Origin of the sequence: Methanobrevibacter intestini, from assembly GCF_047402955.1 — an archaeon.
Lineage (GTDB): Archaea > Methanobacteriota > Methanobacteria > Methanobacteriales > Methanobacteriaceae > Methanocatella > Methanocatella intestini.
The window spans coordinates 1,422,501-1,480,171 of the sequence record NZ_CP187956.1; the positions used below are offsets into that span (position 1 = coordinate 1,422,501).

General features: G+C 30.1%; 56 protein-coding genes and 2 pseudogenes (2 of these 58 cut by a window edge). 18 read left to right on the forward strand and 40 right to left on the reverse strand.

The window, feature by feature from the left end:
* The 10 genes from ACMC9J_RS06545 to ACMC9J_RS06590 form a co-directional block, all read right to left on the reverse strand.
* Positions 1–569, reverse strand: partial view of a Fic family protein gene (locus ACMC9J_RS06545; protein WP_427003087.1) — the 5' portion only. It extends 451 nt beyond the left edge of the window; 569 of the gene's 1,020 nt are visible here — the first part of the coding sequence; the start codon lies at positions 567–569; the stop codon falls past the left edge of the window.
* A 123-nt stretch (positions 570–692) separates the two neighbouring features.
* Positions 693–986, reverse strand: coding sequence for a transposase (locus ACMC9J_RS06550; protein WP_427003639.1), 294 nt, complete (start codon positions 984–986; stop codon positions 693–695).
* Between the two features lie 50 nt (positions 987–1,036).
* Complete coding sequence (locus ACMC9J_RS06555) at positions 1,037–1,492, reverse strand: hypothetical protein (protein ID WP_427003088.1); 456 nt, start codon at positions 1,490–1,492, stop codon at positions 1,037–1,039.
* Between the two features lie 29 nt (positions 1,493–1,521).
* Positions 1,522–2,004 (reverse strand): helix-turn-helix domain-containing protein, encoded by a 483-nt coding sequence (locus ACMC9J_RS06560; protein WP_019268848.1) that lies wholly within the window; start codon positions 2,002–2,004, stop codon positions 1,522–1,524.
* A 202-nt stretch (positions 2,005–2,206) separates the two neighbouring features.
* Positions 2,207–2,404 carry a hypothetical protein gene (locus tag ACMC9J_RS06565; protein WP_407390699.1) on the reverse strand — a complete coding sequence of 66 codons (198 nt, stop codon included), beginning with the start codon at positions 2,402–2,404 and terminating at the stop codon, positions 2,207–2,209.
* A gap of 95 nt (positions 2,405–2,499) precedes the next feature.
* Positions 2,500–3,987: a tetratricopeptide repeat protein gene (locus ACMC9J_RS06570; RefSeq protein ID WP_427003089.1), complete on the reverse strand. Its 1,488-nt coding sequence runs from the start codon at positions 3,985–3,987 to the stop codon at positions 2,500–2,502.
* Positions 3,988–3,991: 4 nt separating this feature from the next.
* Positions 3,992–5,833 (reverse strand): hypothetical protein, encoded by a 1,842-nt coding sequence (locus ACMC9J_RS06575; RefSeq protein WP_427003090.1) that lies wholly within the window; start codon positions 5,831–5,833, stop codon positions 3,992–3,994.
* A 75-nt stretch (positions 5,834–5,908) separates the two neighbouring features.
* Complete coding sequence (locus ACMC9J_RS06580) at positions 5,909–6,073, reverse strand: hypothetical protein (protein ID WP_427003091.1); 165 nt, start codon at positions 6,071–6,073, stop codon at positions 5,909–5,911.
* A 98-nt stretch (positions 6,074–6,171) separates the two neighbouring features.
* A complete protein-coding gene (locus tag ACMC9J_RS06585; RefSeq protein WP_427003092.1) occupies positions 6,172–6,660 on the reverse strand; it encodes a hypothetical protein in 489 nt (162 codons plus the stop codon).
* A gap of 667 nt (positions 6,661–7,327) precedes the next feature.
* On the reverse strand, positions 7,328–7,684 hold the full coding sequence (locus ACMC9J_RS06590; RefSeq protein WP_427003093.1) for a hypothetical protein: 357 nt from the start codon (positions 7,682–7,684) through the stop codon (positions 7,328–7,330).
* A 1,287-nt stretch (positions 7,685–8,971) separates the two neighbouring features.
* On the opposite strand from ACMC9J_RS06590, the gene ACMC9J_RS06595 reads away from it, so the two are divergent.
* Both ACMC9J_RS06595 and ACMC9J_RS06600 read left to right on the forward strand, forming a co-directional pair.
* Positions 8,972–9,031 (forward strand): hypothetical protein, encoded by a 60-nt coding sequence (locus ACMC9J_RS06595; protein WP_427003640.1) that lies wholly within the window; start codon positions 8,972–8,974, stop codon positions 9,029–9,031.
* 2 nt (positions 9,032–9,033) lie between these two features.
* Positions 9,034–9,255: a hypothetical protein gene (locus ACMC9J_RS06600; RefSeq protein ID WP_427003094.1), complete on the forward strand. Its 222-nt coding sequence runs from the start codon at positions 9,034–9,036 to the stop codon at positions 9,253–9,255.
* Between the two features lie 8 nt (positions 9,256–9,263).
* Here the strand turns inward: ACMC9J_RS06600 and ACMC9J_RS06605 are convergent, their stop codons facing one another.
* Together ACMC9J_RS06605 and ACMC9J_RS06610 are read right to left on the reverse strand one after the other, a co-directional pair.
* Positions 9,264–9,443, reverse strand: coding sequence for a hypothetical protein (locus ACMC9J_RS06605; RefSeq protein ID WP_427003095.1), 180 nt, complete (start codon positions 9,441–9,443; stop codon positions 9,264–9,266).
* A 55-nt stretch (positions 9,444–9,498) separates the two neighbouring features.
* Positions 9,499–11,346 carry a DUF4209 domain-containing protein gene (locus ACMC9J_RS06610; RefSeq protein WP_427003096.1) on the reverse strand — a complete coding sequence of 616 codons (1,848 nt, stop codon included), beginning with the start codon at positions 11,344–11,346 and terminating at the stop codon, positions 9,499–9,501.
* A 183-nt stretch (positions 11,347–11,529) separates the two neighbouring features.
* Between ACMC9J_RS06610 and ACMC9J_RS06615 the strand changes: the two genes are divergently transcribed.
* Positions 11,530–11,706 carry a hypothetical protein gene (locus ACMC9J_RS06615; protein WP_427003097.1) on the forward strand — a complete coding sequence of 59 codons (177 nt, stop codon included), beginning with the start codon at positions 11,530–11,532 and terminating at the stop codon, positions 11,704–11,706.
* Here the strand turns inward: ACMC9J_RS06615 and ACMC9J_RS06620 are convergent.
* Positions 11,691–12,908, reverse strand: a pseudogene (locus ACMC9J_RS06620) (transposase). The gene ACMC9J_RS06615 and the pseudogene ACMC9J_RS06620 overlap by 16 nt on opposite strands.
* Positions 12,909–13,032: 124 nt before the next feature.
* Here ACMC9J_RS06620 and ACMC9J_RS06625 point away from each other — a divergent pair.
* Positions 13,033–13,776 carry a DNA cytosine methyltransferase gene (locus ACMC9J_RS06625; protein ID WP_004036684.1) on the forward strand — a complete coding sequence of 248 codons (744 nt, stop codon included), beginning with the start codon at positions 13,033–13,035 and terminating at the stop codon, positions 13,774–13,776.
* A 41-nt stretch (positions 13,777–13,817) separates the two neighbouring features.
* Here ACMC9J_RS06625 and ACMC9J_RS06630 read toward each other — a convergent pair whose 3' ends face one another.
* Positions 13,818–14,708, reverse strand: coding sequence for an HIRAN domain-containing protein (locus ACMC9J_RS06630; protein WP_019264461.1), 891 nt, complete (start codon positions 14,706–14,708; stop codon positions 13,818–13,820).
* A gap of 175 nt (positions 14,709–14,883) precedes the next feature.
* Here ACMC9J_RS06630 and ACMC9J_RS06635 point away from each other — a divergent pair, with 175 nt between their 5' ends.
* Positions 14,884–15,570 (forward strand): hypothetical protein, encoded by a 687-nt coding sequence (locus tag ACMC9J_RS06635; protein WP_427003098.1) that lies wholly within the window; start codon positions 14,884–14,886, stop codon positions 15,568–15,570.
* 81 nt (positions 15,571–15,651) lie between these two features.
* Here ACMC9J_RS06635 and ACMC9J_RS06640 read toward each other — a convergent pair whose 3' ends face one another.
* On the reverse strand, positions 15,652–16,857 hold the full coding sequence (locus ACMC9J_RS06640; protein ID WP_427003099.1) for an ISNCY-like element ISM1 family transposase: 1,206 nt from the start codon (positions 16,855–16,857) through the stop codon (positions 15,652–15,654).
* A 172-nt stretch (positions 16,858–17,029) separates the two neighbouring features.
* Here ACMC9J_RS06640 and ACMC9J_RS06645 point away from each other — a divergent pair.
* Positions 17,030–18,481, forward strand: a pseudogene (locus ACMC9J_RS06645) (ATP-binding protein).
* A gap of 103 nt (positions 18,482–18,584) precedes the next feature.
* Here ACMC9J_RS06645 and ACMC9J_RS06650 read toward each other — a convergent pair.
* The 4 genes from ACMC9J_RS06650 to ACMC9J_RS06665 all read right to left on the reverse strand — a co-directional run bounded on the left by ACMC9J_RS06650 (position 18,585) and on the right by ACMC9J_RS06665 (position 27,159).
* Positions 18,585–20,237: an ABC1 kinase family protein gene (locus ACMC9J_RS06650; protein WP_427003100.1), complete on the reverse strand. Its 1,653-nt coding sequence runs from the start codon at positions 20,235–20,237 to the stop codon at positions 18,585–18,587.
* A gap of 38 nt (positions 20,238–20,275) precedes the next feature.
* On the reverse strand, positions 20,276–22,201 hold the full coding sequence (locus ACMC9J_RS06655; RefSeq protein ID WP_427003101.1) for a MutS-related protein: 1,926 nt from the start codon (positions 22,199–22,201) through the stop codon (positions 20,276–20,278).
* Between the two features lie 82 nt (positions 22,202–22,283).
* Positions 22,284–24,659, reverse strand: coding sequence for a peptidase U32 family protein (locus ACMC9J_RS06660; protein ID WP_427003102.1), 2,376 nt, complete (start codon positions 24,657–24,659; stop codon positions 22,284–22,286).
* Entirely contained in the window at positions 24,646–27,159 is a 2,514-nt protein-coding gene (locus tag ACMC9J_RS06665) for a DUF3656 domain-containing U32 family peptidase (RefSeq protein WP_427003103.1), read from the reverse strand. Before ACMC9J_RS06665 ends, ACMC9J_RS06660 begins: the two co-directional genes overlap by 14 nt.
* A 107-nt stretch (positions 27,160–27,266) precedes the next feature.
* Between ACMC9J_RS06665 and tmk the strand changes: the two genes are divergently transcribed.
* Positions 27,267–27,845 carry a dTMP kinase gene (tmk, locus tag ACMC9J_RS06670; RefSeq protein ID WP_019264396.1) on the forward strand — a complete coding sequence of 193 codons (579 nt, stop codon included), beginning with the start codon at positions 27,267–27,269 and terminating at the stop codon, positions 27,843–27,845.
* 4 nt (positions 27,846–27,849) lie between these two features.
* Positions 27,850–28,401: a hypothetical protein gene (locus ACMC9J_RS06675; protein WP_019264395.1), complete on the forward strand. Its 552-nt coding sequence runs from the start codon at positions 27,850–27,852 to the stop codon at positions 28,399–28,401.
* On the opposite strand, the gene mtaA is transcribed toward ACMC9J_RS06675, so the two are convergent.
* The 9 genes from mtaA to mcm all read right to left on the reverse strand — a co-directional run bounded on the left by mtaA (position 28,398) and on the right by mcm (position 38,313).
* Positions 28,398–29,402 (reverse strand): methylcobamide:CoM methyltransferase MtaA, encoded by a 1,005-nt coding sequence (mtaA, locus tag ACMC9J_RS06680; RefSeq protein WP_427003104.1) that lies wholly within the window; start codon positions 29,400–29,402, stop codon positions 28,398–28,400. The genes ACMC9J_RS06675 and mtaA overlap by 4 nt on opposite strands.
* Before the next feature lie 8 nt (positions 29,403–29,410).
* Positions 29,411–31,015 (reverse strand): methylamine methyltransferase corrinoid protein reductive activase, encoded by a 1,605-nt coding sequence (locus tag ACMC9J_RS06685; RefSeq protein ID WP_427003105.1) that lies wholly within the window; start codon positions 31,013–31,015, stop codon positions 29,411–29,413.
* Between the two features lie 6 nt (positions 31,016–31,021).
* Positions 31,022–31,879 carry a methanol--corrinoid protein MtaC gene (mtaC, locus tag ACMC9J_RS06690; RefSeq protein WP_019264392.1) on the reverse strand — a complete coding sequence of 286 codons (858 nt, stop codon included), beginning with the start codon at positions 31,877–31,879 and terminating at the stop codon, positions 31,022–31,024.
* Positions 31,869–33,254 carry a methanol--corrinoid protein co-methyltransferase MtaB gene (gene mtaB / locus ACMC9J_RS06695; RefSeq protein WP_427003106.1) on the reverse strand — a complete coding sequence of 462 codons (1,386 nt, stop codon included), beginning with the start codon at positions 33,252–33,254 and terminating at the stop codon, positions 31,869–31,871. The genes mtaC and mtaB overlap by 11 nt, the downstream gene beginning before the upstream one ends.
* 293 nt (positions 33,255–33,547) lie before the next feature.
* Positions 33,548–33,757: a hypothetical protein gene (locus tag ACMC9J_RS06700; RefSeq protein ID WP_019264390.1), complete on the reverse strand. Its 210-nt coding sequence runs from the start codon at positions 33,755–33,757 to the stop codon at positions 33,548–33,550.
* 3 nt (positions 33,758–33,760) lie between these two features.
* Positions 33,761–34,720, reverse strand: coding sequence for a tyrosine--tRNA ligase (locus ACMC9J_RS06705; protein WP_019264389.1), 960 nt, complete (start codon positions 34,718–34,720; stop codon positions 33,761–33,763).
* Between the two features lie 5 nt (positions 34,721–34,725).
* The gene (locus ACMC9J_RS06710; protein WP_304159461.1) at positions 34,726–35,778 is read right to left on the reverse strand and encodes a 60S ribosomal export protein NMD3; all 1,053 of its coding nucleotides are present in this window, start codon (positions 35,776–35,778) and stop codon (positions 34,726–34,728) included.
* Positions 35,779–35,800: 22 nt separating this feature from the next.
* The gene (locus ACMC9J_RS06715; protein WP_004032261.1) at positions 35,801–36,208 is read right to left on the reverse strand and encodes a translation initiation factor IF-2 subunit beta; all 408 of its coding nucleotides are present in this window, start codon (positions 36,206–36,208) and stop codon (positions 35,801–35,803) included.
* A 104-nt stretch (positions 36,209–36,312) separates the two neighbouring features.
* Complete coding sequence (gene mcm, locus ACMC9J_RS06720) at positions 36,313–38,313, reverse strand: minichromosome maintenance protein MCM (RefSeq protein ID WP_019266375.1); 2,001 nt, start codon at positions 38,311–38,313, stop codon at positions 36,313–36,315.
* A 136-nt stretch (positions 38,314–38,449) separates the two neighbouring features.
* Here mcm and ACMC9J_RS06725 point away from each other — a divergent pair, with 136 nt between their 5' ends.
* On the forward strand, positions 38,450–38,872 hold the full coding sequence (locus ACMC9J_RS06725; protein ID WP_019264386.1) for a hypothetical protein: 423 nt from the start codon (positions 38,450–38,452) through the stop codon (positions 38,870–38,872).
* Here the strand turns inward: ACMC9J_RS06725 and ACMC9J_RS06730 are convergent.
* On the reverse strand, positions 38,869–39,501 hold the full coding sequence (locus ACMC9J_RS06730) for an RlmE family RNA methyltransferase (RefSeq protein WP_019264385.1): 633 nt from the start codon (positions 39,499–39,501) through the stop codon (positions 38,869–38,871). The two genes, ACMC9J_RS06725 and ACMC9J_RS06730, sit on opposite strands and share 4 nt — an antisense overlap.
* Before the next feature lie 3 nt (positions 39,502–39,504).
* Positions 39,505–40,044 (reverse strand): metallophosphoesterase, encoded by a 540-nt coding sequence (locus tag ACMC9J_RS06735; protein WP_427003107.1) that lies wholly within the window; start codon positions 40,042–40,044, stop codon positions 39,505–39,507.
* Positions 40,045–40,242: 198 nt separating this feature from the next.
* Between ACMC9J_RS06735 and ACMC9J_RS06740 the strand changes: the two genes are divergently transcribed.
* Positions 40,243–41,334 (forward strand): formate--phosphoribosylaminoimidazolecarboxamide ligase, encoded by a 1,092-nt coding sequence (locus ACMC9J_RS06740; protein ID WP_019264383.1) that lies wholly within the window; start codon positions 40,243–40,245, stop codon positions 41,332–41,334.
* 2 nt (positions 41,335–41,336) lie between these two features.
* Here ACMC9J_RS06740 and ACMC9J_RS06745 read toward each other — a convergent pair whose 3' ends face one another.
* Genes ACMC9J_RS06745 through ACMC9J_RS06760 form a run of 4 tightly spaced genes read right to left on the reverse strand, consistent with a single transcriptional unit; the run spans position 41,337 to position 45,211 of the window.
* Positions 41,337–41,744: a hypothetical protein gene (locus tag ACMC9J_RS06745; protein WP_019264382.1), complete on the reverse strand. Its 408-nt coding sequence runs from the start codon at positions 41,742–41,744 to the stop codon at positions 41,337–41,339.
* 12 nt (positions 41,745–41,756) lie between these two features.
* Complete coding sequence (locus tag ACMC9J_RS06750) at positions 41,757–42,125, reverse strand: DUF5518 domain-containing protein (protein ID WP_019266373.1); 369 nt, start codon at positions 42,123–42,125, stop codon at positions 41,757–41,759.
* Positions 42,126–42,130: 5 nt separating this feature from the next.
* Positions 42,131–42,598: a flavodoxin family protein gene (locus tag ACMC9J_RS06755; protein WP_019264380.1), complete on the reverse strand. Its 468-nt coding sequence runs from the start codon at positions 42,596–42,598 to the stop codon at positions 42,131–42,133.
* 12 nt (positions 42,599–42,610) lie between these two features.
* The gene (locus tag ACMC9J_RS06760; RefSeq protein ID WP_427003108.1) at positions 42,611–45,211 is read right to left on the reverse strand and encodes an ATP-dependent helicase; all 2,601 of its coding nucleotides are present in this window, start codon (positions 45,209–45,211) and stop codon (positions 42,611–42,613) included.
* Positions 45,212–45,299: 88 nt separating this feature from the next.
* Between ACMC9J_RS06760 and ACMC9J_RS06765 the strand changes: the two genes are divergently transcribed.
* Positions 45,300–46,151: a HEAT repeat domain-containing protein gene (locus ACMC9J_RS06765; protein WP_019266370.1), complete on the forward strand. Its 852-nt coding sequence runs from the start codon at positions 45,300–45,302 to the stop codon at positions 46,149–46,151.
* Here the strand turns inward: ACMC9J_RS06765 and ACMC9J_RS06770 are convergent.
* Positions 46,138–46,962, reverse strand: coding sequence for a carbon-nitrogen hydrolase family protein (locus tag ACMC9J_RS06770; protein WP_427003109.1), 825 nt, complete (start codon positions 46,960–46,962; stop codon positions 46,138–46,140). The genes ACMC9J_RS06765 and ACMC9J_RS06770 overlap by 14 nt on opposite strands.
* Positions 46,963–47,007: 45 nt before the next feature.
* Positions 47,008–47,706: a zinc ribbon domain-containing protein gene (locus tag ACMC9J_RS06775; RefSeq protein ID WP_019264376.1), complete on the reverse strand. Its 699-nt coding sequence runs from the start codon at positions 47,704–47,706 to the stop codon at positions 47,008–47,010.
* 98 nt (positions 47,707–47,804) lie between these two features.
* Between ACMC9J_RS06775 and ACMC9J_RS06780 the strand changes: the two genes are divergently transcribed.
* Entirely contained in the window at positions 47,805–48,284 is a 480-nt protein-coding gene (locus ACMC9J_RS06780) for a hypothetical protein (RefSeq protein ID WP_019266367.1), read from the forward strand.
* Here ACMC9J_RS06780 and nucS read toward each other — a convergent pair.
* Positions 48,281–49,063 (reverse strand): endonuclease NucS, encoded by a 783-nt coding sequence (gene nucS / locus ACMC9J_RS06785; protein WP_303998907.1) that lies wholly within the window; start codon positions 49,061–49,063, stop codon positions 48,281–48,283. The genes ACMC9J_RS06780 and nucS overlap by 4 nt on opposite strands.
* Positions 49,064–49,102: 39 nt before the next feature.
* Between nucS and ACMC9J_RS06790 the strand changes: the two genes are divergently transcribed.
* Positions 49,103–50,107, forward strand: coding sequence for an alpha/beta fold hydrolase (locus ACMC9J_RS06790; protein ID WP_250416613.1), 1,005 nt, complete (start codon positions 49,103–49,105; stop codon positions 50,105–50,107).
* A 5-nt stretch (positions 50,108–50,112) separates the two neighbouring features.
* The gene (locus ACMC9J_RS06795) at positions 50,113–50,391 is read left to right on the forward strand and encodes a DUF5750 family protein (RefSeq protein ID WP_400243546.1); all 279 of its coding nucleotides are present in this window, start codon (positions 50,113–50,115) and stop codon (positions 50,389–50,391) included.
* Positions 50,392–50,424: 33 nt separating this feature from the next.
* Here ACMC9J_RS06795 and nadA read toward each other — a convergent pair whose 3' ends face one another.
* Genes nadA through rnz form a run of 3 tightly spaced genes read right to left on the reverse strand, consistent with a single transcriptional unit; the run spans position 50,425 to position 52,995 of the window.
* Complete coding sequence (nadA, locus tag ACMC9J_RS06800) at positions 50,425–51,342, reverse strand: quinolinate synthase NadA (RefSeq protein ID WP_400252793.1); 918 nt, start codon at positions 51,340–51,342, stop codon at positions 50,425–50,427.
* 5 nt (positions 51,343–51,347) lie between these two features.
* Positions 51,348–52,091 (reverse strand): mechanosensitive ion channel family protein, encoded by a 744-nt coding sequence (locus ACMC9J_RS06805; protein ID WP_019267673.1) that lies wholly within the window; start codon positions 52,089–52,091, stop codon positions 51,348–51,350.
* A gap of 1 nt (position 52,092) precedes the next feature.
* A complete protein-coding gene (gene rnz / locus ACMC9J_RS06810; protein WP_019268377.1) occupies positions 52,093–52,995 on the reverse strand; it encodes a ribonuclease Z in 903 nt (300 codons plus the stop codon).
* 67 nt (positions 52,996–53,062) lie between these two features.
* Here rnz and nadC point away from each other — a divergent pair, with 67 nt between their 5' ends.
* The 4 genes from nadC to carB all read left to right on the forward strand — a co-directional run.
* On the forward strand, positions 53,063–53,893 hold the full coding sequence (nadC, locus tag ACMC9J_RS06815; RefSeq protein ID WP_094516273.1) for a carboxylating nicotinate-nucleotide diphosphorylase: 831 nt from the start codon (positions 53,063–53,065) through the stop codon (positions 53,891–53,893).
* Between the two features lie 4 nt (positions 53,894–53,897).
* Positions 53,898–54,560: a class I SAM-dependent methyltransferase gene (locus ACMC9J_RS06820; protein WP_427003110.1), complete on the forward strand. Its 663-nt coding sequence runs from the start codon at positions 53,898–53,900 to the stop codon at positions 54,558–54,560.
* A gap of 72 nt (positions 54,561–54,632) precedes the next feature.
* The gene (carA, locus tag ACMC9J_RS06825) at positions 54,633–55,715 is read left to right on the forward strand and encodes a glutamine-hydrolyzing carbamoyl-phosphate synthase small subunit (RefSeq protein ID WP_427003111.1); all 1,083 of its coding nucleotides are present in this window, start codon (positions 54,633–54,635) and stop codon (positions 55,713–55,715) included.
* 39 nt (positions 55,716–55,754) lie between these two features.
* A protein-coding gene (carB, locus tag ACMC9J_RS06830) for a carbamoyl-phosphate synthase large subunit (RefSeq protein ID WP_427003112.1) crosses the window boundary here: on the forward strand, positions 55,755–57,671 show its 5' portion. 1,260 nt of this gene lie beyond the right edge of the window; only the first 1,917 of its 3,177 coding nucleotides appear in the window; its start codon is at positions 55,755–55,757; the stop codon falls past the right edge of the window.

Genomic DNA, 57,671 nt, shown 5'->3' on the forward strand with positions numbered 1-57,671 from the left:
TCAACAAATGGGTGGATACGTACTAATTCATAATGAAGAATTCCAGCGATAATGACTGGGTACATTTCATCTGCCGAATTGTTTAGCCAATCTAATAAATCATCTACTAAACCTGGCACTTTATAAGCATCTGGAGGCATATAATTTATTTTCTGAGTATGTAGTTTGCCAATAAATACGCGAGTATCTCTAAATTTACCTTCATATTCAGGATTGCGCAATAAATCTTTAGTCAAATCTTTATGTACTGATAAAATTGTGTCGGAAGTAATAATTTCATTCGAATATTGATCTAAATGATTTAATGCATTGAAATAATTTAATACTTCCCGTTCTGCTTTAGTAGTTGGTTCTTTATTGTTTTTGATTAATGTTTCTACTTCATCTAAATTTAAAGGATTCCCCTCAATTGATGTTGAATAATGTGAAGATCTAATGAGAGCCTCCTGTTTTAATTGGGTATCATATAAGGGGATTATTTTTGCATTGCTGATAACTTCTTTAGCTGAACCGATTTCTGCAATATAATTCACGATTTTATCAGTATATGTAAATTGAGGTTCAAACATAGTATCAACTTATTTTTCTTAATTTTCTTTGAGAATTTGGTAAGTATATAATTATTCTTGTGATTATCATTTGTTAATAAAGTTTTACGGGCAACAAAATTTTTACAGATTTATAGTTAGTTGCTAAACTTTTGTTATAAATGTTTCGAGCCATTTGTCATGAACTTTTGTTTTATAAATCGATTTTTTGTAGGTTTTTATTGTTAATTCTTGTAAAAATTCTCTTGATTCTAGGTAATGATGTTTAATTTCTCGTTTCATTTGTCTCCATATTTGCTCTATTGGATTTAGATGTGGAGAGTATGGTGAAAGGTATATTAATGTAATATTGAGATGTAGTGCTATTTTTTTGATGAATGCAGACTTATGAATGCTGTAATTATCTAAGATTAAACATATTCTTTGTTCGGTTTGCATTTTTGTTATCAGGTCTTCTTTTTCCAATAGATTTAAGGTTATTTTTCTTTTTATTTCTCTTCTTTTTTTACATTATTGGGTGATTCTCGATTGCAGTGTTTTCCAATGATTCTGGCAATTGTTGAGGTTGTATCGTCTTTATATTTTTCAATTGTTTTTATTATTTTTTCTGTGAAAACTTTGTTATTTTCATTGTTTTCCATTAAAATTTCATCTATTTCTTCATCAGTTAATTTAACTTCTTCAATTATTTTATTTAATAATTTTACGGCATTTTTATTTTTTGTATTAATACATCTTAATTTTAGGAGTGCTATTGCTATTTCTGGTGCTGTTGAAGAATTTGTGATTGTGATGGTTGATTTTCCATTTATTGATAATGATCCTGTGGCATTGATTTTGAATTTGTAAGGATTTACAGTTTGAGTGTGTTTTGTTCCTCTTTTATATAATGATTTTTGAGTACATGGTTCATTTTGAAAGGATGCTTCATCAAAAAAGACCATAATATTGTTAGATGATATATTATGTTCTTCTAAGTTTTTTTTAATTGTTCTTCTGCATCTTCAGGTGATTTTGAAAATTTAGGATATGCTTTGCTGTAATTGTATCCTAATTTTCTCACAATTTTTCCTATTTGCTTTAAACTATAATCTACATTGAATTTTTCATTAACAAGAAGATGTACATCTTTCATTGACATATTTGGTGTTTTTTCAATGATTTTATCTAATTCAATCAATTGATCATAAGTTAATTTTGATGGTCTTCCACCACCAAATGATGGTTTTAAACCTTCTAATCCTTCAGATTCACAAGTTTTTATCCATCTATGAACTGTTTGATAAGATTTTCCCAATATATTTGCCGCATCTGCAATTGTATTTCCTTCACTAACTATTTTAACTGCAATTAACCGCTGATAGTATCTATGACATGCCACATAAGTACTTATTTCTTCATCCAAAGCAGTTTTTGTCATTTTGTTAAAAACATTAATTTTAGATTTTCCGGACATATTTTATAATCTATCACCCATCTATAATAAAAGTTTGGTTAGTAACTATAAAGCAAAATTAGAACGAATTTTCATCGAGATGAAATTTCAACTGTAAAAAAAAATTAATTTGAAAAAAGCCTATAAAATTTTACAGACTCCTTTCACTTATGAAAAATAGTTTCTTTTGAAGAGTTATATATGAGAGATATATTTTTTGAAGTTATTCTCCATCATCCATTTCGTCAAGTTCCTTTTGCAAATCATAGATTTGCATTTCCTTGTAAAATCTTTCGAACTTGCCTACTTCAATGAGATAAGCTGAAACTTCAAGAGCATCTCTATAAGTATAATTGGACTCTTTGATAATTTGCTTTTTGTCTTCATCCATGTAGGAGGAGGTATTATTTATATTGGCCATAGCTATTACAACCTGTATATAATAATTAATATAATATTTTATTATTTATATAAAATTATCAATTGAGTCTACTTAAACCTTCAAAAATCCTATGTTCACATGTCCCGGAGTTTGCCTTGAAGTTCTTCTTTTTTAGAAATGATTTTTTTATCGTAGGGTTTGCTTTCTAATATTTCATCTAAACAATTAATTGCTTTTTTATATTCTTTCTGTTCTTCTAAGATAAGTGCTTTATGGATTATTGCAAATTCTGTCGGGTAATATTCAATTGATTTGTCAAAATATTCAAGAGCATCTTGTTTATCTCCCATTTCATATAATATCTGTGCTTTAAGAGAATATAAATGATTATAACTGTGAGAATCATTTTTATCTATTGTTTGATTAATATACATTAATGATTGGTCATAATCTTCTAACGCAAGATATATTTTTGCTTTATCAAATAGGCTTAATTCTTTTTTGAGCAATTCATCAAAATATGCAATGCCATGATTTTTATCAATTTTTAGTAATGCTTCTCCTTTTGAAATTTCAACATCATACCAATTTTTCTTATTTTTGATTAAAACCTCATAACATTCCAATGCTTTTTGATATTGTTTAAGATTAAAATAACAATCGCCTTTTGATTTAATGGTGGTGAAATTTTCTGGCCAGATGTTTAATGCTTTATCTAGACTTTTAATTGCATTTTCATAATCTTCTAATTCTATAAAGCAATCTGCCTGTGAAGTATAGCTATTATCCATAGTGCTATGATATTCTACTTCCATATCCATATCATAACATTTTATTGCATTTTCATAGTCTCCAATGCTTTTTAAGTTATCTGCTTTACATCGCCATTCATATTCGCTTTTTGGAAAAATCAATAATGCGTTATCGCATTCATGTATTTCAGATTCTAAATCTCCACAATACCCCCTCAAGTCTCTCCAAAGTTTAATATCATGAGGATTCAATAAAAGTGATTTTCTTAAAGATTTAATTCCCTCTGCCTTATTATCATTATAACATAGAACTTTTCCTTTTTTCTCCCATGTCTTTGAATTTAAGGGATTAATATCTAATGCTTTTGTATATGCTGTGATTGCTGAATCATAATCGTCTAACTCGTACAAAACATCCCCCTTAGCAATTAGGGATTCTTCATTACTACCATTACACTTAACTAAAATGTCTTCAAAATAATCTTTTGATTTTTTTTTATCTATGTTTTTTAAGATTTTTCCTTTTAAAACTATGGATTCCAAATCATTTGGATTTATTTCTAATGCTTTTTCAATGCAGTCCATTGCTTTTGTGTAGTTTTCCCAGTAATCATCATTATGGAGATCTGCTTTGTTTTTCCAAGCACAAATATTTTCATTGTTGAATTTTATAGATTCATTAAATGCATTAAAAGCATCATCTTTTTTAAACTCTTTAACTAATCTCTCCCCAAGTTGATTAAATAATTCTGATTTGAATTTATTATCATCATCTGAAGGATATAAATTATAATCTATCTTTTCATGTCCGCAATAAGGACAGAATCCATAAAAATCATCGAAAAATTTTAAACAATTAACACATCTCATGTTTTCACCCGTTTAATATGTCATTACCATATTTTTTATATAATTTCAAATCTTCTTCACCGATTGATCTAACATTTAACATGTCTTTACCTGTTAAATCTATAATTTCAAAAGCTAGGTGCGTAAATATATCTGGATAATCATTACTGCACCCAATAGACCAATGTTTATCATCTTCAAAGACTAAATTTAAACGCCAATTATATCCATCAAATCCCATCCACTTATGATAAATTAGTTTCTGCCAATATTTCTCATCATCAAGTTGATAGATATGATATTTTTCAATTAAATCTAAAATTACAGTTAATTCCTCGTCAGATAGTTCTTTTTCATTAATAAAACAACGGAATGTTTTTTTATCAAAATCTACTGAAAAACGATATTTTGAAAACCCAAAATCTAAAACAGCACCATGCCTATAAGATAATGATTTTAATCTTAATTTTTTATTTGTCCTTTTATCATAAACTCCATCATCTTTAAAATCATAATGGAGGTTTGTAATTACCTGTTCTGAATTAGCAATGTTTAAAATATCGAATCCGACTAATTTATTTAAAGATTTTCCTAATTGAATCCATGTTTGAGGATTATATTTAAAGTCATAAGAAACTTCACCTTTAGGATATGTGACTCTAACTGAATTTTTAAAACTTTCATATAATGACCAGCATGTTTTGTGTTTGGATTCAATTAGTTCCAATTGAAGAAATTCTTCTAAAAAATCTTTAAATTTAGAGGAATCTAAGCTAATTTCGTTTTTTGGGACATTTTTAAGAGATAATGCATATATTCCTAAAACATCATCATTATTGAAATCCACATTATAATGTGTATCTGGAATTAATTTTTGATTGATGCAGTCAATTTCAAATCTGTTGTGCAAAGTAACTCCAAAATCAATTTTATAGGATATTTGAATTTTTTTAATTTCATTTCTGACATTCAATAAATGTTTCTGGCCAAATGACATTAAAAACTCCTTATTTTCGATTTCGCCAATTTTCAAATAATCTTTTTTTAGATTTAATAAAGCTTGTCCTAAATGAATATAAGTGTCAGGATAAGCATTGCCCCCTCTTAAATTTAAAACTTTACCATCTTCAAAAATCAGTTCTAAAAACCATGAATTACCATTAAAATCATTGAAATCATCATGTTTTGTGATATTCTCATTGAGATCTTTGTGATACCATTTGTAAACACCATAATACTCAAGTAATTCACAAACTTTTGAAAATCTTTCATCATCATCAGATATTGTGAAATTAAATGCATTGGACAAATCATTTAAATTAGAAATATGAAAATTAACTTTCTTTAATTCTAATTTATTACTGTTCTTTTTATCATATACTCCATCATATCCAATATCATAATGAAGTTCAGTAATCAAGTCCTTCTGATTAATATTTAATAAATCAAATCCCAATATCTCAATCAATAGTTTTCCGAAGTCTATCCATGAATCAGGAAATCTGTTTACATACTCCTTATTATGCCAACTAATTTCATCTGATAGATATTCGTTATTGATAAAAATATCGTTTAAATTCCAGATTCCCTTGATATTGTCATCACTATCATATCCAAATTTTTCATATTCCAATTCAATTTGATTACATTGGTCTTTAGTCAAATTGAAAGATTTATCAGTAATAATAAATGATTTAGCAATTTTATCATTTTCTTCACTAGCATATATTAAATCCTTTCTTTTATCTTGCGTAATTCCCTGTGAGATTAATTTAGCTTCTTTTTTAGATAAATCAAACATGAAATAACTTTGATAGTGTTGAAAGCCCAAATTATACATTTGTGATATTCCAATTCTTCGGTTCAAAATAACCACCTTGTGTGTTGCTTGTTAATATATTTTTTAGTTCAAATACATTAAATTTACTTATTAATCAATGAATTAATCCTCGTTAATGTTAGTATTTAAAATTGGTTCTTGGCCAAATAATAAATCTTCTTTAACATTAACAATATCTTTTTCTAATTTATTTTTTAGTTCAATTACTTCAGAATAAATCTCAGGATTATTCTTTTTTAAATCATTGGAGTATCTATTTTTTTCCATCCTCAGAAATGTCATTCAATTCGTAAATTCTTTGAACATGTCTGTAATTAGATGCTTTTATTCCCCCACAAAATGGGTCTACCATGATTCACCTTTAATTATATTATATCTTCAAGACCTATATCCTTTAGAAAGATGTCTAATTTGTTTCCCCATATTCCATAATAATATCCTAGCATTAATTTAACATAAAAATTCCATGATGTGCCTCCAAAATAACCTGCATCTTCATGAGAATAATATTTTTCAATATATTCATCTTCACCATTGAAATAATCAATTCCAACAATTATACTGTCAAATTCCATATATTTATTTACAAACGCCAAAACTTTATTTGTTTCAACATTAGTTTCTTCACTATACGGCAGAATTTCATCAATGGTGCACATATTACTTGGATTTTTAAAATAGAATTCCTGTCTTTTTTCTAAAAATAGATTTGATAAATCATTTAGATTTTCCAAAAAATCCTTTGGTATAGCTTCGTTATCAAATTCAGCTAATTTTTCCACTAATCCTCTATAGTTATTTTCAATTCGTTTTTTATTATAAATAATAAATTTATGTGTGTATTTTGCTTTCATGTTTTTTATTTTCAAATATTTTTGCTTATAAAGGTTTTTTAACAGGAATCAATTAATCTAAAATGATGATTTAACATAAATCAAACATGACCAAAACTCGATTTTTCATATGCTCTAATACATTTAATTAAAATTGCAATTAATATAATTTAATTTTCAAATGTATTCTATAATTTAATTAATCCTGAAATTAATTTAATTAATTTCTTAAATCTTGGGATAAATTGAAAAATTAAGTTTTCATTAAATTTTTAAAAAGTTAATAAAATAACTCTGATTCAAGTTTCACTATAGATTAGACCACACAGTTAACCTGAATTATCATATGGCATAAATTAAATTAAAGTATTGATTAAAATTATTGATGTTAATCATACAAGCATGTGTTTAATTAATCATTACTTGAATTATTTTTGTGGTGAAATTCGTTGGATAAATTGTAAATTTGGAAATTTTGTTAAAGGATTTTATGGACTTTAAATTGTAAAGTTATAATGTATTATACGATATTAATGCAAAAAAAAGAAAAAAATTAACATTAACTACTATATAAATCTGTGAATATCTATGATGGATCATAGGCTATTAGATATCCATCTTCACACCAGATTGATCTGACATTTCATGAAGTTGTATCAGCACTGCAGCAGGATTTATGTTTATTTAGTTATCCCAGTATGTTTTTATGTTTCAATCTGAATCTGATATGACTGGTTCCGGATACTCTGCATTTGACATGGACAAACTGAACTTCATAACCTAAGCTTTTAGCTATTCTGTAATAAACCTGCCCCCAGTCCACACAATTGGAACCTTTACTCTGGTGGGCATCATTGATTGTTTTCTTGTCTGTCTTTTGCGAATCAAAGTATTTGCTGTATAATCTCTTTTTAGCTATTACTACTAAATCCTTATCAATTGTGTTTCTTTTGAAGCTGAATGTTTTGATAAATAGATTCATTGTGGAATCATTGTAATCAGGAAGTTTGGACATCATATAGACAATTGCAGGAAAGCCTTCCATTTGCTCTAATGTATGCTTCTGTCCTTATGGCCATATCCATATATTCAGACTTGTCAATCTGTTCACCATTTTTAAGTGTCATGTAGTTTGGAAGAAAATCTAGAGAATTGTTGTCTTTGATTAAGGCCATTGTATACATTGCCACTAGCTTATCATTTCCTAATTTCTTTGCTTTCTTTTCTATGTCTTTACAACTACAGTTTAATGTTAATATCTGGTAATGGCCATGTTTCTTATACTTCTTTTGGTTTTGGAGTAGTCAGTAATCTATTGAATTCATAACTTGGCAAAAACGTGTCCAACTAATATATTTATTATCTGACATAAAATTTGTTGCAATTCCTGTTCCTAAATATAATTAACATCAGCACCTATAAAAAATAATGTATTAGCAAAATTAATAGGGGGATAAATTAAGTTATTGTCATTGGATAGTGTTAATTATAATATTTATAACTTGATCGTATATTTTTCGTTGTATGTCTCGTAAATTATCTATCTCATTTAAATTAAAAGTTAAACACCATTTTTGTAAATTTCATGTTAAACAAAGAATAAATAAAAGATTTAAAAACTATTTTGATAAAAATAAACTTGATGAAAAAAGTATTGGTGGATTAATTAATTTAAAACAATTAATTTTCTAATTATTGGATGCAAAAACACTTGATGAATCTAAAAATATACGAGACAAACAAATTAACTTTAAATGTGAAAATAACAAGTTTATAAAGAAATTATTATGGAAATTCATCATTTCTCACTTTAAAAAATTAACAACACATCTTGAAAATCAATATATCCCATCTACAAACAATAAAATTGAAAATATCTTTCAAAAAGTGTTTCTAAAACCATAAAAAGAACAATGAAAATAGAAAACGGACTTTTAAAAAGATTCATGCTAAAACTAAACCATTGGAACATAAAAAATGAAAATTAAAAAAATCACACAAGTTTTTGAAAGAGCCGCTTGTTTATATAAATAATATAATATGTCAGATAATAAATATATTAGTTGGACAAGTTTTTGTCAGGCTATGAATTCAATAGCATTTTGGCTACTCCAAAACAAAAAGAAGTATAAGAAACGTGCCCATTACCAGATATTAACATTAAAAGGTAGTCGTAGCGATATAGAAAAGAAAGTAAAGAAACTGGGAAACGATAAGCTAGTGTCAATGTATACAATGACATTAATAAAAGACAACAAGTCCTCCGGATTTCCTCCCAAACTACATGACACTTAAAAATGGTGAAAAGATTGACAAGACAGAATATGTGGATATGGCCATAAGGACAGAAGCATATATCCGAGCAAATGGAAGGCGTCCTGCAATTGTCTAGAGATGTCCAAACTTCCGGATTACAATGATTCCACAATGAAGCTATTTACAAATACATTTAACTTCAAAGGAAATATTATTGATGAAGCTTTAGCGACAATATCTAAAAATAGATTGTACAACAAATACTTCGATTCTCAAAAAACAGACAAGAAAACAATAACAGATGCCAGTAACGGCAAAGGTTCTAATTGTGTGGATTGGGACAAGTATATTATAGAATAGCTAAATCCTTAGGTTATGATGTGTAGTTTGTCCATGTTAAATGCAGAGTATTCTGGACTGGGCATATTCGATTGAAATTGAGACATAAAAAACATAGTGGAGGTAATTGGATTAACAGAGATTCCGCTGCAGTGGCAGATACCACAGACAGTAATGTCAGATCCATACGGTGCTCTGACGGCTATCATATAGCCAATAACCCCTCATGGATATTCACTGATTTGTATAGTAGTTAACTTATTGTTAACTATTTTTCTTTTTAATATCTAATCCAAATCTTAGTATATCAATTATTTTATCAAAATTTTGATATTTAAAAAATTTTAATTCTTGAAAATAAGTTCCATCAATAATTATAAAGTATTTTAATAATCTAAAAAAACACAATAACAATAAATTAGCATTGTTAAATGTATAAATTCTTAAATCAAAACCATGGGCCGCGTTATTTCTCAAATTCAACCCCGGTTTTAATAAAACATATTTTAAGAAGTCATAATCATTTTCTAATAATACTTCTTTAAACTTTGTATCATTAAAGAAATCATGAAGTAATCTTTCTGAGGTAGTTCCATTTCCTTGAGGTTTTAACATATTGATGTCATATATTTCACAAAGTTTTCTAACTAAAAATTCTAGTTTTGAAACTATTGAATCTATAAATAATACATAATTCTCCTCTTCATTTGATAAACCTAATTCAAGTTGTTTGAAATATTCCTCTATGATTGGTTTAAAATAATATAATAATGGTTTCCCATTATCTGAAATATTTAAAAATTTTTGACAATTAGTTAAATAAGTAATTACGGAATCATATGTAAATATTTTCAAATCAAAAGCATAAATAAATATTTCTCTTAAAAATATTTCATGGAATTTAAGTGATAGAGAATATTGCCAGTGATTGCTGTCTCTTATTGATTCTTCTTTATTATCACTATTTATAATTTGATTTATATTGTGATTATTGTCTAATTTCAATTGGGAACTTGTCGCTAAAATAGGTGTTACATCATTAAAACTATTGTAATTTTTATCATCTTTTTCTAATTTTGGAATTAAAAACTCATTTTTACTATGTATTAAAAACTCCAAGAATTTATTTGAGCTTAACGGAATTTTTTCATATATCTTTGTTATGATTGCATTTACTGCTTCATCGGCGTTAAATTTCATTGAAAGTTTCATTGGTTCAAATTCATTTTGTGCTTTTTTTAATTTAATGGATGATTCTTCAACTTTTTGAGGATTTTTACCTTTATTGTAATAATCTATTGCATCACTTAAATGTTTGATTTGTATTAATTTTGAATCTTCTCTTTCCTCAGCCAATTTCTCGTAAGTTTTTCCCATTTCATTAAACCAATTATATTTATTGCTTTGAAGTTTCCGGGAGATTTTTTGACCTAATGATAATAATTCGATTGTTGTTCTACTTGTTGAATTTTGAGCACAATCCCAACAAATATCATCTAATCCTTCAAAATCCTCTTTTTTAAATACTTTCTTTTTTGAAAGCATTACTTCAATTAAATATTTTATATTGAACATATCATTAAATTCCGCTTTAACATATTTAATTATCAATAATTTGATTTCATCTTTTTTATATCTGAAAGATAAACATTTATAAAATGTGGTGATGAGCAAATCATTAGTCAATTCAACATTATTTTCACTTGTTAAATAATGATTAAGTATATTTAATGATTTATCTATAAATAATCGGACATCTTTATGGTTTAAATCTAAATTTAAAATGATTGTTAGGTACATGTTTTTTAAAATATTATTTGGTGTATCATTGAATCTCTGTTTAAGATAATTTTCATAATCATTATCAAATTTATTAATGTTTGGGTAGCAATGGTCTCCCCATCCCAATAATGGTATTAATTTTCCTTGTCCAATTAAAAAATTTAAAGAATCTATTTCATAGGTAACTTCATTAATTAAATTGGGTTTATTTTCATGTTTTTCTTTTAAACTGGATAATTTTTGTTTATAATCTATCCTTTGGGAATATTCAGTTAATTTTGAATCCATTTCAGTTATTATGTTTTTAAATTCTTGTAACATATTATCCATATAGTAATTTTGTTTTAATTCAATATTAATATTTAATCTTTCATTGAATTGGGATTATTTTAAAATCAATTTTTTAAAACTATGTAATGTTAAAATATTAAATAATCATTTATTATAAATATGTTTATAGTTATAAGTGTGAATATGGATTCAATTATTTTTATTAATCGTTAGGTGATTTTATTGTTAAATCATGGATATGTTGAAAAAATTGAAATAAACAGTTATGATGAATTAGTTAAAATTATCCAAGGAAAAACAGATTACTGTGATAATCTCAGAGATAAATTTATTTTTAGAGGAATTGAGAATGAAAATTTTCAATTAATTGAGTCTGTAAAATTTTATAGGCTTATTTGATTTTTATGTGTTTTTTCTGTCCAATTTTCCATTTTGTAGTCTAAAAATGTCAGGATTCCGTTTTTAGTTTTGTATATTTTCTTTATTTTTTCTGGTTTGGTTTGTCTGTAGTAATTTTCGACTTTGTTTGATGTTTTTTCAATATTTTTCATCATCTAAGTGTTGTATGTATCTGTGGAAGTGATTAATGATGTGTTTTCTTATGAAATCTTTTAATACTATTGGTATGGCCATGTAATTTTGTAAGTATTGTTTAAATTGTCCTATTGCTTCTTTTGTTGAGTTTTGTCTGAAACAGTTTTTTAATTCTTGCGTATTTTCATAGATATGTTCTTTTTCTTTCCCGTTAATCTTGTTTCTTTTGCAGTAGAATTTTAATTTGTGATTTATTGTTTGAAATAAATGAAATGTGTATAATTGGTGATTTACTCCTATTTCATCGGCTACATTGCGATACATTGGAAATAAATCTGTTGTTAAGCAAATAAATGGTTTATTTTTCGTTGAATCTGAGATAAATTTTTTAGTATTTTTTAGTATTCTGCGATGTACTATTCGTTTGGAGATTGGAACATTAAGTATAGCATCAAATAATGTTAATCTGTAATGTCTGACTCCATTAAGTCTTAAAAATTGCTCATCATATAAATAGTAGCCAGAATATTCAAATTCTTCGTTGTTGATTGTTTCCTTCTGATTTTTGTTGGACCAATTCTTGATTGTTTGATGAGATACACGGATTCCAAGGAATATTTCAAAGTATTTACTTATTTTACGAAGTGATTGATATCCAATTTTTATTATTCCAGGTATTTTATCCATTATTTCTTGTAAAAATTGTTTATTTTTTCCAATTAATGGATTATTGTATATTCCGAATTTTTTTTTCCACATTTTTTGCATTGATATTGCTGTTCTTTGAATTCTGTAGTTTTTCCATTGATATTTTGTTTGTTTTTTGTTATTGTGCCTTTTTTGATAATTTTATGAGCTCCACAAACTGGACAAATTTGATTAACACATGAAAATATATTATTTTCGTCTAAAAATAGTTTTTGATTAGTATTTTCAATATTCGGGCTTTTATTAAGCCTTTCTGAAATGATTTTTTCATGATCAATTTTTTCTTCAGAAAAATCAAAAAGTTTAAGTTGTATGAAGTTTAAATTACTATTGGGGGCAAATTTGTTTTGTTTGCTCATAAAACATTATTTGTCCCCACTTATTTAAGTAATTTACTATTTTTAAATCAATATTTTTTAAATTAAAGCAAAATTAGAACGAATTTTTCATCAAGGTGAAGTTTCAACTGTAAAAAAAATTAATTTGAAAAAAGCCTATAAAATTTTACAGACTCATGAAAATCAAATAATAAATTTCAAGGATTATGGAGCGAACAGCAGTCGTACCCGTTCAGTTACAATTGGCGTTAGAAGAGATTTAATTGATAAAGTACATCCTTTAGATTTATTTCCAGATAAAGAAGAACCCAAAACTCTTATTGAAGTCATTGGTAATTTATTTAGTCTGAATGAAATGGGAGAAATTGATCCTTCTGACATATATCATCATTTTAAGCCCTATAGAGAAGATATGAGAGCATGGATTCATGATATTTCCGAAGGTGAATCTGCATTTGATAATGAAGACATTAATAAAAGACCCCATAAAATTGTTGATGGAGAAATTGTTGTTCATAATAACAAACATGGTGATAAATATACAAGACAATGTTGGGATAAAGTTGGTCCTTGTGTGCATACTTATATGGCTAATCTAGCGAGTCAAAATACAGTCCATCCAGTTGATGATAGAGCATTTTCAATACGTGAATTATTATTAATGAATATTCCTAATAATTTTAAATGGTCTGAAATAAGTGAAGAAGAATTAAATAATTTACCATTAGAAGAAAAACAACAATTTTTAAAGGAAAATGAAGCAAATATAAGAGAATGTATTGGGGAAGCTGTTCCAACTATAATAATGCAAAAAATTGCAAAGAATATTAAAGAAGTATTGATAACTGGAAAAAAATCTCAAAAAAAAGGACAAACACGTTTAATCTAATGGACTAAATTTTCATTCAAAATATTAATTTTATTTCCAGTTCATTTAATTATTCTTCCAATAGGAAACTGTATTTCCACATATCTTTCTAAATAAAATAAATAGCTTCCTTTAGCAGTATCCGGAATTTTATTCTGCAGTTCTGATGCAGATGAAGTTAATTTATATTTAGTATAATCACTGTTTGCAACATACCCTATTTTTTTATCTTCAACATATACTGCAATTGCATCCTTATCAAATTCATTATCAGGTTCCTTGACAAGTTTCAAAGGTAAACCTGGATTAAATTGCACATCATTTTTATAATAGTTTATTCCAGTTATTGTAAATAGTTCTGATTTATCATATTTTTTTAATGTTTCAATGTTTCTTTTGAATTTTCTTTCATAGCCAATATAGAAATTTATTGAGTCCCATAATCGTAGATATTGATTAATATCTTCTTCACTATTTTCTCCGGGAAGTGCTTTCATTGCTTTAATGCATTTTTGTTTTGCTTCTTCAAGTTTATTGGATCCGTCGGGAATATCTTTTGACTCTTCAAGTAATTTATGTGCCCATCTAAATAACATTCTTGCCTTGTTGTCATAAACCATATTTCTTTTGGATAATTCCAGTGATTTATTGTAGCAATTTTCTGATGTTGCATACATTTTCAAGCCTTCAAGAATAATAGCTTTCTTATTCCAGTTTTCAACATGTCTATCATCAAAATCTAATGCCTGATTGATTTTGTAAATTGCATCATCATAGTTTTCATCAAGATATAAATCCCATGCTTGTTTACCTAATCTGTCTGCCCTGCTTTCAACAGGAGGATTATATGTTTCATCTTCATCTTCTGAAGTAATGTAACTACCACTGGCACCACAGCCATGACATATGTCTCCTTCATCAACCCAACTTCCACAATTCGGACAAATCCCCATATTTAATCACATCCATAGATATTTCATCAAACTTTGGTTATCCCAAACAGTTTATAATATATTCATCATCATAATTATACATTGTTATTAAATAGGTTATATACACAAAATATAAAAATACCTATAAGAAACTTTAATAAGGGAATAAATAAGATAGTGAGTATGGTGATAAAATATGAGTTTACCTGCCGTGGATGAAAACTGGTACTGTGAAGACTGTGATTTAAATTTTGAATATTGTGATAAACCTGATTTTCTTTTCTGTCCGAACTGTGGCAAAGTTTTAAAAAATGATATATATCAATATAATTTAGATGGACTTATAGATTCTTTAAATAATCTGGGTAAAAGCATATGTGAAAATTGTGGTGAAGAATTTGACAAAGAATATAATTTCTGCCCATTATGTTCGGAAAAATTAAAAAAAGAAACCATACCATTTGATATTGAAAAAGACAACTCCGTTACTGTTGACTGGAATGGTGAAAAGGCATTGGTATATGACAAATGTGTTTATTTATCAAATCCTCATTTTGCAGTAGGCAGTATTATTGAATGCATATCATCTAAAAATTACACTGATGAGAAACTGGAATGTGACTTTAAAAGAATTGATGAAACTCTTCCCGAGAAACTTACTTATGATGAAGCATATTCCATATATGAATTAAACGGTTGGGGAAACCTTGTTCGTATAGAAGAGTTCATATCCAAACTTAGTCAAGACATTTTAGAAAGTGACCAGTTTAAACCAAACGAAAAGATAAATTATATTGAAAATGAAAGATTCAATAGGATTTTAAAACTCCGAGAAGACCTGTATGTTAAATTAATGATTATAGAAAGTGGAATTAATTATTAATCTAAATTTTTAAATAATTCATTTCCTTTTTCAGTTAATCTGTATAATCTTCTTTTTTTGAGTCTGTAAAATTTTATAGGCTTATTTGATTTTAATGTGTTTTTCAGTCCAATATTGCATTTGATAGTCTAAAAATGTCAGGATTCCATTTTTGGTTTTGTATATTTTCTTTATTTTTTCAGGATTGGTTTGTCTGTAGTAATTTTCGACTTTATTTGATGTTTTTTCTATATTTTCATCATCAAGATATTCTACGTATCTGTGGAAGTGATTTATGATGTGTTTTCTTATGAAATCTTTTAAAACAACTGGTATGGCTGTATATTTTTGTAAATATTGTTTAAATTGTTCTATTGCTTCTTTTTTTGAGTTTTGTCTGAAACAGTTTTTTAATTCTTGTGCATTTTCGTAAATATGGTCTCTTTGTTTTCCATTAATCTTGTTTCTTCTACAATATACTTTTAATTTATGGTTTATTGTTTGAAACAGATGAAATATGCACAATTGATGTTTTACTCCTATTTCATCTGCTATATTACGATACATTGGGAATAAATCGGTTGTTAGGCAAATTAATGGTTTATTTTCTGTTGATTCTAAGATAAATTTTTTCGTGTTTTTTGGTATTCTGCGACGTACTATTCGTTCTGTGACTGGAATATTGAGTATTGCATCAAATAAAGTTAATCTGTAGTGTCTAGTCCCATTAAGTCTTAAAAATTGCTCATCATATAAATAATAGCCAGAATACTCAAATTTTTCATTGCTGATGCTTTCTTCGTGATTTTTGTCAGACCAGTTCTTGATTGTTTGATGAGATATTCTGATTCCAAGGAATATTTCAAAGTATTTACTTATTTTACGAAGTGATTGGTACCCTATTTTCATTATTCCTGGAATTTTATCCATTATTTCTTGTAAAAATTGTTTATTTTCACCAATTAATGGATTATTGTATATTCCGAATTTTTTTCCACATTTTTTGCATTGATATTGCTGTTCTTTGAATTCTGTTGTTTTTCCATTAGTATTTTGTTTGTTTTTCTTTATTGTGCCTTTTTTGATTATTTTGTGGCTTCCACAAACTGGACAAATGGGATTATCATATTTAAAAGTATTATTTTCATCTAAAAATAGTTTATGATTAGTATTTTCAAAATTAGGTGTTTTATTCAATCTTTTTGAAATGATTTTTTCTTGATCAATTTTTTCATCAAAAAAATCATAAAGTTTAAGTTGTATGAAGTCTATATTACTATTGAGGGCAGATTTGTTTTGTTTGGTCATAAAATATTATTTGTCCTCACTTATTAAAGTATTTTACTATTTTTAAATCATTTATATTAAAATTAAAGAAAAATTAGAATGAAATTTCATCAAAATGAAAGTTCAACTGTAAAAAATTAAAAAACAAATAAGCCTATAAAATTTTACAGACTCCTTTTTTTGAGTCTATAATATGGATGATAAAACACAATTGATACTTAATTTCATAAATGAAAGTAGCTCTAATATGCCATATGTATTAAAAGATAAATTAATTAGGGAGGGTAAAAAAATTAAAGTATAGATTTGAATTTGAAGAAATCAAGAATAATATTGATGAGTTTATAGAAGGAAATGAGTTAAATAGATTTATTGTGTTGCCTGGAATTAGGAGTGTTGGAAAAACAACGCTGCTTTATCAAGCATATTATTATTTATTAAATGAAAAACACATATTGCCCAATCAAATAATTTATTTGTCCTGTGATGATTTAAACAATATAGTTGATTGCAATATAAGAGAAATAGTTGATATTTACCTTAATAATCAGTTCAATACTCAATTAAGATTATTGGATAAAGAAATTTTTCTATTAATTGATGAATCACAATATGATAAGAACTGGTCAATGTCTGGTAAAATAATTTATGATCGTTCAGAAAAAATTTTCATGGTATTTACAGGTTCATCAGCTCTAAATTTAGAATATAATGCAGATGCTGCAAGAAGGATGTTTAAAAGAGTCGTAACACCTCTAAATTATAATGAACATCTGAAATTGAAATATGATTACTCAAATATTAATCTTGGAAATTCTTTGGTTAGCTTGATTTTAAATGGTGAAGAGCAAAATGCCATAAAATATGAAAATGAAATGAACAGGGACTTAATTAATAATATTAAGTATAATTTTAATGATTGGGATGAATATTTGAAATATGGGGGATTTCCAATTTTGGCTCGTAAAATCAATTTTAGAAGACTTTCTACTAATATTGTGGACATGATTGAAAAAGTGGTAAATACTGATATGGTTGCTATTAAAAATTTCACTTTTGAAAATCAGACGAATTCAAATAGGATACTAAGATATCTGGCACTACAAAATGCAGGGAATCTTTCACAAAACAATTTGGCAAAATATTTAAAGACTTCTCAAGCAAATGTAAAAAATATTTTAGACATTTTAGAAAAAACACATTTAATATTTTCTATTGAAGCTTATGGAACATCATCGAAACGTATGAAAAAAACCAAAAAATATTATTTTGCAACAAGCAGCATTAGAATGCATTATCCGAAAACTCTGGAAATATAATTAATGATATAAAGCAATATGAGGGAATACTTCTAGAAAATCATGTTGCATCAATCTTATTTAATTTCACACAAAGAGGAAATGATTGTTTTACATTGTATTATGATGCAAACAAGAAGCGAAATGTTGATTTTATATTGCAGCGAGATTTTAAAAATCCGGTACCTATTGAAGTGGGTCGTGGTAGAAAAGATAAAAAACAAATCACTCATGCAATCAACAGTTATGGTGCAGATTATGGAATTATCATCTCAGATACTACAACTAATATTGAAAAACACGATAATATTATTTATGTTCCTCCAAAAACATTTTCATTTTTATAATTGGCTATGCAGTAAAATACATAGGTTTCTGATGAAGCTTTTACTGAAAGATTTAAGCTTTCTATTAAAATAAATTAAGAAATAAAGGGTTTTTTAGTGTAAGTTATTTTTCTTTTAACATAAATTGAATTACTAAATAGATTCCTAAAGCTGCACTGAATACAAATCCTATTAATCCCAATATTGAAACATCAAATAGTTTAGGCCCTTTGTCTGACATGATAGCTAAGGATGATCCTATGAGTAATGCAGATAAAATAAGTGAAATTGAAAGCTGGTTCATGATTTCGCTAATTGATTCATGTTTAAGTTTTACACTTAAATTACCTTCTTCAAGTTTTGAAAGCATATTGTTAAGTGTTGTTGGCAAATCTTTAGCCAAATGTTCTATTTGAAGCATATAATTGGAACTTACTCTTGCTAATCTGTTAGGGCTGTATTTTTGAAATATTATTTTTCTAGATAATTTTTTCAGTTCAGTCACTGCATTAAAGTCAGGGTCCAATTTCATTCCTGTATCTTCAATTAAAGCCATTCCGCGTCCAATCATTACAAATTCTCTTGGTAATTGGATGTTATGTTTAATCATTACTTTTAGGAGCTGCTGTATTCCTCCATGCATATCTTTCAGGTCTGCACCGTAATATTTGTTCATTATGTCATTTACATCGGCTTTTAATTCAGGAGTGTTTTGTGCAGGTGTTAATATGTCCATGTAAATTAGCTGGTTGATAATATTGTCTACATTTCTGCTTAATAGCAGTAATATTAACTCTGCAAGTTCTTCTCTGAAATCATCATCTAAAATTCCCATCATTCCTTCGTCAATGTAACATAATACATTGTTTTCCATTATCATCATATTTCCGGGATGTGGGTCGGCATGGAAAAATCCGTCAATCATTATTTGTTTAAAATAAGATTTCACTCCTCTTTTAGCAATTAATTTTTTATTATATTCCGGATAATCGTGAACCATTACTTCAGAAACTTCTTTTCCTTTTATTAATTCCATTGTAATGATTTTTTCACTGCAGTACTCCGAATAAGCAGCAGGTATATGAATGTAGTGCACGGCTCTGAAATTATGTGCTAAATTTTTCATATTGATTAGTTCTTCATGGTAATCAATTTCTTTGAATATTGAGCGTTCAAATTCTGTTAAAATAGAGGGAATATTATAAACTTTAGTCTGGTTTATGTATTTTCCGATTTTATCAGATAAAAATTTCATAATCTTTAAATCGGATTCAATAGTTTCACGGACATTCGGCTTTTGGACTTTAATGGCTACTTCTTTGTTGTTTTCAAGAAGTATTCCTTTATGAACCTGCCCGATTGAAGCTGAACCTAAAGGCTTTTCGTCAATTTCTTTGTAGATTTCATTTATTGGCTTTCCAAGTTCTTTTTCAATAACTTCTTTTATTTCATTAAATTGTGTGGTGGGAGTGTTGTCTCTTAAGGATTCCAGTTCCTTCGCTATTTCCACTCCAATTAAATCAGGTCTGGTACTTAACATCTGACCTAATTTAATATATGTTGGTCCTAATTCTTCCAGCACATCTTTTATTCTTTTTGGAATGGATTCATCGGGTAATTCTTTATATTTGCCTCTTTTAGTATCTTTTAAAAAAGGAAAATTCTTAAAAAAGGTATTTTCTTCGATAAGGTAACCGAAATCATTTTTTTTAAGAACTTTATATATTTCTTCTACCCTTTTTATAGAATCATTTTTTGTGTTGGAAATTATTTTCATATTTTTGTAATTAGTTAAAACTTCTATATATTAATATCTTAAAATTTCTCCAATATTCTTGCATATACCTGTTTTAGATTATCGTCTGATTTTTCATAAATCCTTTTTAAGATAAGTTCGGGGGTACTTTTTGCAAGGAAGTTCATTTTTGGAGTTCTGTCAACTATCAGATTATAATTTTCATCTAATCCTTTTGCTTCAATACCGTCTACACGAATATCTGTGTAATTCATCAGTTCCCTGGCCATATGTGTTACAATTATTCCGTAGGAATTGGATTCTTTAATCATATCTATAAATGTTGAAATAATTTTAACTGCAGCTTCCAGTTCTGTTATTCCTTCAAGTTCGTCAAGCAATACTAATTTTTCGCTGTCTGTTGTTACAATTGGAATAAATACATTTAAAAAGGATTCAAAAGCTCCGGCATCCAGTGATCTTTTCTTTGAAAAATGATATATTTCATCAAACAATTTGATTTTAGCTTCACCGGCACTTACTGGAAGTCCCATTTGCGCCATTATGGAAATTTGAGTTAGTGTTTCAAGAAGGGTTGTTTTACCTCCACTGTTTGCTCCGGTAAGCAGTGCTATGTTTTCATCATTTGTAAGCTTGTAATCAATTGTCTGTGTGTTTTCATCATCTTTTCTAAGGGCCAATTCCAGATGCAGTGCTTCTTTTAAATTTATTTCATCGCCAAATTCAGGAGCGTTTAAGTCATATTCATATGCAAAGCTTCCTAAACTGAATTCATAGTCAAATTTAATTGCATCTTCAACTTCTTTGATTGCCTGTTCTTTTATGGAGTTCAATTCGACAGCTGCACTTTTCTTAACATCAAATATATCATTTTCCTTTTTGGAGGACTGTTCCAGTTGAATTCTTTGGATTTCGCTGTCGTCAATTTCAATAGGATATTTCCTGAGATACGGATCAAAATCAAATCCTGTTTTTTCCCTGATAATTTTCTTCCTTTCATTTATAATTTCATCAAATATTTTATTAATCTTTGGTGGAAGATTCTTGTTTAATAAGTTAAGAATTTCATCTCCTTCAAGATCCACATTTTGTATAGCATTTTCTAATTCTTCATCCATATCCTTTTTTAAGGAATTGACCAGTTCTTCAATGTCTACTTCTCTTTTGTCAATGACATTAAGTTCATCAATAATAGGAATAATTTCTCCCAAAATTGTTTCCTGGCCTCTGATTTTTTGTATTTCATAAACTCTGTTAAAAAGATTTTGGTTATGTGTAAAGAAGTTTATTATTTTTTCAGGAACTATTTCATAATCATTTTCTTCAATATTGATCATTACAAGGTTTGGCATTCCTTCAAAGTCAAGTATTCCCTGAGAATATACATAAAAAATAAGGTCATAATTCATCAATTCCTCTTGCAGTAACGGAGAATCACTGGCTGTAATTATTGGATAATACTGATTCAGACCTAAGTCAGTAAGGTATGAATTGTCTTCTTCTGTTTCTACTAGAATAACCTTGCTTGCATCATATTCTGCTTTTGGTTTTTCAACTTCCTTTAAATTTTTCATCAATCCTCTCAGCTTAATTATTGGAAGCTGTGAAACCTGCTTTTTTGCATCCATTACAAATTTGATCTGTTTTTGTATTCTTTCCATATCTTTTGAAGGAGAAAGCAGCAGAATCCTATTTTTTGAATATGATGTGTTTGAGTAGGCTAAAATTTTGTTTATAATGTCTTCATAAATCTCCATTGCCCTGTCGCTTTTAATAAACTCATATGTAGGATTATTTAATAACTGGTTCATTATTTCAATAGCTTTTCTTTGGCTGATTCCGTCAATATTTGCTATTTTTTCAACGTCTACATTTTCAACTATTTTTTGAAGATTTTCTTCTCCTCCAACACTGTTCAATATTTTTTCAGAGATTTTATCTCCAATACCTTTTATGTTTTGCAATGTTACTTTCTCTCCTTGCATTTTAACCAAACCCTTTTTTTCTATACATTTTTATTTAAATATATATTCAAAATTCCCTAGAGCATTTGGGAAGTATTATTTCTTATCTGTTAATAGCTGTGTTATATTCCTGTATTTTATTTAAATAGTTTTCATCTCTCCATCGCCCGTCAATAGCAAAATTAACAAGCCCTATTGATTTTAAATATTCAATATCCTTTAAAAGAGAAATATCTTCACTATTTGAAATTATAAGTTCTTCATTAGATAAGCTTTTATGAATAGGATATCTGCTGTTTTTCTTATCAATCAGGAAGATGTCATCTGTGCTGTTCTTTAGCTTTTTAGATTCTTTTTTGGTAAATAATCTGTTTCTGGTTTTCATTAGCTCAACAGATCCCTGAACAATAATTTCCAATTTGGAATTGTCCCTGCAACTGTCTAAAATATTTTTTAAATCTTCTTTTTTCAGTTCCGGTGACAATGTAAGTATTTTGTAGTTTTCAAGACTGTTTATTGTTTCGGTATTTGTTATATTCATGGAATATGGTCCGTAACTGCCTGTAAAATCAGGATTCATTATTTCAATATGGTAATGCAGTTTGTTTAATATTCCTCTTACCTTTCCTAAAACTTTTATTAAGTTATCGTGAGCAATATCTGGCCATTTCCAGATTAATTCATAGTCTCGGTTTCTGGAGATGTCAACGGCCTTTTGCAGATAGCCGACCATATAGTTTATATTGTATTCTTCCCTGTTTTGATTTATTACTGAGGGATCTTCAGGGGGTATTTCCAAATAAACTCTTTTTACATTATCTATTTTATTCAGGTCATTTAGATTATTTGTATAATAGGATAAACTGTATTCATCAGTTTTTAAAGTATTGCTTTCATTTTCAAGGTTTATTTTTACCTTTTCATTAGCATATAATGAATATACTTCTTTTTCTAGTTTTTTGAAAAGTTCCCTTCTGATTTTATTGATTTCACTTATGGGGATGAATAATATTCCGTCATAGTTAATATTGACTCCAACAATGTCAAATGGGTATTTGTCAACTTTCAACAGCTGTTTTTTTATTGTTTTTGTATCTACACTTCTTTTAAGAGGCTTTTCAAAGGGAACTTCTCCTTTAACTTCACATTCAATTTCTTTTTTATTTGCAAGAGTTAACCTACCTTTTAAGTAAGGATATTTGTTTTTAATTGAAAATGTAAGTATTAATTTGGATTTAATAAAACTGTTGCCTTTATTTTCAATTTCTTTAACTTTTGAAGTTAGTCTGTTTCTTTTTGTAAGATATGCTGTTGATTCATTTAAATTGAAATGGTGTTTTTTATTCTGCTTTACTTTTTTAATGATTAAAACTCTGTCTTTTCTGTTAATGTCTTTAATTTCTTTATTTCTGCCTTTTTTATAATGATTGAATGTTGTTAAAAGAGGATTTTGCGAAATTTCAAATCCGTAGTCATCTTTTGCTTTTATTAATAATAATCCGTCACCTTTTTGAGGAATAGTTTTTAAATCATCGTCTAATCTGATGACTATCTGGCTGTTTTCACTGGCATAGACTTTACCTAATTTTAAACCGACATGTCCTGAACGGATGCTTCTGGAAGATGCATAATTGAATTGTCCTTCGCTAAATCCTCTATTGAATGCAAGGCTTATTTCTTCACTTTCGTTGCTTTTATTGCTTTTCAATTTGTTTAAAGCTTTTCTGTAATTGCTTACTGCAATAGCCAAATATTCCTTGCTTCTCATTCTTCCTTCTATTTTGATGCAGCTGATGTTTAGCTCTGCAATTTCTTTTAAATGATTGTATAATGACAAATCTTTAGGTGAGAGGTAATAATCTTCACTGTTCAAACATGATAATCTGTATTTTTGGCGGCAAGGCTGTGCACAACTTCCTCTGTTTCCGCTTCGCCCTCCCTTAAAACTGCTCATCAGACATTGTCCTGAATATGAATAGCACAGTGCTCCATGAACAAATATTTCAAGTTCCATATTTGTTTTTAAGTTTTTAATTTCATCTTTTCTCATTTCACGGGGGAGAACTATTCTTTTAATTCCTTTGCTTTCAAGATAATCTAATTTCAGCTGGTTTTCTGCAGTCATCTGTGTTGAACCATGAACTTTCAGTTTTGGAAGGTGTTTGTTTATCAGTTCAACCAGACCTAAATCCTGAACTAAAACTGCATCTACTCCTATTGAATATAGGTGGGACAAATAATTCATTACATCTGGAAGTTCATCTTCTTTAATTAATGTATTTACAGTTACATAAACCTTAACATTGTGCAGGTGTGCGGTGTTAACTGCTTCGGCTATTTCATTTAAAGTAAAGTTTTCAGCAAACCTGCGGGCACCATATTCTTTTCCGGATAAATATATTGAACTGGCTCCGGCATTAATAGCTACTTTAAGATGATCCATAGAACCTACAGGTGCAAGCAATTCAGGAATTCTCATGTTTGTCCTCGTGTAATCTGCCTTCAATATAATTTCCCTTGTTGATATATGACTGTGAGAAATCCATTATCTGATATTTGTATTTGGAAAGCTCTTCATCATCTCTGTCTTTCAAGGAATCATTATAAATGGACAATATGTTTGTTGTGTATTTTTCATTGGAATATCTGCAGTCCAGGATTATGGAATCAATACCTAACTGTTTAATTTCATTCATTTCTTCAATTAAACATAAGCAGTCTTTATTTATAATGTGACTTTGTTTATTGTAGTCAAATAAAACTTTATACTTGAATTTTTTCCTTTTTTTATCTTCTAAAATAGCATAATCTGCATTGTTGTGTATTATGAAATCTTTACCGTCATTTAGGTTACTGAAATCATCCTTACTTACAATAACTTCCAAATTCCCGTTTACAATCATTTCCAAATCAATATCTGAGGTATTATTTTTAGAAACTAACTGCTTAATTTCATTACCTGAAAGTTCTGAAGATAAAATCAGACCATCAAATCCTGCTTCTTTAAGATTTTTAACTGTAAATGAATTCCAGACATTCAGATTATGATTTCCGTAAATTGGGCAGTCAAAAATCTCACCCATTCCAGGGAAATCTCCCATAACTGAAATAATTATTCCTTTTGATTCAAGCTCTTTAACTATTTCATTGCATTTAACAGCTTCTTTTTCATTAATAAATGATGATAATACCCAAACAAGTTCTGCATCAGGAGTCATAAGACTTGCTTCTTCTAAAAGTTTTGGAATATTTTCATAATAATCTTCAGGGTTATTGTATAAACAGTTTCCGTCAAAGTAAACCCGTTTAAGGTCAAATCCGGAAATTGATTTTAACTGGTCTAAATTATCAATAAATAAGGATATTTTAGGGTTTTTCTTTTTGCCGTTGTTATTGAAAGATTCATAATCTTCATAAAATTTATTCAGTTTTTTCCTTGTAGCTTTAACGGACTTTTTGGTTGGGGTGTAGTGATTTAACAGTAAATCCTGTGCCTGAGCAAGAACATCTCTTCTGATCTGGTTAAGCTCACTGATTGGAATAAATAAACTGTCCGGCATATTGTGGAATTTGATTTCATCTATATAAAATGGTGTTCCTCCTGTTTTTGATAACTGCTTTTCAATTTTTTCTTTTGTAACAGGTTTATTTTTAGCTTTTTCAAATTTGCCTACGACTTTATGTCTGAAATTGATTAATTCATCATCTAAATAATATTCAACATTAACAAATCCTGTTAAGTCTTCATTCCAGCTTAGGGTTAATGAAAGTGGGACATGGTTTTTAATAACTTCTTTTTGGAATTTTTTAAGGTTTTCATGAATTGACTTGGAAAAACTGATAAATACTTCTGTACCTTCCTTAACCAAACGTGTTGTATTAATTACAATTTCATTTTCGTCCTGTTTAACAATGTCTTCTAAATAAATTCCTTTGATTTTGCCGTTGTATTTGAAAGCTATTCCGTCACCTTTTTCCAGTGTGATGTAATTGTCTTTATTTTTGATTTCAATTGTAACTTCAGTTCCATCTATTTTTACAATGTCTCCGATGTATAAACCTTCATGGCCTGAACTGCCTCTTCCCATTACTTCACCGGGTTTATCTCCCATTATGTAGCCGTTTGTAAATTTCCTGTTGAATACAAGATGTAAATTTTTGGCATAATCTCCGGTATTTCCGTCCAGTATATTGCGGTAGCTGTTTACAATGGTTCCTATGTAGTCTCCGGATTTCATACGGCCTTCTAATTTTAGAGAGGTTACTCCAGCATCTGAAATTGCGTCCAGATTATTGTATGTAGCCAGATCATGGGTTGATAAAAGATATCCGTTTCCAATATTGTATCCTCTGTATTTCAAACGGTATTCCCGTCTGCATGGCTGTGCACAGGCGCCTCTGTTTCCGCTGCGGCCGCTGTTGTATGAAGACATATAACAGTTTCCTGAAACACTATAACATAATGCTCCGTGTCCGAATACTTCAATTTCCATATCAATATTGTCTTTTTTCAGCTGTTCATGTGTTTTGGCTATCTGTTTTACATTAATTTCACGTGGAAGAACAACCCGTTTAATATTGTTTTTAGCAGCCCATTTAATGGAGCTGTAATTGCTCAATGCCATCTGTGTTGATCCATGAACTTCCAAATCAGGAATTAATGTTTTTAAAAGCCAACATATTCCGAAATCCTGAACAATAACTGCATCCACTCCTATTTGATATAATTTAAACAGATAGTTTATTACATCGGCTATTTCAAAATTGTTTATTAATGTATTTACAGTAACATGGACTTTAACTCCATTTAAATGAGCATATTCAACAGCTTTTTCTATCTCTTCCATTGTGAAGTTTTTAGCAAATGCTCTTGCTCCGTATTGTTGTCCAGCTATATAAACAGCATCAGCACCTGCATTAACTGCAATTACAAGCACATCATAAGATCCAGCTGGAGCTAATAATTCTGATAAAACCATTTTATTATTACACCCTAAGATTTAATCATTTAAAAATATGTTTTTTGTAATATAAATAAATTAAAAAATAGTTAAAGTTTAATATAGTTTAATTCAAATTAAAAATCATGTACATTGTTTTTGAGGGAATTGATGGTGCAGGTAAATCTACTCAGATTAACTTGTTAAAATATTGGCTGGAAGAAAACGGTTTTGATGTTGAAACAGTTGTGGAACCGACAGATTCAAAAGTTGGTAAGTTAATTAGAGAGATATTACAAAGACCGGATGCAACAACTGACAGAATTCAAAAAACATTGGGTTTGCTGTTTGCAGCAGACAGGATGCTTATTATGGATAAACTTAATGATGATTCTAAAGTTATTTTAAGTGACCGCTCTTTTATTTCTAGTTTAGCTTATCAGGAACCTGCAGACTGGATTAAACAGATTAATAAATATGCAAAAGAACCTGATCTGGTTTTACTTTTGGATGTAGATGTTAAAACTTCTGTAAATCGATGCTCTAAAAAAGACGAATTTGAAAATGAGGAATTTTTAAGTAAAGTCAAAGCTAATTATTTGGATTTAATTAGTAATTTCAATCATGAAATAATTGATGCAAGTACTGGGGTAAATAAGGTCTCAACAGATGTTAAAAAAGCTGTAGCCCCGTATATGGGTATTTGTCCTGATTGTATTAGGTGATATTATGAGCGAAGTCTTAAACAATGTAGTAAATGTAATAAGTGGTTTGGATGGTGTTCTGGAAGTAAGGCAACTTTCCAATGATGATATTTTAAAGATAATTGATATGGAAGCACAGCGTTCAAAGGATTTAGTTCCGGTATTTAATGAAGGAGTTCAGGAATGTTTCAAAAGGGATGTCTGTTTTGTAATTTTTAAAAAAGGATATTTCAGAGTTCCCCCAACTCCTACTGTTTTACTGACATTTGACGGAGAAATATTGGGTCATGATGTTTTTGCTCCTGAAGATAAGGAAAAATTCAGGGCTGATGAAGATATTATGTTTTTAAGTGATGATTTTGTAATTTTTAAAGATGTATTAAATAATTACAATTTGGAAAAAGGCAATGAATATTTTGTTTTACCGCCTGTTCCATTTCCGGAATTGGATCCCTTTAAATTAGATGGTGTTGTTTCATCAAGTCCGTCAACTAAATCTGACGAATATTTAAAAAATAAGTATAGTTATGGTGATGATTCTTCAATAGCTACAATTATTGTTTCATTTAATATTTAAATATTAAAATATTCATTTCTAGCTTCAACTAGTGCTTTAACATTAGCTAGTGGTGTTTTTGGAGCTAATCCACAACTTGGAGCTATAATATCAATATCTTCACTTAATACTTTTTTTACATCTTCTTTTACATCTTCAGGTGTTCCGCTCAATAATGTTTTAGATGTTGAAATGTTTCCTACAATAACACAATCATTCTCAATGCTCTCTTTAGCTTTTGGAATGTCAACAGCTTCTTCAATACTTATTCCCTCAAAGCCGACAGAGGACATGTCACTTATAATAGGTTGTGTTGACCCGCAGATATGCAATACTTTTTGCACATCAATAAAATCAGCCAAATCTTCAAGATTAGGTTTAATCATTGATTTAAATTGAAGAGGATCAATTAATTCCGGTGATGCTGTAGGTTCGTTTACACAAATAACATCTGCATTATGTTTCTGAATTGCTTCAATATAATCCATACTTGCATCAAGACAGTTTTCCATAGCTATTTCTATTTCATCAGGATCAGTTTTCATATATCTTACGACATTTTCAATTCCAAGCAAATGTCCTGTTAGTGTAAATGGTCCGGTAATTCCAACGATTATCGGCAAATCTTCATATTTTTCTTTTAAAATATCAATAGCTTCAAGAACTACTGGAATACGCCCATTTTCTAAAAAATCATCTGGTGCTTCAATATCATCTGCAGATTCAAAAGGAGTTCCAGTTACTTCCGGAGTTCGCTCATTGTTTCCGAGATTCACTTCAGCTCCCATAGATTGTGCTTCAACTGTAAGTCCAAAAGGTATTCTTGCACATTCAAGGCCTGCAAGTTCATGTAGGGAACTTCCTAAAATTGCCATTTGCTCAGGATTGGTATGTGCTTCCGGCCAGGAAGCATTAGTCTGTTCCATTGCTTCGATAATTCCTGCTTGTGTTACACTTATAACAGGTTTAACTTCCACATCTTCACCTGAAAGTGCATTTTCAAGATTTTCTTTTAGATTCATATTAATCACTATATATCTTTGTAAAATTCTTCATATTTAAAGGCATGTTCTTTGCAATTTCCAGCACACCTTAAACAGCCAAGTCCTGAACATAAATCTGTTCTTAACTTAAATTCATCTTTCTCAAAAGACAGAGCATTTTCAGGACAGGAATCAACACATTCCATGCAGTAAATACACCTGTCAAATTTTGCAGATAATGTATTTTCAATATCAACTGTGTTTAAATCATTTTCTCCTAAATCTGCAATATCTCTCTGGTATAATTTAGTTATTTCAGGTTCTGTTTCAATATTTGGGATTTCCTGAATGCCGTATTTTTGCAGCCACTGATTATACATCCAGAAAGGCATCCCCTGTTCATAAATAGCCAGTTCAAGGGAATATATTTTTTCAAATATTTCAGAAGTAGCAAGCATTATATGATTGCTTTCAATTTTATCAGCTAATTTCTGCAGTTCACCTAATAATTCGGGGTTTAATACAATATCTTTAGCCATAGCTAATGATGTATTTCCAATTTGATAAACCTGTTGGGGGCCGGGTGGAATTTGTCCTATGTTTAATGATTTTTTAGCATCAACATAAAATCCTGAAGCTCCGGCCATATATACACCTTCAATTTCATCTAAAAGAATATCTGCACTTTCAGCCAGTGTTAACTGTCCGGCTCTAAAAGCACCTAATGCCTTTCCAATATTTGAAATATCTTTTTCTTTGAGATAAACATCATCCTGCAGGTAAATTGTATTTCTAATTTTGCCGTCTTTTATGATTTTATCATCACTACCTAAACTAAATGCAGCTATTACTCCGGTTCCTGTAATTCCCTTTGCTTGTATGTCTGATTTTTTAATGACATTTCCATTAACGGGATCAATTAAGTCTCCGTCTTCAACTATTAAATTGTCATTAAGAATTTTCATTCTCCAGAACATTTCCTCTTCATTAATGTCACAAATCACTCCTGGAGAAGCCAGCCGGCCTTTTTCAATATTCTGCCCTTCAATAGCAGGTCCTGCTGCAGCTGATGCAGTATAAATTTCTCCGTCAGCAATCAGTGCCATTTCAGCATTTGTTCCAAAGTCTATAATAAGTGAATATTCATCTTTTTCTAAAGCTTCGGATTTATAAAGCATAGCTAAGGCATCTGCTCCAATTTCATGTTTAATAGCTGGTGGAATGTAAATTTGGGCATTGGGATTAATATCTAAACCGATTGCTTGAGGATTTAATATTTTTCCCCGTCTGGATGGTGGAATTATATTTTTTTCTTTTAGAGCATTTTCTCCCCAAAAAGCCAAATCCCTTATTTCAATATTGTTAAATAAGGATAGCTGTATTGGATTTCCGCAAACTGCCAATCTTTCCACTTTATTTAAATCAATATCTAAATTAGCTATAACTCTGTTTATTGTAGTTATAAGAATGTTATGGGCAGTTTCACGACCTATATTTAATGCAAAGTGAAGATGATCTACTACATTGGCTCCAGGCAATGGATGTCTTAAAGTTATAGCTGTAGATATTGTTTTACCTGTGGTTAAATTGTAGCTTTGAGCTCTGATACCGCTAGTTCCAATATCTATAGCTATTGCATAATGTTCTGCCATGGTTATCTAGTTTGAATATTCCGGTACGAATTCCCCTACAATGTCGCTGTATTCTTTTCTTAAATCTTCCCATGTTTTATGGTTCTTCAAGATTGCATCAGCTAATTTTGGTGTGTGGTAAGCTTCTACTCCGTATACTGTCATAGGCATACTTTCAACATAGTCTTTTCTTACAGCTCCCCCACCACATCCTATTGCAGGTACTTCAAGACCTTCTTTTTCAAGGGCATCTACAACTTTTGGAAATGCAGTCATTGTAGTTGTCATAAGTGCAGTACCTGTCATAAATAATGGATGGTACTTTTTAACAGCTTCAACAACTTTCTCGGTAGGAACATCTCTTCCTAAATCGATAGCTTCATATCCTCCTGCTCTTAAAAACATCAAGATTAAGTTTTTACCGATATCATGAGGATCTCCTTCAGCAACAAAACAAACAACAGTTCCTTTTGTTTCACTTTTGTGTCCAAGAACTTTTTCACATTCTTTTACACTTTCCATCATTGCATCTCCTGCAAGCATTAAATCAGGTAAGAAATAAACTCCTTTTGTATAAAGTAAGCTCACTGCATCGATACCTTTCATAAGTCCTTTGTTTATGATGTCCAGTGGTGAAATCTCATTTTTAAGAGATTCCTTAACATCGCTTAATACTTTTGCTTTATCTTCATAGAGCACTCCTAGAGCTATTGATTTGAATGGTTCTTCTGTTGGCAATCCTTCTTTTACTTCAGGATAATCCTCAGGTTTTATAGCTGCACCTTCTACAACTATGTTGTATCTAATAGCTATCTTATTTTGATTTATTTTATCCTCTAAATCTTTATAAGTCATTTCAATCCCTTCTTTTTTATTATAATTCATAATTCTTAGGATCAAAGTCCTCTACTTTACGTCCGTATCGTTTGGATGATTGTTTGATGAATTTGCCGGAATCTTCAGGTAATTTCTCATAGATTTTTATAGCTCCATTGAGGCTGTCCTGTTCAAATCGGGTTAACTGCATTTTTTTGTCTTCAACAGCTTCTTTTATGATAGCACCAGCTTCAAGAGCTCCAGCTATACTTCTTTGATATGGATCATCACCATGTTCTGCAATAGCACTACCAATTCTATGTGCGTTGTCATATGCAAGAATTAATGCTTGAGGATCTCTGTATTTGTCTGCTAATGTGTACAGGTCTCTTAATATTTTATTGTTTCCGGTTTCAATAGCTGTATTCATTAATGCAGCTTCATATCCTGTTGCCTGTAACCAGACTTCAGGTGTTGTTCCACCCATTTCTTCTCTATGATAAACTGATTCATTACTCCAGCAGTCAGTTATTCCAGCTATTAAATTTCCCATTAAGTCAGAGTGTGCACAAACAGCATTTTTACCTTCTGTTGCAATAGGAACTCCACTTATTGATTTTACAATAGGGTTTTCATAACCGCAGTCTTTAAGAGGTCCTTTTGCACCGCATTCCACAGCAACTAAACTGTTGCATGCTCCAATAGCTCTGGCTATAGCTGCCAATGTGTGGGAACAGTCTTTATCCAATAATCCTCCTGCTAAAAACATTGCAGTATTTGACTGGGAACAGTTAGTATCTCCTCCCGGAACTACATTGTGTTTGCTGCAGATTTTTACAATTTCTGTCCACATGAATTCCATATCTATACTGCCTAAAACTCCAATTCCAAATAATATTGCTCTCGGGTCTCCTCGAGAGATTCCGTAATCTGAAACAGATTTTCCTCCGGTTGTTTCAATACAGATTATTGATGCTCCATTTTCACAGCATTGCTCGATACTTTCCATTACCTGCTGATATTGTGAAGAAGTTCTGTAATTTTCTCCTTTTGCTTCATCTCTAATATCTGCAGGTGTAGCTTTAAGTGCAGTTTTAATTCCATATTCGTCCTGGAATTTTTCAAGAACTTCAACCTGTGCCTGAGTACATTCTCCCGCCCAATCAGGATTTGCAGTTTGCTGTGCAATATGTTCCTGTTCTAAAATAAATGAGGGCAATCCGATATTCACAGCCCTTTGACAGGCACTTATTGCAATATTTCTACATTCTGATACCATGGTGTCTTTTGAATTTTCAGTTCCTTCTTTTGGAGCAACTTTGATTATCGGATTAACATAGCCTGCTCCGATTTCCAATCCATTTTTTGTTTTAACTGGGTGTTTTGAAAATCCGAAAGTCATTTCATCAGGATTTTCGTACTCCATTTGTGTATATCTTTTCATAGTATCACCTCAGATGGTTAATAATAATCATTAAAAGTATATAAATTAATTGTCTTGATTTTTTAATTTAATTTAAGTTATGGATTTTGTTTTTGAATTAAAATAATATACTTATTTTAAAATGATGATGTTTTAGTTATAGTATGTTTTTATTAAAAATAGTTAAAATTGGTAGTTTATTCTTCTTTTATTTGAAAAATAAAGCTTTTGCCAAATAGGTGATTTTATTTGACTGTTATAAAATAAAATTTTATTTATATTTTTTTAATTAAAATTTAATTAAAAGGTAAAATTTATTCTTTACCTTCTAATTGATTTAATCTGGCTTCAATAGCCTCGTATAAGAAAACTTTAGCTTTTTCAAGTTCTTCATAAGTTCCTATGAGTTTAGGTCCAAATTCACTATGTTCTAATTTTACATCGAACTTTTCAATAGCATGAGCAAGCATCTGTTCTCCTACACCATTGGGCAGGCCCATTTCAAATTCCTGTTTTTCATCCATTGTTTATTCCTCCATATATTCTCTCACCGGAGCAAAATGTTCAATTAAGAAATCTTTAATTCCATTTTTTAAATCCATTGGATGTAAGTCTCCATTTGAGAAATCATTAATTAACTGTTCATGAGTAAGTTCAATGTCTCCTCCGAATTTTTCAGGTCTTTTGATAAGTAAAGTTTCCTGGTTTGGATATACAAATGTTTCAGCTATTTCAATCATTGGATTTCCTTCAACTTCTCCTTGAGGACAATAGCTTTTTTTGATTTTCTTGGTAATTTCTTCAACTGAATCATCAACAGCAATGAAATTTCCTTTACTTGAAGACATTTTAGCATCTCCGTCAAGACCATGTAACAATGGTGTGTGAATACAAACGGGAACTTTTTCATCAATTTTCTCCAAGTTTTCACGTGCGAGCATTTGAATTTTCCTTTGTTCCATTCCACCAAGAGCGATGTCTACATCTAGAGCAACCATATCTACAGTTTGCATAATCGGATAAATTACACTAGCTACCTTAGGGTTATCGTCATGGCGACTTACCTGATCCATACTTCTTCTGGCTCTTTTTAAAGTAGTCATGGTAGCTAATTTATAAACTTTAGATGCATAATCTTCGGTTAATTGGAAACTTGAACCTAGTATGAATTCAGTAGTTTCATCTAAACCTAATGCTTTAAAACATTTCATATTATACTGTGCAGTTTCAGCAATTTCTTCAACACTTCCTTTTCCATTTAAAAAAGCATGGTAGTCTGCAAGAAGTATTTTGATTTTAAAACCTAACTTCTGAAGGGTTTTAAGTTTTTGCACTGTTACTGCATGACCTAAATGAATTTTACCTGAAGGTTCATATCCGGTATAAGCTATAGGCTGTTCTTTTTTAAGAACTTCTTTTAATTCTTCAGTATCTATAACTTCTAAGGTTCCTTTCTCAATTAATTGAATCTTTTCTTCAATGCTCATCTTAATCACTTAATTAAATAAATGTAATTGTTAATTTTAATAATTTTGACTTCATCACCAATATTGGAATCTTTAAATTCATCTATCATATCCAAATCAACAGCAGAGTAATCTGCAGGGTCTAGAATTTGAATGTTGCTTGGAGATTTGGAGATGATTGTTGTTGTTTCAATTTCATCAGACTTTTTAAGAAGTATTATGTCTTCACTTTCTTTTAAAGGTATTGTGTGTCTTTTATGGTTGCTTATATCTATTCCAACAACTCTGTTTTTATCAATGTCTTTCACCTGCAGTATTTTATTGTCATATTTGATAAAATCATCTGTTTCAAATTCGGGAATTCTGATTGAAATCCAAATTCTATAAAGACCTTTTCCAGTAGATTTGTCTTCACTGATAAGTCTTGGAGACTCTTTAGTAATTCCCCCAAATTCTTCTTTTAAGCTTTCAGCTACTTTTCTACCGGTTTTCAATGATCCGATATAATAATCATATCCTTCTTTTAATTTGGCTATTTGAGGACAGTAAGCTAATTTGTCGCTTTTGCTTTGCTTATCTAAAGTTCTTTTAACAACTTCATCAGCTTTATCATATTCTTCAGGTTTTATATCTCTGTTGTCTGCTCTAAACTGAACAACTGATTCATAATAACCTGCCTGAAGTTTACTGCATGTTGGACAAACTGTTTTCATTATTCTTACAGAAGTATCATGGGTTTCATCAAGCTGAACTCCGTAAACTTCTCCAATAACTTCCACATAACAATTAGCTATTGTTCCTTTTATTTGGTCAATTTCAAGATTGATAATTTCATTTTCAACAAGGTCGTTGATTTTAATGTTTCGCTCTAATGCACGGTAAATTATTTCATCTTCCGGTAAAAATGAATCTGTCCATTTTCCTTCTTCGATTCTACTGTTGCAATGGCTGCAGATTTCTACTTTAATATTTTCTGGAATTTCAATCATTTGAAAATCTTTTAAAAAGCAGTCAATGCAGATGTCTCCAACCATTTTTTTATCAGTGCTTCCGCATTCTACACAAAACATAAAAATCATTAAAAATAAGTTAAAATAGGATTTATAATGGTTTTAATGGAGCTTTAGCACCACATGCAGCACATTTTAATATGAATATCCTATCTTCTCTGATAATTTTAGTATCTGGTCTGTTACATTCGTGGCAAATAACATATTTTTCCACATAATCTTCTAATCTTTCATTGATTAAGTAATGTGTAAATTTACCTTGTAAAATTGCTCTTGAACCTTCTAAATTACCTGCAGTACCTAATTCTCTTAATAAAAATTTTAATACATGTTGTGGGTCTCTGTTTAAGTCTTCAGCAACATCTTTAAAGTTTTTTATAAAAGTTCTGTTACCTTGTATATCTGAATAAGCTTTAGGAATTTTAAATCTTTTGTGTTCAAATACTTCAGGAGGTAATTGGTCTATTGCTCTATTTAATAAATTTTCGTATTCTTCCATATTATCACTCCGTAAAATTAGTATAAATATAATATATTAATTTTGATTTTAATCATTTATTAAGTTATCCTATTTGATTAAAAATATAAAATAAAAAAAGAAGGTTATGCTCTTTTGAGATAACCGTTTGTTGGTTCGTAGATTACTCCTTTGTGTTTTAGGTTTCTAACCATTTCATCTACTTTTTCTTCACTTATATCGTATTTATCACTCATGTTAGATATTAAAACATTCATTGGTGCTTGTCCGGCATATTCTTCTTCAAGTAATTCAATTTCAGAAATAATTCTTTGTAATTTATCTCTGTCTGATTTGGGTGTTCTTCCTTCTACCTTGTCAATATCTATTTCTCCAGTTTCCGGATCAACACCAACTTCTTTAAGACAAGCTAATTGTAATCTCACAGCTTTTTCTGCATCTTCTTTATCTACTGTGTCTTTTAATCTTATTTTGGCACTAGCTTCGGCTAAACGGATTATAGCTTCTAATTGTCTTGCAGTAATTGGAACTGGAGATTCTTCATCACCAGAACTGTTCCTTGTACTTACATAAAACTCTTTTAAAACCATGTTTGCTTCATCGGTAAGTTTCGGATTTATATTTTTACGGGCATATGCAATATACTTTCTAAGTAATTCCGGTTCAATTTCATAATTTACAGTATTTTGCTGGTGTATTTGAAGAATGTGCTGTGCGAGTTCTGAATCTCCTTTCACACTTGGTTTATCTTCAACAACAAATATTAAATCGAAACGAGATAAGATTGGAGAAGGTAAATCAATTTGCTCTGCAAGTATTTTAAATCTATCAAATCTTCCAAATTTAGGGTTAGCTGCTGCAAGAACTGAACATCTTGAATTTAAGGTAGCCATAATTCCTGCTTTAGCAATACTTACAGTTTGTTGTTCCAGTGCTTCGTGAAGTGCTGAACGGTCTTCGGACCTCATTTTATCCAGTTCGTCAACACATACATTACCCTGGTCCCCAAGTACTAATGCACCTGCTTCAAGAGACCATCCACCTAATTCGTCTCTAACTGCTGCTGCGGTTAATCCTGCTCCAGTTGTACCTTTACCACTTGTATATATACTTCTTGGAGCTAATTTTGAAACATATTTAAGCATTTGGGATTTACCAATACCCGGATCCCCAACGATTAAAATATGAATATCTCCTCTTAATCTGGTTTCATCTTCAAGCTCTTTTGCAGCACCACCAAATAATTGGAGAGCAATAGCTTCTTTTACATCCCTATAACCTCTGATTGATGGAGCAGTAGATTTGATGATTTTTTCATAAATATTAGGGTCTTTGGAAAGTTCGATGATTTTTGCTTCATCTTCTTCTGTAAGCTGCAATTCTTCAAACTCTTGTTCTAAAGGTTCAATATGATTCACATAAATGTAGTTTTTAAATTTACCGCTGCGCTCTTCTCTAAATGTTTTTAAAGTTCCGGTAATTCTTACTTTGTCTCCGGGATTTAACTGGTCTACCAAATCATCTTCTAAAACCATCAGCATTTGTTTAGGTTCAGTTCCTCCGGATAAATTCTCTAATGGTTCTTGCATTCTTGCTGTTTGGGTATCAACATATTTTGATTCCTCTTGCAGCAATCTAAATGATCTTCCACCACATTCGCTACATAAAGAAGGTTCTATAATCCTGCTGTCAGAACGTTGTTCTACTTCATGTAATCTCATACAGCCTCTACATTCAAAGACTCCAGTTTCAATTCTAGGTCTTATTTCATCTGTTTTTCTTACAATCCCATCTGCAGCGACAAATGTCCCAATGTACTTACTTAATAGTGTTTTTAAGGGAATTATATTAGAAAGATTTTCAAAACGAATATTGATATCAGCATCTTTCACTAATGGGTCAATATTTTTTATTGCACTTTTAGATGCTTCAATAACTTCTTCAGGTTTTTCAATTAATAAATCTGCCAAATCAGGGTCAAACATTTCTAAATCATTGTAATCTACAGTAAGTGACCTTTCATCAGGGTATTTTTCAAGGATTTCAAATACATCATCTTTGTATGTTGTAGAGAAAAATTCCTCGAATTTTGCAACAGATGTTCGTGATTTTGTACTAGCATTCATTAAAATATTATTAATTTTTCATACTTTAAAAAATATTGTATTGAGCATTTGATAAGTAAAATATTATATAGTAATAACAAGTAAAAATATTATTAAATTATTAGATAGTTTTTTTATTTAATAAAATGAGGATAATATGAGAAAATCTAGATTAAATTTATTTAAATCCACATCCATGCTTATTTCTGTTGTTGGAATCATAATGATTATTTCAACAATTGTTGTTGTGGCATATGTTGGATTTAGTATGGTTTCATCAGGAATTACTAATGAAATTTCTTCTGGTAATCAATATGATGAACTTGCTGAATTGAAATCTTCATATAGTGATTTGGAATCACAATTTGATAGTGTAAAATCTTTGTATTATAATAATGGTGATACATCTCAAGTTCAAAAATATAATGATGCAAGATTGGAATTAACAAAAGCGGATTCTGCTATTCAAAATGTTCAAAGTGCATTGGATTCTGGTAAATCATCAAATGAAGTTGATAGTAGAATAGATTTTGCTAAAGAAAAATTACAGAATGCTACAGTCGCATACAATAATCTTTAATCTTTACTTTTTTTATTTTTTTTAGGTTTAAAATCCAATCCTACAACATACATTTCTGAGCTTTTTTTACGGGAGGATGGTGGTTTTGTTGTTTTTACCTGTCTGTATTTCTTTTTAAGTCTGGTTAGCATGTCTTTATATTCCGGACCCTGAAATACTTTCATAACTAAGTTTCCTTTAGGTTCTAAAATATTATCAGCTATTCCAATAACTGTGTTTGTCAAATCAATGGATCTTAACTGGTCAATATTTTTAATTCCGCATAATGATGGGGATGCATCAGAAATTACGACCTTAGCTTTTCCACCAATTAAATTCATAACTTTTTCCTGAACTTCTGATGTTGTAAAATCTCCTCTAATTCCATGGAAGTTTTCTTCAGGAAATGGTTTTATTCTATTTAAATCCACTCCGATTACAAGACCTTCTTCTCCGACTTTTTCTAAAGCTACCTGAGACCATCCTCCGGGAGCTGCTCCAAGGTCTACAACAGTATCTCCTTCTTTAATAAGTTTGAATTTTTTATCTAATTGTTTGATTTTATATGATGCTCTTGAGCGATAATCTTCTTTTTTAGCTTTTTTGTAATATGGATCATGTTTTTTTTCCATTTGCCAGCGACTGCCCATTTTTTATTCTCCTTTAAATTTATCTAAATCCAGTGCACTACACACAGGATTTCCAATTTTAACAACTTCAACATCAACATTTTTATTATTAATTTCAAGTAACATTACAGTTCTATCTGCAAGTCTGGGAACAATAGGACTTCCCGGATTTAATAATAAAACGCCATCAATCTGTTCTATTTTAGGCTGGTGGGAATGTCCTGTAACTAAAATATCCGCATCTAATTGTTTTGCTAAATAAAGTAACTGTTGTGTGTCTGCCCGCGGGTATACTTCACCATGTGCAATTCCAATTTTTATGCCTTCAGCTTCGATAACTTTTGCATTGGGTAATATTATTCCAGCAGCTCTATCCATATTTCCTTGAATAGCTATTGTTGGAGCTATTTTTTCTAATTCATCAATTACTTCCATGGAAGTTAAATCTCCTGCATGTAATATCAAATCAACATTTTGAAATGCAGATATTACATTTTTAGGAAGTTCTCTAGCTCTGTCTGGAATGTGTGTGTCTGATATTAATCCAATTAGCATAAAGTTCATCTCATGATTTAAAAATTTCTAATTTATTATTTTATCAGTTATCCTTTTTAATATTTGTTTTTAACATTTAATTGAATTTTTGTTAATTATTTTTTTAAATATAAGCTATTCTGTTCAATCTTTTTTTTAAAAACAAAAAGGGTTATAATATCTTAAATTATATACTATTATATATCAATTCTTTGAGGAGATATTAAAATGGGCGAAGTTAAACTTGAAGATATTTTAGAGATATTGAATAATTACGACAAAGATAATATAACCATAGCTACTCTTGGAAGTCACACTTCTTTGCATATTTTACAAGGTGCAAAAGAAGAAGGTTTCAGAACAGCTATTGTTTGTGAAAAAGGAAGGGAAGTACCTTACCAACGTTTTGATGTTGCAGATGAATATATAATTGTTGATAAATTTAAGGACATTGTTAATGAGGATGTTCAACAAAAGCTTAGAGATATGAATGCTATTGTTATACCTCATGGTTCATTTGTAGCATATGCAGGTCTTGAAAATGTTGAAGATAAATTTAATGTTCCTATGTTTGGTAATAGGGATATTTTAAGGTGGGAAGCTGAAAGAGACAAGGAAAGAGCACTTCTTGTTGAAGGTGAAGTAAGAATACCTTACAAATATGATAGTCCTTCAGAAATTGACCGTCCGGTTATGGTTAAATTCCCTGGTGCAAGGGGAGGGAGGGGTTATTTTGTAGCATCATCTCCTGAAGAATTCAATAAGAAAATAGAAGCTATGAAATCTCGTGGATGGTTAGAAGATGCAGATGTAGCTAATGCACATATTGAAGAATATGTTTCTGGCTGTAATTATTGTATACATTATTTCTACTCCGCATTGGAAGATAAGGTTGAATTATTAGGTATGGATACAAGATATGAATCCAGTATTGATGGTTTTGTAAGAATGCCTGCAAAAGATCAATTGGATATTGATTTAAGCCCTTCTTATGTAGTTACTGGTAATCATCCGGCAGTTATTAGGGAATCATTACTTCCTCAAGTATTTGAAATGGCTGATAAATTGGTGGAAAGTGCTAAAAAACTTGTTGCTCCTGGATTGAATGGTCCGTTCTGTATGCAAACTTTAGTGAATGATAATTTAGAAGTGATCTGTTTTGAAATAAGTGCCAGAACTGATGGCGGAACCAATACATTTATGGGAGGTTCACCTTACAGTTATCTGACTTATGGAAAACCTATGAGTATGGGTAGAAGAATAGCCCTTGAAATTAAAAATGCGATTAAAAAAGAAGAATTGGAAAAAATAATAACTTAAGATTATTTTTTTCCTTTTTTATTTTTACCTATTTTTGCTTGTTTTTCTTTTGCAGCAATTGCTCTTTGTCTGTTTCTGTAAGTGTATGCTCCAACAAAACCAACTAATGCTCCAACTATAAGCACTACAATAAGTGTAATCAACATAGTTACCTGCGGATCAACAGAACTGTCTGAAAGAGGTCCAAAAACACCATATGCTGCAAGTACAAATAATGGTGTTGCTGCTATTGCACCTAAAATAGCACCCCATTTCATATTTTTAGCTTTATAACCTACATAAAGCAGACCAATAGCTGCAAATGCATATAACCAGTCTAATTGATATTGTGCTGCAACAACACAGATAAATGAAGCAAATGCAGCACCCATTATAAATGATTTCCAATCAATAAAATTTTTAAAATCCATATATTTTTCCCCTTATTTTTTAGAAGAAAGTAATCCTCCAACACCACCAGCAATACCCATGACTATTGCATAGTATATTAAATATCCTAAAACTATGAAGACGGTTGTAATTCCGGATACTGTAAATCCAACCAAACCTCCAAAGATTCCAAATAGTGCTCCTCCAAAGGTTGCAATTATAACAAATAATATTGCAGCTACTATGGTTCCAAATGCTCCTGCAACTGCAGCATTCCACATTCCGCTTATTGCTCCGTCATGACATATGTATCCTACTATAAATCCGACAAGAAGCAATCCTATAAATTCATAATGTGCAAAGAATGATTTTACAATTACTGCAAGGATAAAACCAAGAAATACCGGTCCCCATTTAGTCATTTTTATCACCTGTTATTAATTTTGTTTTCAAAGTTATTTATTTTTTCTTCAGGATTTTCCATTTCATCTTTTGTTAAATACATTGTAGCTATTGGAGTTTTGCCAGTTGTTTTAGCTATTTTATTCAATGTTTTTTCATATCCGCTGCTGCCGCATGTACAAAAACTAGCTAAATTCTTGATTTGATTGCCGTATTCTTTTAAATAGCTGTATATTGGTGTTGCCATTGTTGCTGCCCAAACAGGGGTTCCAATTATAACCAAATCATAATTTTCAGGGTTTTTAGTTACTTTATTGATTTCACAAACTCTGTTTGCACCTGCATCAAATCCTCCTTTTATGTATCCGATGATTCCGTCATATTTTTTTTCAGCTGTAATTTCTTCAATGTCACAATTCAGGTCTTTCTGGATAGCTTTAGCTATTTTTTCAGTTTGCTGTGTTCTTGAATAATATACAATTAATGTTTTCATATTATCACTTTTTTATAATTCACTTTCTTTTAATTTTTCTTTTATTTGTTCTAAAACAGCTTTATGCATTCTTTTTGTAAATTCTGCTTTATCATTTTGGTTTAATACATCCAAATATCCTTGTGAAACTAAATTAAATGCAAAAGGTGTTGGAATAACAGTGTTTATTGTTTTGATTTCCATCTGTCCGGAAGATATCCATTCGATAACTTTAAGTGCATTATTGACATCCATATAATCTTCTAAAGCTTCTCTTCTAGCTTCTTTTAGGATTGAAAAATTATTATCCATTTCCTGAACAAATTTAAGCAGTATTTTTCCTCTTACTTGTTGGCGTCCAACAGATTTCGCCTCACCTTTATAATGTCTAAGGGTCATTAGTGACCTGCCTGCACAATGTCTGAATCTGCTGGCTAATGTTTCTGTTTTATTTAATGATTGTGTTAGGATATTTTTAAAGTTTTCTGGAGTTAGCTGTCTGAATGCCTCTAACCCTCCAAGTGTTCCTTCTGCACTTAAGTAAAATCCGTTGTCTGAGATGGATATTGTAACATTTGTATTGTATTGTCGTGCAACAATGTAAGCTACTGCTCTTGAAAGTGCATCATTTACTTTTCTTCCAAATAAACTGTGGAATATTACAAAGCGTCTGTCACCAAATCCTTTATAGTATTCAATCAATAACCTCTGATTGCTCGGTATTTTGGCATATGTGTACTGTTCTACAAAATATTCGTAAATTGAATTGGCTGCAAAATCATCTACATACAGGTAATCATATATAAACTCTATAATTTCATGTTTGCTTTTTCCGTATCTGAATCTGGTGTCCATATGGGCTCTAAATCTCTGAATATCCATAGCCAAATCAAAAGATAATGGTAACTGCTGTGAAAACCAGGAAGGAATTGTTGGAGGTCCGTTTGCCGGTGAAACATTTATTGTCATTCCTTTTCCATAATTGAAACGGTATGTTCGTCCGCCTAAAACAAAAGTATCTCCTTTTTTCAGTCTTTCCATAAAGTCTTCTTCTATTTTTCCAACAGTTTCACCATCACATTTAACTAAAACTCCTGAACTGTCTGGGATTGTTCCGATGTTTGTTGAATATAACATTCTGGCTAGTTTTCCCCGTTTACCAAAGGTGTTTTCCTTATAATTTATCCAGATTTTAGCATAGACATATCTCTCTTCAAGTTCTTCATATTCTCCAGCCATATAGCTTAAAACATCTTCATAATCATCTCTGGTTAAATTTTTGTAGCAATAGCTTTTTCTGATTACATCATATGCATAATCAATGTCCCATGGATTTTCAATACTCATTCCGTAAATGTGCTGGGCCAGAACATCTAAACAGTTTTGAGGAATGTTTATTTTATCAATTTTGCCTTCTTTTGCATCTTTTAATAAAACAGAACATTCAACCAGATCATCACGGTTTGTTACAATAATTCTTCCGGTGGATTTTTCATTTAGTTTGTGCCCGCTTCTTCCGATTCTTTGAAGAGCTCTTGAAACGGATTTTGGAGAGTTGATAAGAACAACCAAATCAATATATCCGATGTCTATTCCCAGTTCCAGAGATGTTGATGAAACTACAACTTTAAGTTTTCCTTCTTTTAATTTGCTTTCAGTTGCCAGACGAACTTCTTTTGAAAGTGAGGAATGATGAGCCATTATATTTTCATCATTGTAGTTTTTTGGAAACATTTTTTTAAGATTGTAAACAAAACGTTCAGTTCCGCTTCTTGTATTTGTAAAGACAAGTGTGGTTTTATTTTCCTGAATCAAATCATCCAACAGGTTATATGTTCCAAGACGGGTATCTTCACTGTCAGCCAGCATAATGTCACTGACTGGACAAAGAACTTTCATATCAAGGTCTTTAAGATAGTTTATATTGATGATTTTACAGTCCCGCTCAACTCCATATTCATAACCTACAAGAAATTTAGCTACTTCTTCAAGAGGACTGACTGTAGCTGAAAGTCCGATTCTGGTATACTGTCCGATTAAATGCTGTAAACGTTCAAGTGATAAACTTAAATGCACTCCACGTTTGTTTTCAGCAAGTGAATGTATTTCATCAATTATAACATATTTTACATTACTTAATTTTTCTCTAAACTTTGGAGCTACAAGTAAAATAGATAAAGTTTCAGGAGTGGTAATTAGGATATGTGGGGGCTTTTTAAGCATTTTCTGTCTTTGATATTGGGTTGTATCACCTGTTCTGACGGCCTTTCTAATTCCCAAATCCTTGCCTGCAATTTTCTCAATACCTTTAAGAGGTTCTTCCAGGTTTTTTTCAATATCATTATCTAAAGCTTTCAGTGGTGAAATATAGATACAATAAACTTTATCTTCAAGTTTTCCTTTCTGAGAAAGGGTTGTTAGTTCACTAAGTATGGATAAAAAAGCAGTTAATGTTTTTCCTGATCCTGTAGGTGATGAAACTAAAATATTGTTCCCTTTGTGAATATCTACAATTGATTTTTTCTGAGCAGGAGTAAAATCTTCGAAAGTTTCATCAAACCATTGTCTAACCCATGGATGTAGGGTTTTATATATCTGTTTTTTTGAATAGCTTTTTGTTTGCTCAGTTATCATTTTTATCTCAACTTTTATCTTAAAGATTATATATTTACTAAAACTAATTTATTATTAATATAAGTTTTAAACTTTTAGGAGATATAAAATGTCTGATTTAATTTTAAAGGAAGCTATTGACAATCTCTCAAATGATGATGTAAGTGTAAGAAAGGAAGCGATTAATGATTTAATTGGTGTAACTGATATTGAAGCTATTGATCCGTTAATTGAAGCAACTACTGATGATAATGCTCAAATAAGATTTAAAGCAGCTGAAATTTTAGGTAATATGGGGGAAGTTGCCAGGGATAAATTAATTGAAAAATTTGAGGCATCAGAAGGCAAAAATAAACGTTTTTTAACATTTGCTCTTAAAGAAACTAAAGATGAAAAAGTTATTCCTTATTTTGCAAGTGCTGTGGAAGATGATGATTTTGGTGTAAGAAAAACAGCTATCAGAGCTTTGGGGGAGCTTCAGGCACATGATGAATTATATACAATAGCTAAAGGACTTGAAGATGAAGACTGGGGTGTCAGATTAGCTACTATTTATGCATTGGGAGATTTAGCTTCTGATGAATCTATTGATTTAATTAAAGATGCAAGGCGTAATGAAAAAGATAAAGACTTTAAAAAATCATGTAATAAAGCACTTAAAAAAGCTGAAAAAGCTAAAAAAGCAAAAGCATCAGGTGAAACTTTATCAAAAGTAAAACCAATAAGCACAATTAAGGAAATGGAAAAAACCAATGTTCAAAAAGCTATTAAAGAATATGAACAGTATGTGACTGAAGAACAGCCAAAAGATGCTCCTTATAAAAGATTATGTATTCTTTATAGGAAAAATAATGATTTGGAAAATGAAATTAGGATTTTAAATAAAGCAATTGAAGTTTTATCTAAGAAAAAACCCGGAAAAGAAGATTGGTTTGAAAAAAGATTAGCTAAATTAAATTAATCTTATACAAATCATTTCTTTTATTTTTTAAAAGAGGAAGTTCCTCTCTTACTTTTTTTATTTCATCTAAATCTATTTCGGCGATTTTTAAGTTTTCTTTCTCATCTAGCTGAGTAATTACTTCCCCCCAGGGATTTGTAATAATTGAATGGCCGTAACTGTGATAGCTGGCATCTCTGTTTAGTGCAGGTGCAACACCAACACAATAAACCTGATTATCCAGAGCTCTGGCTCTAAATGTAAGCTCCCAGTGAGCAGGGCCTGTTGTCATGTTAAATGCTCCGGGATAAAATAAGATTTCAGCTCCGGCATTAACCATTAGTCTGGCCAGTTCCGGAAAACGTATATCATAACAGATTCCAATACCTACATTTCCAAATTCTGTTTTAGCTATTGTGAATTTATTGCCTGAACTTAATGTATCAGATTCTTTAAAATAGATTTTTCCTTTAACATCAATATCAAATAAATGCATTTTTCTATGTTTTGCTATTATTTCACCATTTTTATCAAATAAATAGCTTGTATTAAAGATTTTTGAGTCTTCTTTTTCAGGAATGGATCCTGCTAAAATATAAGTATTATTTTCATCAGCTAATTTGGCTATTTTGGATAATGTAAGACTGTTTGTTTCTTCTTCACAATATTCTATGAATTTTTCATTGGAATAAGGGCAGTTAAACATTTCAGGAAGAACAATAAAATCAGCATTTTGTTTAACAGCTTTTAAAATCATAGATGTAGCATTTTTAATGTTTTTTTCTTTATTGTCAACTACATTAATTTGACATAGTGCAATTTTAATTTTCATTTTAAACACTTTAAAAAATAGAAAAAAGTATGAAATGATTCATACTTATGCAATATCTGCGGTTTGAAGTACAGCATTAATATCACTAGAATTAATGGCATTTAATGAATCGCCACTTATTTTAAATACATATAATTCTCCATTACTGAATAATGATACGTATCTGGTGTAATTTCCACTGGATTGTTCTAAAATTACATCTGAAGCGTTTCTACCATCTAATGTTATTGTTTGAACTGTATCTATATAATCACCATTTTCTTGAGCATAACTAATTCTATCTTGAGTTATATCTTTTAATGATGTGGAATCATTAGACACGTTATAATATTGAATAGTAGTGCCATTTTCATTTTTAAAGAAGACGGAACCTTCATGGTCACTGTCAGTTCCATTTACTTCATTCCAACTGCTTGGATAGCTGAAAGAAAATCCTGCTTCAGAAAATTTAACCATATCTCCACTTTGTGCAGTTTGGTTATTATTATTTGGTCCTGTAATGACAATTCCACAGATGACGATTATTGTAATAAGTATAATTGCTCCAATAAGGATTCTGTTTTCTTTAATGATTTCAATTGTACTTTCTTCGTCACTAAATTGTTTTTTCTTTTTTTCAGGAGCTTTGTCAAATATTTCCTTTTTAGGAGCTGAGGGTTTCATTTTTGGAAATTTATATCCACAGTTCCCACATGCAGGTGCACCATCGTAACTAGGATTTCCACATTCGGGACATTTTTTCACAGCCTAACCTCCATTAAATTTAACTTTTATTATTTATAATATTTAAAACTAAATGTTTTTTAATTAGTGAAATATAAATAATATGTAAGTGTGATAGTATGGAAAAACCTGAAATTATAAACTTTGATAATATAAATTATGCAATTTATAAAGTGGGTAGCTGGAAAAATCATTATGAAATAAATCAAATTGGATTATCTAAGGAAGTTCCTGTTACTAAGGCTACATTACATCATGTTAAATTAAGTATGGATGAAATTAGAAAATCCGAGTTTGATATTGATAATAGAACTGTTAACGGATTTGTAGCTATTGCTTTACAATTAAATCCTAAAATTCAAAAAATGGATTTGGATGAGGTTATTGCTTTGGAGCAAAAAGAATATGAAAATATTCTTGAAGAATTGGATAATTTGGAATTATTAAGTGATGATGGTTCTATTTCTTTAGATACTGAAGATTATCTCATTTTCAAATTAGAAAAAGAGTGTCATGTAACCAATTCAATTCCGGCTAATTTACATACTAAAAAATATTATGTTGATGAATTAAAAAGAATTGAGAAATCTTTAAGCTAAAAAGCATCTAATGTTATTTTTTTATCTCTTTTTAACTCTTTTGGAGGTTCTACTGCAACAAATTCAATTCCTTCTTTTTCAAGTAATTCTTCAGCATCGTTTCCAAGTGACGGAGCTACAAGCAATCCTCGAATTTTCTTTTTTTGAACGCGACATTCTTTTAAATAGTCATTGTCATCATCTTCAAAGTCAGTAAGGTATCTTTTCAGTTGTTTTACAGCACTTACTCCTGCTTTACGTGCTTTCAACTCTAAAATCATTAAGTTATTGTCACGGTCTTTTCCTAAAATATCTATAAATCCATGTTCAACACTGTACTCTCTTGCTGTTGGTTTAAAGCCTTCTTCAATCATATGGGGCTTTTCCATAATCATATCTCCCATATCTTTTTCATAACCTGCCTGTTCAAGTTCTTCGAAGTCTTCAATATTGGCATAAGTTATGTATTGGACTTTTCTGATTTCAACGATTAATAGTTCCTTAGGTGTTCTTCTATGACTTTCTAAAATCAGATTGTCATCTTGAATATAACCTCTTGTTTTGGATTTTGGAGGTTGCCAGTTTACAGGTTCTACTTTTTTTTCCTGGTGTATTAAAAATGAACCGTCTGGTTTTATTAGGATTATACGTTCTCCCCAATTCAATTCACTTAATGCTCTTCCTTCATAAGTAACTTTGCAACAGGCATATATGGTTATTGTAGCTTTTTTTCTTAATGCTTCTTCTACTAAACCATAAGCATCTTCACAATTTGGGTTTTCTAGTATTTTATATTTCATTAAAATAAGATTACTGCAGTTTAGTTTAAATATTTTATTATGAAATTTATTATTATGGATTTAGACGATTATTTTATTTCAAAACGTGAAGAATATATTATGGATTCTTTCAGATTCCAAAATGGGGAAGTGTTAAACAATGCTGTTGTAGAATATATGACCTTCGGAACTCCAAAATACGATGATAACGGATGTATTAATAATGCTGTTGTATACTGTCACGGTTCTTTGGGAAATTATGCTTCAGTTAGCAAATTATGTCCTTTATCTTATGATGGAGGTCCTTTTGATAAAAATGAATTCTTTTTTATTTCACTTTCTGAACTAGGTGCTCCGGGTTCCTGCAGTCCCTCAACAACTAGGTTGAATAATTCATTTCCAAAATATAGTGTTGAAGATATGGTTAATTTTCAAAATAAGTTCTTAAAAGATAAATTCGGAATAACTCATGTTAGGGGAATTATTGGAAACTCTATGGGTGGTTTTGTAGCTTTAACCTGTGCAGTTCTATATCCTGACTATGCGGATTTCATTATTTCCGGAGCAAGTGGTTATAAAGTAGCTGGACGTAATTATATTCTCTCAAAATTAGTTGATGAGATTATTTCAACTGATGAAGATTATGACTCTGGAAACAATACTTCTTCATTAGAAAGAACATTAAGATTAGCTACTCAGGCGGTTTACAGTTTCGGCATTTCAAAAGAAGCTCTTCACAAAATTCCCAATAATCAGTTAGATGTGGAATTTGATGAATTTGGAGATGAAGGATTGCTTGACAGTATTTTTGATGTTAAATATTGTAATGATGCTACTCTGGATTATGATATTGAAAAGGATTTGAATAAAATAAAATCTAAAGTTTTAATAATTGGAATAAATCAGGATCAGTACTTTCCTCCAAATTTAGATGCTATTCCAATGTATAATTTAATTGAAGATTCTGAATTAATTATTTATGACTCTGATTTGGGTCATATTGGATTTAGGGAACTTGAAACAATTGAAAAAGAATTATCTGAATTTATGAAAAATTTCAGGTGATGATAATGGATGTTAAGATTGCAGATTATGGTATAATTGATGATAAATGTTTTATTTTGTATAATATAAGTGGTTTGACCAATAATCAGTTGGAATTTTTAAATAATAATCTTGATGATGAAACGCAAATAGTAGAAGATAATCTGCTATTAAAAACAAAATTTAAAAAAGAGTTTTTCCCATTTAAAAGTAATGAATCCAAAATTAAAGAAGATGATTTTATTTCAAGAGAAGAAATTGAAATGAATTTGTTTTTATCCAGTTTTTTAGAAGATATGGATTAAAAAAAAGATTTTAAGTAGCTAGAATTATTCTAGCTATTTTGATACTTCCAGCATATGTTTTGTAGCTTTTAAGGATTTTTCAGCTATTTCTTTTGGAACAGTTACTTGTGGTTCTTCGTTTTTAAGTGCATCTCTTACTTTTTCTAAAGTATGTAATTTCATAGTGCTGCAAATAGCTCCTTCAAGTAAAGGATATAATTTTTTACCTGAAATTTCACTTTCAAGTCTTGTAATCATGTCAACTTCAGTACCAATTACAAATTCATCTTTATCACTTTGAGCAATATATTTTAACATGCCTCCAGTTGAGAGGACTTTGTCACATGCTTCCTGAACATCAATATTACATTCTGGATGACAAATTATTTCTGCATTTGGATGTTGTTTTCTTTTTAATTCAACGTCTTCAACGTGGAATAATTTGTGAACATAGCAGTGTCCGCCTTTTGGAACAGGTATAATTTCTTTAGAAGTTTGTTTAGCTACATTACTGCCTAAATTATTATCTGGTCCGAAGAGTATTTCATCTTGAGGTAAACTTTCAGTAACTTTTAGTGCATTAGCTGAAGTACATAAAGTATCTGCATGTTGTTTAGCTTCAGCAATACTGTTCACATAAAGAATTACTCCTGCATCAGGGTGTTCTTCTTTTGCTTTCAATAATGCGTCTTCAGGTAACATATGTGCCATAGGACATTCTGCTTCTAAATCCGGAATTACAATTTTTTTATCTGGATTTAAGATATAAGCAGTTTCAGCCATAAAATCCACTCCACAGAAAATAACCAAATCTTTATCTTCTATTTCAGCAGCTTTCATACATAATTCTAATGAATCTCCAAGGAAATCAGCTATTTCTTGAATTTCTTTAGGCTGATAATTATGTGCAAGGATTATTGCATTTTTTTCATCTTTTAATTGTTTAATTTCATCTTGTAAAGACCCACTCATTATTTTCACCTATTGTTAACATACTTTCTAATTTCGTTAGTAATAATTGATTTATATTTTTCTTTTTTATTAAAGTCTTTTATCCAAAATGATATTTTTAGTGTGCTTTCTTCAAAATTTATGCCTTTTGAAAAAACTTGAGCTTTTGGATTTTTTAGAATACCTTTTTGTCTGTTTATAAAATCTAAAATATATGTTTCAAATTCTTTAATATCTATATTCAAACCTATTCCAATAGTTAAATCTACTCTATGCCTTTCTTTTTTATTGTATTGTAAATAAGTGTTGTTAGTTAATATGGAATTTGGAATATTGCTTAACACACCATTGTCATCTCTAATAGTTGTTGATCTGAGGCTTATTGTTTCTACAGTTCCTTTCATTTCTTTGATTTCAAGAGTATCTCCAACTTTAACGCTTCTGCCCATTATCAGCAAAATTCCTGAAAAGAAATTGGATATAAGATCTTTAGCTGCAAAACTTACTGCAATACCTACGATTCCTAAACTTAACAATGTTCCTGCCAGATTTATATCAAATATTTGCAATATGGACATCAGTGCTATAAAATAGATTATATAATTTATAATGTCTCTAATAAGATAAATCAGAGTAATGTCTTTTTTAAATCTTTTTATTTTATTCATTAAATAAGCTACAAGCCTTACAATAATACTTGTAGCAACTATAATCGTTAAAATGAAGATTAATTTTGAAATAGGATCTTCTAACATATCTATAATATTCATATTATGCACTTAAAATTTCTATTGTCATTAAATCGTCTGCAACTTCAACATTTTCAAAAACTTGCTTAGCTTCTTTTAATAAATCCTCAGTATCAGTATATCGTGTACTGATGTGGGTTAATATTAATTGTTTACTGTTGGAGCATTTAGCTATTGTAGCTGCATCCTGTGATGTTGAATGGAAATTTTCTCTAGCTTTGTCTTCATCTTCAAGTGTGTATGTTGACTCATGGATTAGCAAAGTGCTGTTTTTTGCAAATTCAATCATTTCCTCACAGGGTCGGGTATCTCCTGAATATGTGATTTTTATTCCTTTTCTGGCAGCTCCAAGAACTTGTTCGGGTTTTATGATTTTCCCGTTTACTTCAATTTCTTCACCATTATGCAGTTTTCCAAAAAGAGGACCTACTGGAACGCCAAGTTCAATGGCTTTTTCTCTTAAAAACCTTGGTTTTTTCTTTTCTTCTATTGAATATGCAAGATTAATTACATTATGCTTAACTTCTTGGGATTTAATTATATATTCAGCAGTTTCAACGATTGTTCCACTATTAATTTCTATAAATTCAACTGGAAAATCAAATTTACAGTAACCTAAAGAATAAATTGCATTTTCAACTTGTTTAATGCCTTTTGGCCCATATATTTTTAATGGCTTTTCTCTTCCTCTAAAATTCAAAGATTGTAATAACCCTGGAAGTCCCAATATATGATCTCCATGATAATGACTAATAAAAATCTTAGATATTTTCATTGGACTTATTTTTGCATATATTAACTGTCTTTGGGTAGATTCTCCACAATCAAACAACATAACTTCACCAAATGCTTTTAAAATTATCCCAGGATGATTTCTAGTATATGAATGAACTGCTGAAGAGGTTCCTAAAAATGTAATTTCCATTTAATCACTTATTATATATTATAATAGAAATATATATCAACATATAATTTAAAATTTTGGTGATTTTTTGGATAAAATAATTGAGTACATGCTTGAAGAGGATGAAGGTTTTGGAGATATTACCTCTGAAGCAGTAGTTAATGAAGATAAAATTGTAAATGCTCATATTATTTCTAAAGATGAAGGTATTTTAGCAGGCATTAACATCATCAAAGAAATGTTTGAGTCTAGAAATGTCCAAGTAATTTTTAATTTAAAAGACGGAAATAAAATAGCTGAAAATGATTTGCTGATGAGCTTGAAAGGTGATGCAAGGACAATATTGTTGCTTGAGCGCTCTGCATTAAATTTGCTTATGAGAATGAGCGGTGTAGCTAGTGCTGCTGATTATCATGTTAATCTGGTAAAAGATTATGATGTAATAATTGCAGGAACCCGTAAAACATTGCCGGCTATTGGAAAATTTGACAAACAGGCATTGAAAATCGGTGGTGCCGATACACATAGATTTTCCCTTGATGATATGGTTTTAATTAAGGACAATCATATAGCCAGTGTTGGAACTCCTTTGGAAACACTTTTAAAAGCTAAAGAAAATGTCAGTTTTTCTAAAAAAATTGAAATAGAAGTTGAATCTCTAAAAGATGCTATTGACTGTGTTGAAAATAAAGCAGACATTGTAATGTTGGATAATATGTCTCCTGAAAAAGTTGAAGAGGTTTTAAACGAGTTAATTAAATTAAATATTCGTGATAATTCTTTAATTGAAGTTTCTGGAGGAATCACTGCTGAAAATATTGTGGATTATGCTAAATTAGGTATTGATATAATTTCTCTTGGAGCTTTAACTCATTCAAGCAGAAGCTTAAACTTTTCTTTAAGAATACTTGGTGATTAAAAACATGTCTGTTGTGAATAAATTTAACCAAAAAGCTAAAGAATATGATAGTGAAAGGAGAGCTTTAATACCATGTTTCGATGATTTCTATGGAGTAGCTATTGATTGTATTGATTTTAAAAAAGACAATCCGAAAGTTTTAGATTTAGGTGCAGGAACAGGTATTTTGTCCCAATTTTTACTTGAAAAATATCCCAATGCAGAAATTGTTCTTATTGATTTGGCTGGGGAAATGCTGAAAGAAGCTGAAAAAAGATTTGAAGGAAATGATAATATTTCATTTATATGTGATAATTATCTGACTCATGAATTTGACACGAAATTTGATATAGTTATATCTTCTCTTTCTATTCATCATTTAACTGGAGAAAAAAAGAAATTTTTAATTGAAAAGTATGCAGATTTATTAAATGATGGCGGAAACTTTGTCAATGCCGATCAGGTTTTAAATCCTAATAAGGGCGTTGAAGATTATTTTAAATTAAAACTTGATGAACATACTGATGAAATTAGTGAGAAAGCTTATGAAGAAGCTAAAATTAGAAGAACTTATGATAAACCCAGCTCTGTGGATTTTCAAGTGGAATGTTTGAAAAATGCAGGATTTAATTATATTGGAATTCCGTATAAATATTATGTTTTTGCAGTATTTTGGGCTAAAAAATGATAAATTTAATAATATATAAAAATCATAATTATTAAAGATAGATGATTATTATTTTTTTACAATGGTGATTTAATGGTAAAAATGGCTAAATTAGCTTTGGAAGATGGTACAGTTTTAAAAGGTGATGGTTTCGGTTATGAAACTACTAAGGTAGGGGAACTTGTTTTTTCAACTGGTATGGTTGGTTATACTGAATCTTTAACTGATCCTTCTTTTAAAGGAGAAATATTAATGTCTACTTATCCTTTAGAGGGAAATTATGGGGTAAGTGAAGAATGGTATCAGTCAGATAAAATTCAAGCTGAAGGTTTTGTTGTAAGGGAAGTTTGCAGAGAAGTTTCTAATTTTTCACCACAAAAAACTTTAGATGATTTTTTAAATGAATTTGAAACTCCTGGAATTAGTGGAATCGACACACGTGATTTAACTCTTAAAATTCGTGAAGAAGGTTCAATGAAAGCAGCTATTTCAACTGAAGACATTCCTGATGACGAATTGATAGAACTTGCACGTGCTCAGCCAAGTATTGTTGATATTGATGTTGTGCCGCAGGTATCTACTAAAGAAATTAAAGTTTTTAATGAGGATGCCAACAAAAAAGTAGCTTTAATTGACTGCGGTGTTAAGAAGAATATTATAAACAACTTTTTGGAACGTGGAATCGGAGTTGTTTTGTTCCCATATGATACTGATTATAAAACTATTTTGGATTACTCTCCTGACGGTCTGATGATTACTTCTGGACCTGGAAATCCGGATAGAGTATATGAAACTATCAGCACAGTTCAAAAATTATCTGAAAGATTGCCTATTTTTGGAATTTGTATGGGTCAGCAGTTAGTAGCTAAATCTTTTGGAGCTAAGTCTTACAAAATGAAATTTGGACACAGAGGAGCAAATCAGCCAGTAAAAGATTTGCGTACTGGCAAAGTATATATCACTTCTCAAAATCACGGATTTACTATTGATAAAGAGTCTATTAATGAGACTGACTTAGTTTTAACTCAAGTAAATCTTAATGATGGAACTCCTGAAGGTTTTTCACATAAGGAATTGCCTGTTCACTGTATTCAGTACCATCCTGAAGCAGGACCTGGTCCAAATGATACAAGATATGTTTTTGATAAATTTAGTCAGATGATGGATGAATATTAAGATTACCATTTTATAATAAAAATTAATGAGGATTACAAAATGCCTATTGATAAGGATATTAAAAAAGTATTAATAATCGGTTCTGGGCCTATTCAAATTGGTCAAGCAGCAGAATTTGATTATTCTGGTTCACAAGCATGTAAATCACTAAGAGAAGAGGGAATTGAAACTGTCCTTGTTAACAGTAATCCTGCTACTATTCAAACTGATATGGATATGGCAGATACTGTTTATACCGAACCATTAACTCCTGAAATTGTCTCAGAAATTATTAAAAAAGAAAAAGTCGATGCAATTTTACCAACTATGGGTGGACAAACAGGATTAAATATTGCTACAGGACTTGGAGATTTAGGTTTACTTGAAGGAATTAAAGTTTTAGGTTCTGATATTCAGACAATCAAGGATGTAGAAGATCGTGATTTGTTTGGTCATTTTATGGATAAACTCAATGAACCTATTCCAAAATGCCATGCTGTAGAAAGTGTTGAAGAAGCTATAGAAGCAGTAAAAGACATTGGTTATCCAGTAATTGTAAGGCCTGCATTTACACTTGGAGGAACCGGTGGTGGGGTAGCTTACAATGAAGAAGAATTAATTGAAATAGCTACTCACGGATTGGATATGAGTTTCATCAATCAGGTTCTTATTGACGAATCTGTTTTAGGTTGGAAAGAATTTGAATATGAAGTAATGAGAGATAAAGAGGATACTTGTATTATTGTATGTAATATGGAAAACATAGATCCTATGGGAATTCATACTGGTGAAAGTGTTGTTGTAGCTCCTGCTCAAAATTTAAATGATAGGGATTCACAGGCATTAAGGGATGCTTCCATTAAAATTATCAGAGCTTTAGGTATTCAGGGAGGATGTAATATTCAATTTGCAGTTAATCCGGAAACCGGAGAATACAAGGTAATTGAAGTAAATCCAAGGGTAAGTAGAAGTAGTGCACTTGCATCTAAAGCAACAGGTTATCCAATAGCTAAAATTTCTTCTAAAATAGCTTTGGGAATGACTTTAGATGAAATCAAAAATGATATTACTAAAGAAACTCCCGCTTCCTTTGAACCGGCTATTGATTATGTAGTTGTAAAAATCCCAAGATGGCCATTTGATAAATTCAGAGGAATCAACCGTGAAATAGGAGTTCAAATGAAAGCTACTGGTGAAGTAATGGCAATCGGTAGAACATTTGAAGAAGCAATCCAAAAAGCTATCAGATCACTTGATATGGGTCATGACGGGTTTGAATATGTTGAATACACTGAAGATAATCTGGCTAATCCTACTGATGAGCGATTATTCCAGTTATATTCAGCTATTAAAGACGGAATGGATTTGGATAAGATTCAAAAATTAACCAACATCGACAAATTCTTCTTATACAAAATCAGAAACATTGTTAATTTTGAAAATGAAGTTACTGAAGAAAAATTAAATGATACAGACTTCCTGAGAAAAGCTAAACAGATGGGATGTTCAAACAAAAGATTAGCTACTCTATCTAATCAGACTGAAGAATACATTAGAAACCTGCTTAACAGATTCAATATAAAACAGTCCTATAAAATGGTTGATACATGTGCTGCTGAATTTGAAGCTAAAACTCCATATTATTACAGTACATATGATTCAGGTAACGAACTCAAATCATCCAATAAAAAGAAAATCGTTATTTTAGGTGCAGGACCTATTAGGATAGGTCAGGGTATTGAATTTGATTACTGTTGTGTTCATTCTTCACTTGCTCTAAAAGAGGAAGGAATTGAAACTATTTTAATTAACAACAACCCTGAAACTGTAAGTACTGATTATGATATTTCTGATAAACTCTTCTTTGAACCAATTACTTTTGAAGATGTAATGGGAATTATAGATCAGGAAAAACCTGACGGAGTTATTGTTCAGTTTGGTGGTCAGACTTCTATTAATTTAGCAGTGCCATTAGCT

What these genes read in the sequence shown, in the direction of transcription:
- ACMC9J_RS06550 (WP_427003639.1), bottom strand. Translation starts at nt 986, where the DNA reads ATGCAAACCGAACAAAGAATATGTTTAATCTTAGATAATTACAGCATT.
- ACMC9J_RS06555 (WP_427003088.1), bottom strand. Translation starts at nt 1,492, where the DNA reads ATGGTCTTTTTTGATGAAGCATCCTTTCAAAATGAACCATGTACTCAA.
- ACMC9J_RS06560 (WP_019268848.1), bottom strand. Translation starts at nt 2,004, where the DNA reads ATGTCCGGAAAATCTAAAATTAATGTTTTTAACAAAATGACAAAAACT.
- ACMC9J_RS06565 (WP_407390699.1), bottom strand. Translation starts at nt 2,404, where the DNA reads ATGGCCAATATAAATAATACCTCCTCCTACATGGATGAAGACAAAAAG.
- ACMC9J_RS06570 (WP_427003089.1), bottom strand. Translation starts at nt 3,987, where the DNA reads ATGAGATGTGTTAATTGTTTAAAATTTTTCGATGATTTTTATGGATTC.
- ACMC9J_RS06580 (WP_427003091.1), bottom strand. Translation starts at nt 6,073, where the DNA reads ATGGAAAAAAATAGATACTCCAATGATTTAAAAAAGAATAATCCTGAG.
- ACMC9J_RS06585 (WP_427003092.1), bottom strand. Translation starts at nt 6,660, where the DNA reads ATGAAAGCAAAATACACACATAAATTTATTATTTATAATAAAAAACGA.
- ACMC9J_RS06590 (WP_427003093.1), bottom strand. Translation starts at nt 7,684, where the DNA reads ATGGAAGGCTTTCCTGCAATTGTCTATATGATGTCCAAACTTCCTGAT.
- ACMC9J_RS06600 (WP_427003094.1), top strand. Translation starts at nt 9,034, where the DNA reads ATGTCCAAACTTCCGGATTACAATGATTCCACAATGAAGCTATTTACA.
- ACMC9J_RS06605 (WP_427003095.1), bottom strand. Translation starts at nt 9,443, where the DNA reads ATGATAGCCGTCAGAGCACCGTATGGATCTGACATTACTGTCTGTGGT.
- ACMC9J_RS06610 (WP_427003096.1), bottom strand. Translation starts at nt 11,346, where the DNA reads ATGGATAATATGTTACAAGAATTTAAAAACATAATAACTGAAATGGAT.
- ACMC9J_RS06630 (WP_019264461.1), bottom strand. Translation starts at nt 14,708, where the DNA reads ATGGGGATTTGTCCGAATTGTGGAAGTTGGGTTGATGAAGGAGACATA.
- ACMC9J_RS06635 (WP_427003098.1), top strand. Translation starts at nt 14,884, where the DNA reads ATGAGTTTACCTGCCGTGGATGAAAACTGGTACTGTGAAGACTGTGAT.
- ACMC9J_RS06640 (WP_427003099.1), bottom strand. Translation starts at nt 16,857, where the DNA reads ATGACCAAACAAAACAAATCTGCCCTCAATAGTAATATAGACTTCATA.
- ACMC9J_RS06650 (WP_427003100.1), bottom strand. Translation starts at nt 20,237, where the DNA reads ATGAAAATAATTTCCAACACAAAAAATGATTCTATAAAAAGGGTAGAA.
- ACMC9J_RS06655 (WP_427003101.1), bottom strand. Translation starts at nt 22,201, where the DNA reads ATGCAAGGAGAGAAAGTAACATTGCAAAACATAAAAGGTATTGGAGAT.
- ACMC9J_RS06660 (WP_427003102.1), bottom strand. Translation starts at nt 24,659, where the DNA reads ATGAGAATTCCTGAATTGCTTGCACCTGTAGGTTCTATGGATCATCTT.
- ACMC9J_RS06665 (WP_427003103.1), bottom strand. Translation starts at nt 27,159, where the DNA reads ATGGTTTTATCAGAATTATTAGCTCCAGCTGGATCTTATGATGTGCTT.
- tmk (WP_019264396.1), top strand. Translation starts at nt 27,267, where the DNA reads ATGTACATTGTTTTTGAGGGAATTGATGGTGCAGGTAAATCTACTCAG.
- ACMC9J_RS06675 (WP_019264395.1), top strand. Translation starts at nt 27,850, where the DNA reads ATGAGCGAAGTCTTAAACAATGTAGTAAATGTAATAAGTGGTTTGGAT.
- mtaA (WP_427003104.1), bottom strand. Translation starts at nt 29,402, where the DNA reads ATGAATCTAAAAGAAAATCTTGAAAATGCACTTTCAGGTGAAGATGTG.
- ACMC9J_RS06685 (WP_427003105.1), bottom strand. Translation starts at nt 31,015, where the DNA reads ATGGCAGAACATTATGCAATAGCTATAGATATTGGAACTAGCGGTATC.
- mtaC (WP_019264392.1), bottom strand. Translation starts at nt 31,879, where the DNA reads ATGAATTATAATAAAAAAGAAGGGATTGAAATGACTTATAAAGATTTA.
- mtaB (WP_427003106.1), bottom strand. Translation starts at nt 33,254, where the DNA reads ATGAAAAGATATACACAAATGGAGTACGAAAATCCTGATGAAATGACT.
- ACMC9J_RS06700 (WP_019264390.1), bottom strand. Translation starts at nt 33,757, where the DNA reads ATGGATGAAAAACAGGAATTTGAAATGGGCCTGCCCAATGGTGTAGGA.
- ACMC9J_RS06705 (WP_019264389.1), bottom strand. Translation starts at nt 34,720, where the DNA reads ATGAGCATTGAAGAAAAGATTCAATTAATTGAGAAAGGAACCTTAGAA.
- ACMC9J_RS06710 (WP_304159461.1), bottom strand. Translation starts at nt 35,778, where the DNA reads ATGATTTTTATGTTTTGTGTAGAATGCGGAAGCACTGATAAAAAAATG.
- ACMC9J_RS06715 (WP_004032261.1), bottom strand. Translation starts at nt 36,208, where the DNA reads ATGGAAGAATACGAAAATTTATTAAATAGAGCAATAGACCAATTACCT.
- mcm (WP_019266375.1), bottom strand. Translation starts at nt 38,313, where the DNA reads ATGAATGCTAGTACAAAATCACGAACATCTGTTGCAAAATTCGAGGAA.
- ACMC9J_RS06725 (WP_019264386.1), top strand. Translation starts at nt 38,450, where the DNA reads ATGAGAAAATCTAGATTAAATTTATTTAAATCCACATCCATGCTTATT.
- ACMC9J_RS06730 (WP_019264385.1), bottom strand. Translation starts at nt 39,501, where the DNA reads ATGGGCAGTCGCTGGCAAATGGAAAAAAAACATGATCCATATTACAAA.
- ACMC9J_RS06735 (WP_427003107.1), bottom strand. Translation starts at nt 40,044, where the DNA reads ATGAACTTTATGCTAATTGGATTAATATCAGACACACACATTCCAGAC.
- ACMC9J_RS06740 (WP_019264383.1), top strand. Translation starts at nt 40,243, where the DNA reads ATGGGCGAAGTTAAACTTGAAGATATTTTAGAGATATTGAATAATTAC.
- ACMC9J_RS06745 (WP_019264382.1), bottom strand. Translation starts at nt 41,744, where the DNA reads ATGGATTTTAAAAATTTTATTGATTGGAAATCATTTATAATGGGTGCT.
- ACMC9J_RS06750 (WP_019266373.1), bottom strand. Translation starts at nt 42,125, where the DNA reads ATGACTAAATGGGGACCGGTATTTCTTGGTTTTATCCTTGCAGTAATT.
- ACMC9J_RS06755 (WP_019264380.1), bottom strand. Translation starts at nt 42,598, where the DNA reads ATGAAAACATTAATTGTATATTATTCAAGAACACAGCAAACTGAAAAA.
- ACMC9J_RS06760 (WP_427003108.1), bottom strand. Translation starts at nt 45,211, where the DNA reads ATGATAACTGAGCAAACAAAAAGCTATTCAAAAAAACAGATATATAAA.
- ACMC9J_RS06765 (WP_019266370.1), top strand. Translation starts at nt 45,300, where the DNA reads ATGTCTGATTTAATTTTAAAGGAAGCTATTGACAATCTCTCAAATGAT.
- ACMC9J_RS06770 (WP_427003109.1), bottom strand. Translation starts at nt 46,962, where the DNA reads ATGAAAATTAAAATTGCACTATGTCAAATTAATGTAGTTGACAATAAA.
- ACMC9J_RS06780 (WP_019266367.1), top strand. Translation starts at nt 47,805, where the DNA reads ATGGAAAAACCTGAAATTATAAACTTTGATAATATAAATTATGCAATT.
- nucS (WP_303998907.1), bottom strand. Translation starts at nt 49,063, where the DNA reads ATGAAATATAAAATACTAGAAAACCCAAATTGTGAAGATGCTTATGGT.
- ACMC9J_RS06790 (WP_250416613.1), top strand. Translation starts at nt 49,103, where the DNA reads ATGAAATTTATTATTATGGATTTAGACGATTATTTTATTTCAAAACGT.
- ACMC9J_RS06795 (WP_400243546.1), top strand. Translation starts at nt 50,113, where the DNA reads ATGGATGTTAAGATTGCAGATTATGGTATAATTGATGATAAATGTTTT.
- nadA (WP_400252793.1), bottom strand. Translation starts at nt 51,342, where the DNA reads ATGAGTGGGTCTTTACAAGATGAAATTAAACAATTAAAAGATGAAAAA.
- ACMC9J_RS06805 (WP_019267673.1), bottom strand. Translation starts at nt 52,091, where the DNA reads ATGAATATTATAGATATGTTAGAAGATCCTATTTCAAAATTAATCTTC.
- rnz (WP_019268377.1), bottom strand. Translation starts at nt 52,995, where the DNA reads ATGGAAATTACATTTTTAGGAACCTCTTCAGCAGTTCATTCATATACT.
- ACMC9J_RS06820 (WP_427003110.1), top strand. Translation starts at nt 53,898, where the DNA reads ATGTCTGTTGTGAATAAATTTAACCAAAAAGCTAAAGAATATGATAGT.
- carA (WP_427003111.1), top strand. Translation starts at nt 54,633, where the DNA reads ATGGTAAAAATGGCTAAATTAGCTTTGGAAGATGGTACAGTTTTAAAA.